At 75.9% G+C, this 47177-nt stretch carries 32 protein-coding genes; 20 read left to right on the top strand and 12 right to left on the bottom strand.

Features of this window, described 5'->3' with window-relative positions; translation table 11 throughout:
* On the top strand, positions 1 to 698 hold a 698-nt coding region (locus tag AKI01S_RS27390), incomplete at its 5' end, for an MFS transporter (RefSeq protein ID WP_157420180.1).
* On the opposite strand, the gene AKI01S_RS27385 is transcribed toward AKI01S_RS27390, so the two are convergent.
* Positions 658 to 2187 carry a peptide ABC transporter substrate-binding protein gene (locus AKI01S_RS27385; RefSeq protein ID WP_067824199.1) on the bottom strand — a complete coding sequence of 510 codons (1530 nt, stop codon included), beginning with the start codon at positions 2185 to 2187 and terminating at the stop codon, positions 658 to 660. The genes AKI01S_RS27390 and AKI01S_RS27385 overlap by 41 nt on opposite strands.
* A gap of 208 nt (positions 2188 to 2395) precedes the next feature.
* Between AKI01S_RS27385 and AKI01S_RS27380 the strand changes: the two genes are divergently transcribed.
* Positions 2396 to 3841 (top strand): LVIVD repeat-containing protein, encoded by a 1446-nt coding sequence (locus AKI01S_RS27380; protein ID WP_157420179.1) that lies wholly within the window; start codon positions 2396 to 2398, stop codon positions 3839 to 3841.
* Between the two features lie 28 nt (positions 3842 to 3869).
* Here the strand turns inward: AKI01S_RS27380 and AKI01S_RS27375 are convergent, their stop codons facing one another.
* Positions 3870 to 5186 carry an FUSC family protein gene (locus AKI01S_RS27375; protein ID WP_067824191.1) on the bottom strand — a complete coding sequence of 439 codons (1317 nt, stop codon included), beginning with the start codon at positions 5184 to 5186 and terminating at the stop codon, positions 3870 to 3872.
* 258 nt (positions 5187 to 5444) lie between these two features.
* Here AKI01S_RS27375 and AKI01S_RS27370 point away from each other — a divergent pair, with 258 nt between their 5' ends.
* Positions 5445 to 6512, top strand: a complete 1068-nt coding sequence (locus AKI01S_RS27370) for a M14 family zinc carboxypeptidase (protein ID WP_157420178.1) — start codon at positions 5445 to 5447, stop codon at positions 6510 to 6512.
* A 58-nt stretch (positions 6513 to 6570) separates the two neighbouring features.
* On the opposite strand, the gene AKI01S_RS53700 is transcribed toward AKI01S_RS27370, so the two are convergent.
* Together AKI01S_RS53700 and AKI01S_RS27360 are read right to left on the bottom strand one after the other, a co-directional pair.
* The gene (locus AKI01S_RS53700) at positions 6571 to 7116 is read right to left on the bottom strand and encodes a CGNR zinc finger domain-containing protein (protein WP_067824188.1); all 546 of its coding nucleotides are present in this window, start codon (positions 7114 to 7116) and stop codon (positions 6571 to 6573) included.
* A 67-nt stretch (positions 7117 to 7183) separates the two neighbouring features.
* A complete protein-coding gene (locus AKI01S_RS27360) occupies positions 7184 to 8590 on the bottom strand; it encodes a type I glutamate--ammonia ligase (RefSeq protein ID WP_245681800.1) in 1407 nt (468 codons plus the stop codon).
* Positions 8591 to 8681: 91 nt separating this feature from the next.
* On the opposite strand from AKI01S_RS27360, the gene AKI01S_RS27355 reads away from it, so the two are divergent.
* Positions 8682 to 9818 carry an amidohydrolase family protein gene (locus AKI01S_RS27355; RefSeq protein WP_067824185.1) on the top strand — a complete coding sequence of 379 codons (1137 nt, stop codon included), beginning with the start codon at positions 8682 to 8684 and terminating at the stop codon, positions 9816 to 9818.
* A gap of 61 nt (positions 9819 to 9879) precedes the next feature.
* Positions 9880 to 11253 carry an FAD-dependent oxidoreductase gene (locus AKI01S_RS27350; protein WP_067824182.1) on the top strand — a complete coding sequence of 458 codons (1374 nt, stop codon included), beginning with the start codon at positions 9880 to 9882 and terminating at the stop codon, positions 11251 to 11253.
* On the opposite strand, the gene AKI01S_RS27345 is transcribed toward AKI01S_RS27350, so the two are convergent.
* Positions 11250 to 12800 carry an FAD-dependent oxidoreductase gene (locus tag AKI01S_RS27345; RefSeq protein ID WP_067824179.1) on the bottom strand — a complete coding sequence of 517 codons (1551 nt, stop codon included), beginning with the start codon at positions 12798 to 12800 and terminating at the stop codon, positions 11250 to 11252. The two genes, AKI01S_RS27350 and AKI01S_RS27345, sit on opposite strands and share 4 nt — an antisense overlap.
* Positions 12801 to 12883: 83 nt before the next feature.
* Here AKI01S_RS27345 and AKI01S_RS27340 point away from each other — a divergent pair, with 83 nt between their 5' ends.
* Entirely contained in the window at positions 12884 to 13543 is a 660-nt protein-coding gene (locus AKI01S_RS27340) for a HemK2/MTQ2 family protein methyltransferase (RefSeq protein ID WP_067824177.1), read from the top strand.
* Positions 13524 to 13766: a CDGSH iron-sulfur domain-containing protein gene (locus AKI01S_RS27335; RefSeq protein WP_067824207.1), complete on the top strand. Its 243-nt coding sequence runs from the start codon at positions 13524 to 13526 to the stop codon at positions 13764 to 13766. Before AKI01S_RS27340 ends, AKI01S_RS27335 begins: the two co-directional genes overlap by 20 nt.
* 26 nt (positions 13767 to 13792) lie before the next feature.
* On the opposite strand, the gene AKI01S_RS27330 is transcribed toward AKI01S_RS27335, so the two are convergent.
* Positions 13793 to 14845 carry an iron-containing redox enzyme family protein gene (locus AKI01S_RS27330; RefSeq protein ID WP_157420177.1) on the bottom strand — a complete coding sequence of 351 codons (1053 nt, stop codon included), beginning with the start codon at positions 14843 to 14845 and terminating at the stop codon, positions 13793 to 13795.
* Positions 14842 to 15987 carry a carboxylate-amine ligase gene (locus AKI01S_RS27325; RefSeq protein WP_067824171.1) on the bottom strand — a complete coding sequence of 382 codons (1146 nt, stop codon included), beginning with the start codon at positions 15985 to 15987 and terminating at the stop codon, positions 14842 to 14844. The genes AKI01S_RS27330 and AKI01S_RS27325 overlap by 4 nt, the downstream gene beginning before the upstream one ends.
* Before the next feature lie 111 nt (positions 15988 to 16098).
* Here AKI01S_RS27325 and AKI01S_RS27320 point away from each other — a divergent pair, with 111 nt between their 5' ends.
* Together AKI01S_RS27320 and AKI01S_RS27315 are read left to right on the top strand one after the other, a co-directional pair.
* Positions 16099 to 16554 carry a hypothetical protein gene (locus AKI01S_RS27320; protein ID WP_067824167.1) on the top strand — a complete coding sequence of 152 codons (456 nt, stop codon included), beginning with the start codon at positions 16099 to 16101 and terminating at the stop codon, positions 16552 to 16554.
* Complete coding sequence (locus AKI01S_RS27315) at positions 16551 to 17726, top strand: zinc-dependent alcohol dehydrogenase (protein ID WP_067824164.1); 1176 nt, start codon at positions 16551 to 16553, stop codon at positions 17724 to 17726. Before AKI01S_RS27320 ends, AKI01S_RS27315 begins: the two co-directional genes overlap by 4 nt.
* 13 nt (positions 17727 to 17739) lie before the next feature.
* Here AKI01S_RS27315 and AKI01S_RS27310 read toward each other — a convergent pair whose 3' ends face one another.
* The 5 genes from AKI01S_RS27310 to AKI01S_RS27290 form a co-directional block, all read right to left on the bottom strand.
* The gene (locus tag AKI01S_RS27310; protein WP_067824161.1) at positions 17740 to 18423 is read right to left on the bottom strand and encodes a catalase family protein; all 684 of its coding nucleotides are present in this window, start codon (positions 18421 to 18423) and stop codon (positions 17740 to 17742) included.
* Between the two features lie 25 nt (positions 18424 to 18448).
* Positions 18449 to 19252, bottom strand: a complete 804-nt coding sequence (locus AKI01S_RS27305; RefSeq protein ID WP_067824158.1) for an MBL fold metallo-hydrolase — start codon at positions 19250 to 19252, stop codon at positions 18449 to 18451.
* A complete protein-coding gene (locus AKI01S_RS27300; protein ID WP_067824155.1) occupies positions 19234 to 20253 on the bottom strand; it encodes an SDR family oxidoreductase in 1020 nt (339 codons plus the stop codon). Before AKI01S_RS27300 ends, AKI01S_RS27305 begins: the two co-directional genes overlap by 19 nt.
* 60 nt (positions 20254 to 20313) lie before the next feature.
* Positions 20314 to 20778: a DUF4383 domain-containing protein gene (locus AKI01S_RS27295; protein WP_067824152.1), complete on the bottom strand. Its 465-nt coding sequence runs from the start codon at positions 20776 to 20778 to the stop codon at positions 20314 to 20316.
* Between the two features lie 148 nt (positions 20779 to 20926).
* Positions 20927 to 21223, bottom strand: a complete 297-nt coding sequence (locus tag AKI01S_RS27290) for a hypothetical protein (RefSeq protein WP_067824149.1) — start codon at positions 21221 to 21223, stop codon at positions 20927 to 20929.
* A gap of 126 nt (positions 21224 to 21349) precedes the next feature.
* Here AKI01S_RS27290 and AKI01S_RS27285 point away from each other — a divergent pair, with 126 nt between their 5' ends.
* The 11 genes from AKI01S_RS27285 to AKI01S_RS27235 all read left to right on the top strand — a co-directional run.
* Positions 21350 to 23545 carry a DUF4132 domain-containing protein gene (locus AKI01S_RS27285; protein ID WP_067824146.1) on the top strand — a complete coding sequence of 732 codons (2196 nt, stop codon included), beginning with the start codon at positions 21350 to 21352 and terminating at the stop codon, positions 23543 to 23545.
* 31 nt (positions 23546 to 23576) lie between these two features.
* Entirely contained in the window at positions 23577 to 26873 is a 3297-nt protein-coding gene (locus tag AKI01S_RS27280) for a DUF4132 domain-containing protein (RefSeq protein ID WP_067824143.1), read from the top strand.
* 48 nt (positions 26874 to 26921) lie between these two features.
* A complete protein-coding gene (locus AKI01S_RS27275; RefSeq protein WP_067824138.1) occupies positions 26922 to 30227 on the top strand; it encodes a DUF4132 domain-containing protein in 3306 nt (1101 codons plus the stop codon).
* Positions 30228 to 30393: 166 nt separating this feature from the next.
* Positions 30394 to 33759, top strand: a complete 3366-nt coding sequence (locus tag AKI01S_RS27270) for a DUF4132 domain-containing protein (protein ID WP_084000299.1) — start codon at positions 30394 to 30396, stop codon at positions 33757 to 33759.
* 29 nt (positions 33760 to 33788) lie between these two features.
* A complete protein-coding gene (locus AKI01S_RS27265) occupies positions 33789 to 37103 on the top strand; it encodes a DUF4132 domain-containing protein (protein WP_218009822.1) in 3315 nt (1104 codons plus the stop codon).
* A 6-nt stretch (positions 37104 to 37109) separates the two neighbouring features.
* Positions 37110 to 40370, top strand: a complete 3261-nt coding sequence (locus AKI01S_RS27260) for a DUF4132 domain-containing protein (RefSeq protein ID WP_067824127.1) — start codon at positions 37110 to 37112, stop codon at positions 40368 to 40370.
* 37 nt (positions 40371 to 40407) lie between these two features.
* Positions 40408 to 40608: a hypothetical protein gene (locus AKI01S_RS27255; RefSeq protein WP_067824124.1), complete on the top strand. Its 201-nt coding sequence runs from the start codon at positions 40408 to 40410 to the stop codon at positions 40606 to 40608.
* A 17-nt stretch (positions 40609 to 40625) separates the two neighbouring features.
* Positions 40626 to 41717, top strand: a complete 1092-nt coding sequence (locus AKI01S_RS27250) for an ATP-binding protein (RefSeq protein WP_067824121.1) — start codon at positions 40626 to 40628, stop codon at positions 41715 to 41717.
* Positions 41714 to 44005, top strand: coding sequence for a DUF5682 family protein (locus tag AKI01S_RS27245; RefSeq protein WP_067824118.1), 2292 nt, complete (start codon positions 41714 to 41716; stop codon positions 44003 to 44005). The genes AKI01S_RS27250 and AKI01S_RS27245 overlap by 4 nt, the downstream gene beginning before the upstream one ends.
* A gap of 127 nt (positions 44006 to 44132) precedes the next feature.
* The gene (locus AKI01S_RS27240; RefSeq protein ID WP_067824115.1) at positions 44133 to 45287 is read left to right on the top strand and encodes a VWA domain-containing protein; all 1155 of its coding nucleotides are present in this window, start codon (positions 44133 to 44135) and stop codon (positions 45285 to 45287) included.
* Positions 45284 to 47177 (top strand): YehQ family protein (locus tag AKI01S_RS27235; RefSeq protein ID WP_067824112.1); only part of this gene is annotated, 1894 nt, incomplete at its 3' end. The genes AKI01S_RS27240 and AKI01S_RS27235, both read left to right, overlap by 4 nt.

Here is a 47177-nt window from a genome sequence, read left to right as displayed (position 1 = left end):
GGGGCGGACCGGAGACGGTGGGCGGGCTCGCCGTCGCCGTCCCGGCGCTCGCCCTGCTCGCCCGGCGGCGCACCGCCGCGCTCGCGCCGCTCGGCGGGCGGCTGTTCCGCGCCAACGCCGTCGCCGCCTGCGCCCTCCACGTCACCGGCGCGGGATCGCTGGCCTACTTCTCGCTCTACGTCCAGGGCCCGATGGGAGCCCGCCCGGCGGAGGCGGGCGCGTGGTTCCTGGCCTACAGCCTGCCCGGCCTGGCCGCGCCCCTGCTGCTGGCCCGCGTCGCGCACCGGCTGCCGCCCGCCGTGCTGGTCGCCGCCGGGCCGCTGCTGCTGGCCGCCTCCTGCCTGCTGCTGGCGGCCACCTGCCGGACGCACGCGTGGGGCGCGATGGTGCCCGGCTTCGTGCTCGGCGGACTCGGCATGGGGATCGGGAACCTGGCGGCGAGCCAGGTCGCCCTGGCCGCCGTGCCCGCCCGCGCGGCGGGCGTGGCGTCCGGGGTGACCAACACCGGCAAGCAGGTCGGCATCGCCGCCGGGATCGCGGTGCTCGGCGTCCCCTACGGGATGTCCGGAGTGGACACGATGTTCGTCACGGCCGCCGCGCCGGCGGTCGCGGGCGCGCTGCCCGCGCTCCTGCTGGCACGGGCGGCGCCGCCCGCCCTCACTCCGTCACGGTCAGGCGGTCCAGACGCAGGCCCGTGAACGCGTCGGCGGTGACGCCCCGGGCGCGTTCGGACCACACGAAGTGGTCGTGCGGGGCCCACAGCGGCAGCAGCGGCATGTCCCGCAGCAGCGCGCTCTCGGCGAGGCGGGCCGGGATCACCGCGTCGTCGGGGGTGGCGGCGCCCTCGGCCCGGCCGATCTGGTCGAGGGCGTACTCGTCGCGGTAGCCGGTCCCGGCGGCGGTGAGCGGGCTGAGCGCGGCGATCGGGGCGGGGTAGGCGGCGGTCGAACGCACCACGTACGGGCCGTCCACCTCGCGCTTGTCCAGGGCCTCGCGCAGATCGGCGGCCGGTACGGGCTTCAGGCGGGTGTCGAGCTTGAGGTTCGCGCGGAGCTGGTCGGCGAGGGCCTTCACCCACGCGTCGTCGCCCGCCCCCGCCTCGTACCAGAACGTCACCGGCCCGCTCAGCCCGCCCGCGTCGGCGAGCGCCGCCGACGCGGCCTTCGGGTCGTGCACGCACAGGCGGCACTGGCCCTCGCGGCGGCCGGGCAGGATGCCGGGGGCGACCAGCGAGTTGGCCGGGGTGGTCTGGTGGCCGAGCGGCCCCTCGGACACGGCGCGCCGGTCGATCGCCATCGAGATCGCCTGCCGGACGGCGGGCGAGGACAGCCGCTTCTCCCACCCCGGGAACGCCAGGTACGTCATCGCCCGGCCCGGCACCACCAGGTGCCGTTTGGGGAAGTCCTCGTCCATCGACGCGTGCCGGTTCGGCGGGACGGCCGTGGCGACGTCCAGGTCGCCCGCCTCGACCGCCGCGTACTGGCGGCCCGCGTCCGGCATGGCCCTGACCACGACGTCGCGCGCGCCGTCGCGCCGCAGGACGAGCGCCCGGCCGTCGTTGGAGACGACCCGCACGGGGCCGTTGCCGACCGGCCGCCGGGCGTAGGCGGCCCAGTCGCGCGACCTCAGCGCCGGCTCGGGCATCGGCAGGAACGCCGGGTCGCCCAGCAGCGACGGGAAGCCGTTGAGCGGCCGGTCGAGCGTCACCTCGAACGACAGGTCCCCGGTCACCTTGAGCCCGGCGACGCCGTCCGCGCCCTCCCGCGCGCCCTTGACCCGCGCGACCTCGGTGAACAGCCGCGCCCCGGCCCAGCGCTCGCGCAGCACCGCCGTCCAGGCGTCGGTGAACGACCGGGCCGTGACGGGCGAGCCGTCGTGGAAGCGCCCGCCGGGCCGCAGCCGCACCGTCCACACCCGCCGGTCCGGGCTGGTGATCGACTGCGCGGCGGCCTCGACCGCGCGGCCGGTCGCCGGGTCGTGCTCGACCAGGCCCGTCCACACCGCGCCCGCGACCATCCGCCCGGTGGCGTCGCGCACGTCGCCCGGCAGCAGCGTCGCGGCGGGCGCGGCCCCCACCGACGGGCGCGGGTCGGCGGGCCCGCTCCACGCCCGGAACGCCACCACCGGGGACACCAGGACCACGACCGCCCCCGCGACCAGGGCGGCGGTGCGGGCGACGCTCTTCACGCGGGGCGCTCCTTCGATCTGACCGGTGCCGGACGCCGGTGAGCGTACGGCACCGGCGCACCGCCGAGAAGGGGCGGACCGCCGCCACCTGGGCCGGTGGGCATCTGCTCACATTCCGGCGGCGACTTCTTCGTCACTCCTCGCCCCTTGAGCTTGATGATCTTTACGGTCACACTCGACACGCCATCCCCGCGTGATCGGAGGCACGATGTCCCCCGGCAGACCCACCCGACGTGTCCTGTTCGGCACGGCCTCGGTCGCGGCGGCCGCCGCGCTGACGGCCGGGACGGCCTGGGCGTGTCCGCCCGACCCCGGCAACCAGCAGACCCGTGTGGCCTCGGCCCAGGGGGAGGGGCGCGACCTCGGCGCGCACGCCGGGCACGGGCCCCGCGAGGTCGGCAAGACCTCCCAGCAGGTCTCCGACGCGATCAAGGGCGTGAAGCCCGTCGGCAACGTGCCCGACGCCAAGGAGTCCACGTCGCTGGTCTTCATGGACTACGGCAAGGGCAAGAACAAGCGGACGATCATGTACGTCAGCGGCCGGTTCGGGCTCAAGGCCTACGACCTGACCGCCGACCCCAAGAGCCCGCCGCTGGTCGGCAAGTTCGACCTGCCGGGCTTCTGGCAGGGCGAGGACACCGACGCCGACCACAAGCGCAAGATCATCTACCTGTCGCGGGACCCGCGCGCGTTCGGCGGGAACACCGACACCGGCGAGTCGGGCATCTACGTCATCGACGTGTCCAAACCCGAGAGCCTGAAGCAGCTCACCTACGTGAAGGTCCCGGCCGGGCACACCACCTCCTGCGTCAACGACTGCCGGTACCTGTGGACCGGCGGCCCCGCCAAGGCCAGCTGGATGCCCGCCGACTGGGGCGGCCGCCCGGTGTGGGTCACCGACGTGCGCGACCCGCGCCGGCCCAAGGTGTTCGAGAACCCGATCGACACCGGCCGCAACGACGGCAAGACCGACTACACCCACGACATCCAGGTGGACGCCGCCGGGATCGCGTGGGCGTCGGGCCGCGGCGGCGTGCGCGGCTACCACACCGAGGGCCGCCACTGGGACCCGGTGAAGAAGCGCTTCCGGAAAGCCACCGCGTGGGACCCGGTCCCGTACGCGGGCGGCGGCATCGACGAGGCGACCACCAACTCCTCGTTCATGCACAACAGCTTCCGGGCCGTCGGCCGCACCTGGAACCAGGGCCCCGACCCGCGCAAGTGGGGCGTGGGCCAGGTCCTGATCGTCACCGAAGAGACCTTCAACGAGGGCTGTGCCAACGACGGCCTGCTGGTGTTCGCGTCGCTGAAGGGCTCCTACGGCGGGCAGGGCTGGCGTTCGACGCCGGACAACAAGTTCCGGCTGCGGACGCTCAGCACCTGGGGCGTCGCCGGGCAGGAGGGCAGCCGCCCCGACACCGACGACTGCTCGGCGCACTACTTCGACATCAAGAACGGCGTGCTCGCCCAGTCGTTCTACTCGCAGGGCACCCGGTTCCTGGACGTGCGCGACCCCACGAACCCCAAGCAGATCGCCTACTTCCGGCCGGACGACTCGCGGGCATGGGCGGCGTACTACCACGGCAAGTACGTCTACGTCGCCGACCACGCCCGGGGCATCGACGTCCTGGAGACGACCTTCGGCCGGGGCTGACCACCCGGCGCGAGCCCCTCGGGAGGCCCTACCGGCGCCGCCGCAGCTGCGGCCGGTAGGGCACCTCTCCGAGATCGACCTCGCGGGCGTGGCGCTCGGCGGCCGACCGCAGCCGCGCGCCCGCCGTCCCCACCAGCCGGGCGGGCCGCTCGGGCAGGTGCCGGTCGGCGGCGCGGCGGCGGCGCCAGTCCTCCCGCGCCATCGCGCGGCGCTCGACGCGCAGCTGCGCGACCAGCCGGTCCAGATGCATGATGATCTCGCCGTACAGCGGCCACGGGCCGGTGGTGCCGGGCCGGGTGCGCACCGCCGCGCCGAGCCGGGCGCGGTGCTCGCGGGCCTCCCGCAGGTAGCGGTCCAGGGACCGTTCCAGGTCGTCGGGCCGGGCGTCGGCGGCCAGATCGGAGCAGACGAGCCGGCCGTAGGTGTCCACGGCCGCGCCGATCGCGCCGATCATGTCGGCCAGCGGGACGCGGACCGCGTCGTCGGAGCCCAGGCGCGAGGCGTCGCCGCCCAGCCGGGTGTAGTCGGACAGCGCCCGCAGCAGCCCGCGCAGCGACAGCGTGAAGTGCTCCATGGTCACCAGGCCGTCGCGCAGCGCGATCCCGGCGTGGGTCATCCTGATCGCGCGCGGGTTGAGGCGCAGGCTGTCCTCGGTCTCGCCGAGCTCCACGTGCAGGCCGTCGATGCGGTGGGCCAGGTCCTCGGTGCCGTGCAGGCGCCGGTCGGCGGCCTCGGCGGTCAGGCCGTGCCGGATGTCGGACGACAGGCCGGTCAGCACCGAGGCCAGCTTCGCGCCGACGCCCTCGACGGCCTCCTGCGCGGGGCGCACCCGCACCGAGGGCACCAGCAGCGTGACGGCCAGCCCGGCGCCGGCCCCGATCAGGGTCTCCAGCACGCGGTCGGCGGCGGCCGCGTCACTCGCCGCGCCCAGCGCGAAGATCAGCATCGCGCTGATCGGGACCTCCAGCACGTGTTCGCCCAGCCGGAGCACGTGCCCCACGGCGAGCGCGGCCAGGATGGTCAGCCCCAGGCTCCACCAGGAGAACCCGACGGTCCCGGCCGACAGCACCGCCACCAGCACCCCGGAGGCGACGGCGACCACGCGCGACACGCTCGCCTTGATCGTCTGGTAGACGGAGTACTGGACGACCAGCAGCGCGGTCAGCGGCGCCAGCAGCGGCGCGGGGATCCCGGCGGGCAGCACCGCCAGCGCCAGCAGGTAGGCGGCGGTGGCGGTGAAGGTGAGCCGGGTGATCCGGAATGCGGTGGACTGGACTTCGGCCGTGACTCGGATCGGCCGGTCGGGACGGGCGGGACGGACGGCATGCGGCAGCACGAACGACATGGCTCCGGAAAAGGGTTCGAAGACGTGCGGTGGAAGGGGGCGCGCCGGGCCTTGGGCGGGCGCACCCCTTGTCCAATGCATCGGCCCCCCTTGTGTATGCCCGAAAACCCCAGGAGTTCGTAAAGGTAAGCGGGCTCACACCAAGCGGGCGGAGATCGTCGGCCGATCTCGACGCCACGCGCATGATCGGATACGGTCCGACCAGATGATCACCAGGGTCATGTCGGGGATGGCCCGCCGATCCGCTGGAGGCTCCTGATGAGAACCCGTCTGGTCCCGGCCGCCGGGATGGCCGCGCTCACCCTCGCCGCGGCGCTCCCGGCCGTCCCCGCCCACGCGGAGCCCGCCCCGCGGCCCCGCCCGGCCGCCGCCCCGCAGGCGGGCAAGGGCGTGCGCCTGCACACCAACGCCGAGCTCGCCGCCGCGCTGCGCCGCATCGCCCGCGCCTCGCACGGCCGCGTCAAGGTCCGCAGCGTCGGCACCAGCAACGAGGGCCGGCCCCTGTGGTTCGTCACCCTCGGCAACGGCCCGAGGCGGCTGCTGTACGTCACCCAGCAGCACGGCGACGAGCCGCTGGGCACCGAGTCGGCGATCTCCGCGGTCCGCGACCTGGGCCTGGGCAACGGACGCGCCGCCCGCCGCCTCCGCTCCAAGATCACCCTCGGGGTGCTGGTCCGCGCCAACCCCGACGGCCACGAGCGCAACTGGCGCTACAACTACGACCCAGACGCCAGGCCGGAGTACGGCGAGCCGGGCAAGGGCTACGACATCAACCGCTACCACGACCCGGCGGTGCGGCCCGAGGACAACCCGGTCCCCGAGGCCGCCGCCATCCAGCGCACCTACGCGGCGTTCCGGCCGTCGATCGTGGTGGACTACCACATGCAGGGCCGCTACGCCTTCCCGCCGCCCGACGGCCGGGAGATCACCACCTCCATCCAGTGGCCGACCGCCGCCGGCGTCCCCGCCGACGCGGTCCGGCGCTCCAAGCAGGTCGCGGTGCGGGTGAACCAGGCGTTCACCCGGGCGGGCGCGGTCGTGTCCCAGTACCCCGGCGGTTCCTACCAGGGCATCGCCCGCAACGCCTACGGCCTGCGCGGCAGCGCCTCGCTGCTGGTGGAGCTGAGCGACCTGCCGCCCGAGCGGCAGCGCTTCCAGGTCCGCACCGCCCACCTGTCGATGGTGGACCTGGCGTTCGCCGCCGGGACCGGCGCGCTCGACCGGATCGACCCGGCCAGGGCCGACGCCATCCCGCCGCGCGGCCCCGAGCTGCCCGGAGCCCGGTCGGCGCACGACCACGGCCACGGTCACGACAACGCCGCCTGACCACCCGGTCACTGGCTGGTCACTGGCCGGTCACCGGCCGGCCGGCGTCGCCGCGTTCTCACCCGTCCCGGCGGGCGCGCCTGCGGGCGCGGAACGCGGCGACGTTGGTGCGGTTGGCGCAGGTCTCCGAGCAGAACCGCCGCCGCCCCGCCCGCGAGGTGTCGGCGTAGACGCGGTCGCAGTCGGGCGCGGCGCACACGCCGCTGCGGGCCAGGCCGTGCTCGCACACCATCGTCGAGATGTGCATGAGCGTGGTGGCGCGGAACCGCAGCGGCAGCCGCGCCGACGGCGGCGCGTAGTGCATGTGCAGCCCCAGGTCGCCGTGCTCCGACAGGTGCGGGTGCATCGGCGTCTCCAGCATCAGCTCGTTGAGCACCGCGACCGCCTGGGTGAGCTCGCCCGCCTCGAAGAACCGCCGCAGCGACCAGGCCCAGGACCGGAACGCGTCGGCGTGGGCGTCCTCGAAGTCCTGCCAGAAGAAGCCGTTGTCGCGCAGGATCGCCCGCAGCGCCTCGGGGCTGTCGTCCCCCTCGTCGCAGGTCACGGCGTTGACGAGGGCGACGGAGGCGGCCACTCCGTGGCTCTGGTAGCCGGTGATGCGCATGACCTCGTGATCCCGTCGCCGGTGGTCGGTGAACTCGGTTCCAGTTATAACGCCTGTCCGGACCGGGTCAGTAGCGGGTGACGGCGGCCCGGACGATCTCCTCCGGGGACGCCCCCGCGAACAGCGCGCTCTCGCCCCGCCGCACCGCCACGACCGTGTCGGTGATCGCCTCGCCGAACGCCCCGGTCAGCTCCGGGTCGCCCGCGAACGCGTCGGTGGCCTCGGCGAGGGTGGCCGGCAGGCGCCGGGCGCCCGGCAGCGTCGCCGGATCGACGTCCACCGGCTCGGGCAGCGCGCCGCCGGCGGCGAGCCCGGCGCGGCCCGCCGCCAGCAGCCCGGCCAGCGCCAGATAGGGGTTGGCGGTGGCGTCGAAGCACTTGACCTCCAGGTTGGCGGCGTGGTGGCGGGAGCCGGTCGCGCCGGTGACGAACCGCAGCGCGGCCTCCCGGTTCTCCAGCCCCCAGCAGGCGTACGCGCCCGCCCAGTGGGACGGCAGCAGCCGCAGGTAGCTGGCGGCCGACGGGGCGCCCAGCGCCAGCAGCGCGGGCAGGTGCGCCAGGATCCCGGCCGCGAACGCCTCCCCGGCGGGGGCCATCCCGAACGGCCCGGCGCCGCCCGCCATCGCGTTCCCCTCCGGCGCGGCAGGCGCGCCCCCGCCCCACAGGCTCAGGTGGACGTGCCCGCCGTTGCCGACTCCCTCGGCCCGCACCTTCGGCGCGAACGTCGCGGTCAGCCCGGCACGGCGGGTCACCGCGCGGATCGTGTCGCGGACCAGCACGGCGGTGTCGGCCGCGCCGACCGGGTCCTCGGCGGCGACCGACAGCTCGAACTGCGACGGCGAGTACTCGGGGTGGATCTGCTCGACCGCGACCCCGGAGGCGGCGAGGGCCTGGACCACGTCCCGCAGGTAGTCCGCCGCGTCCACCAGCCGCGACATGCCGTAGGCGGGGTGCCCGAAGCGGGGCCCGCCCTCCGCGTCGAGCACGACCCACTCGGTCTCGAACGCCGCCCGCGCCGACCAGCCCAGCGCGGCCAGCCGGGCGGTCTCGCGGCGCAGCGCGTGGCGCCCGTCCACCGGGTGCGGGGCGCCGTCCTGGGCGTACCGGTCGGCGGGCGCCCAGGCCCAGCCGGGCAGCGCGGTGAGCGGGACCAACCGGTCCAGCACCGGGTGCAGCCGGAGATCGCCGGTCGCGCCGCCGGTGAAGCGGGCCGGGACCGCCGAGTCGTCCTGCAGGAACGCGTCGAAGCACGGCGAGGCCCCCACGCCCCAGGTCGCGGCGTGCCCCAGGCGCTCCACCGGCACCGCCTTGACCCGGGTGAGGCCGGTGGTGTCCACGAACGTCAGCGCGACGACCGCGACGTTCTCGGCCATCAGCTCCTCGGCGAGGACGGCGGCGCGCTCCCCGAGCCGGGCGCGTTCGGCGCGGTCCAGCGGGCGGGGCTCCCCCGGGAGGGGGCCGGTCGTCTCGTCCACGCTGGCGCTCCCCGGGCGGTGTGGGTGATGGGCGACGGTCTTACGGGCATCGTAGGGAGACCGGGGGGCCGTTTCACGGAGGGAGCGCGTCGTGCTGCTGGATCTGGAGTCGATACCGCTGTTCGACCACCACTGCCACGGGGTGGTGCGGCGCGACCTGGACCGGGCGGCGTTCGAGGGGCTGCTGACCGAGGCGGACGGGGCCGGGCCGCTGGGCGGCGGCATGTTCGACACCCAGGCGGGGCTGGCGGTGCGCCGCTGGTGCGCCCCGGTGCTGGACCTGCCGCCGCACGCCGAACCCGACGCCTACCTGGCGCGCCGGGCCGAACTGGGCGCGTCCGAGGTGAACCGGAGGTTCCTGGCGGCGGCCGGGCTGTCGGGGCTGTGCGTGGACACCGGGTACCTGCCCGAGCCGATGCTGGAACCGGCCGAGCTGGGCAAGCTGGCCGGGGCGCCCGCGCACGAGGTGGTGCGGCTGGAGACGGTCGCCGAGCAGGTCGCCTCCGAGGGGATGAGCGTGGGCGCGTTCACGGGGGAGGTGCGGGCCCGGCTGGCGGCGCGCGCCGCGACGGCGGCCGGCGCCAAGTCGATCGCCGCCTACCGGGCGGGCCTGGAGCTGGCGGGGGAGCGGCCCCGCGACAACGAGGTCGCGCAGGCCGCCGCGCGGCTGCTGCGCGAGGCCGACCGGGCGATGGCCGGGCGCAGCGCGCCGCCGCGCGTGTGCGACGAGGTGATGCACCGGTTCCTGGTGTGGTGCGCGGTGGACCTGGGGCTGCCGGTGCAGTTCCACGTCGGCTACGGCGACAGCGAGACCGACCTGCGGCGCGGGGACCCGCTGCTGCTGACGGACCTGCTGCGGGCGGTGCGGCCGACGGGCGTGCCGGTGATGCTGCTGCACAACTACCCGTTCCACCGGCAGGCGGGCTATCTGGCGCAGGTGTTCCCGCACGTGTTCGTGGACGTGGGCCTGGCCACCCACAACCTGGGGCACCGCGCGCCCGCGCTGGTCGCCGAGCTGCTGGAGCTGGCGCCGTTCGGGAAGGTGCTGTACTCCTCCGACGCGTTCGGGCTGGCGGAGTTCTACCATCTGGGGGCGCTGCTGTTCCGGCGGGCGCTGGCGCGGTACCTGCGGGAGGGCGTGGCCGACGACGCCTGGACCGAGGACGACGCCCGGCGGCTGGCCGGGCTGGTCGCCGAGGGCAACGCGCACCGCGCGTACCGGCGCTGACCGCCGGGCGCGGTAGGTTCCAGGAAGATCTTTCTTGGTGCGGGCCGTCGAGGGGAGTGCGATGAGGCTGCTGGTGATCGGCGGCGACGCGGCCGGGATGAGCGCGGCGTCCCAGGCCCGGCGGCTGCGCGGGCCGGACGAGCTGGAGATCGTCGTGGTGGAGCGCGGCGACCACACCTCCTACTCGGCCTGCGGCATCCCCTACTTCGTCGGCGGGGAGGTCGCCGGGGCCGACGCGCTGGTCGCCCGCACGCCCGCCGAGCACCGCGAACGCGGCATCATCCTGCACCTGCGGCACGAGGCCGTCGAGATCGACACCGGCGGCGCGCGGGTGCGGGTCCGCGACCTGGCGTCCGGCGGCGAGCGCTGGGAGCCCTACGACCACCTCATGATCGCCACCGGGGCGGTGCCGGTCCGCCCGGACCTGCCCGGCGTGGACGCCGCGGGGATCTTCGGGGTGCAGACGCTGGACGACGGGATCGCGATCCACCGGGCCGTCGAACGCGACCGTCCCGCGCGCGCCGTGGTCGTCGGCAGCGGCTACATCGGCCTGGAGATGGCCGAGGCGCTGGTCAGACGGGGCATCGAGGTCACGATCGTCGAGGCGGGCGAGCAGCCGATGCGCGCCATGGACCCCGACATGGGCGCGCTGGTCGCCGACGCCGTGCGCGGGCTCGGCATCCACCTGCGCCTCGACGAGCCCGTGGAGGGCTTCGACACCGGGGGCGGGCGCGTGACGGCCGTGCGCACCGCCCGGCGCACGATCCCCGCCGACCTCGTCGTCCTCGGCCTCGGCGTGCGTCCGGGCAGCGACCTGGCCCGCGCCGCCGGGATCGAGACCGGCCCGACCGGCGGCATCGTCACCGACCGCCGCATGCGCACCCGCACCGCGAACGTCTGGGCCGCCGGGGACTGCGTGGAGACCCGGCACCTGGTGTCGGGCGCGCCGGTCGCGATCGCGCTGGGCACCCACGCCAACAAGCAGGGCCGCGTCGCCGGGACCGGCATCGGCGGCGGCTACGCCACCTTCCCCGGCGTCGTCGGCACCGCCATCTCCAAGATCTGCAAGGTGGAGGTGGCGCACACCGGCCTGAACTCCCGCGACGCCGAGCGCGCGGGGTTCGACGCGCTGACGGCGACGGTGGAGTCCACCACCCGCGCGGGCTACCACCCGGACGCCACCACCATGCACACCAAGCTGGTCTTCGAGCGGCGCACCGGGCGGCTGCTCGGCGCGCAGATCGTCGGCGAGGAGGGCGCGGCCAAGCGCATCGACGGGCTGGCCATCGCGCTGTGGAACGGCATGACGGTGGAGGAGATGACCGGGCTGGACCTGGCGTACGCGCCGCCGTTCTCCCCGGTCTGGGACCCGGTCCTGATCACCGCGCGCAAGGCCGCCGCGCTGGTGGAGGAGACGATGCGCAACGGCGGCTAGTCCGTGGTGGGCGGCTGGTCCGTGGTGGGCGGCCGGTCCAGCTCGACCGGCGGCAGCGGCTTGGTCGCCGGGCCGTGCCGGACCGAGCCGTCGGTGCCGAAGCGGGAGCCGTGGCAGGGGCAGTCCCAGGTCTTCTCGGCGTCGTTGAACGCCACCAGGCAGCCCAGGTGCGTGCAGACGGCCGACACCGCCGTGACCTCCCCGTCCGGGGCCCGGTAGGCGGCGACGGGCCGGCGGCCGACGTGGGTGACGACGCCCTCGCCCGGTTCGAGGCCGGCGATGCGGTCGCCGGGGGCGAACGCGCGGGGGTAGTCGCCGAGGTAGTGCCGCCCGGTCTTGGCGCCGAGCCGGGCCACGCCCGGCGCGGACCGCCGCACCGTGGGCCGCGCCGGGTCGTACAGCCCCGCCCACGGGTTGTCCTTGCCGAGGATCAGGTCGCTGAGGATCATCCCGGCGAGGGTGCCGTTGGTCATGCCCCACAGGCCGTAGCCGGCGGCGACCCACAGGTGCCGGGAGAGCGGGTGGTAACGGCCGATGTAGGGGATCCGGTCGGCGGTGGAGTTGTCCTGGGTGGCCCAGCGGTGGGGGAACTCGGCGGCTCCCAGTCGGGCCTGGCCCCACGCGGTCAGGCGGTGGAAGCGCGCGGTGACGTCGTCGTCCTCGCCGGGGTGGTAGCCCTCGCCGCCGAGCAGCAGCACCTCCCCGCCGTCGCCGGGCGTGGTGCGGATCGAGTGGCCGGTGTCGGCGGCGATGTACATGCCCCGCGGGGCGTCCTGCGGGGCGGGCCCGGCCAGCAGCAGCGACCGTCTGGGCTCCAGCCGCGCGAAGTACAGGCCCCGGTCGAACACCGGGTAGTGGGTGGCGACCACCACGTCGCGCGCCCTGATCGTTCCGGCGGTGGTGTGCACGACCGACTCGTCGGGCAGGCCGAGGCGCAGCGCCCGCACGTTCTCCAGCACGGTCCCGCCCGCCCCGGTGATCTCCTCGGCGAGCCGCAGCAGCCAGCGCCGGGGGTGGAACTGCCCCTGGGCGCGGAACCGGACCGCGCCCGCCACCGGGAACGGCAGCTCGGTCTCGGCGGTGAACTCGGCGGGCAGCCCCAGCGTGGCGGCGGCGTCGGCCTCGCGGCGCAGCCGGTCCAGGTAGGCGCGCTCCTCGGCGTAGACGTGGTTGTCGCGGCGGCGGAAGCCGCAGTCGACGCCCAGCTCCGCCACCCGCCCGGCGATCCATTCCAGGGCGGCCTGCTGGCTCTCCCCGTAGGCGCGGGCGCGTTCCCGGCCGAACCCGTCGACCAGGTCGGCGTAGACGAGGTTGTGCTGGGAGGTGATCTTGGCGGTGGTGTGGCCGCTGACCCCCTCGGCGATCCGCCCGGCCTCGATCACGACGACCGAGCGGCCCGCCCGCGCCAGCAGGTGGGCGGTGGTCAGCCCGGAGATGCCGCCGCCGAGCACGACGACCTCCGCCTCGCGGGGCAGGACGGGCGGGGCCGCCGGGGCGGGGGCCGGGGCGCTGTCGATCCAGTACGAGGTGGTGGCGGTCTCGGGCATACCCCTGCTTGTGCCCGAGGTCGCCGCCCCTAATCCGGAGGGAAGATCCGGTTTGTCAGGCACTGTCGGGGTACTCGTGAGGCGTGTTGTTGCTGAGACCGCCGGGGGTCTACCGGCCACAGGGGGACACCCTGCTGCTGACCGAGACGCTGCGCCGCTCGGGGATGCGGCCGGGCGCACGCGTGCTCGACATCTGTACCGGAACGGGCGCGGTCGCCCTGGCCGCCGCCCTCGGTGGGGCCAGCGTCACGGCCGTGGACGTGTCCACGCGCGCCGTGCTGGCCGCCCGGCTGAACGCGCGGCTGCGGCGCCTGCCCGTGAAGGCCGTGCGCGGCGACCTGCTGCGGCCGGTCGCCGGGCAGCTCTTCGACGTGATCGTGTCCAACCCGCCCTATGTGCCCGGCCGCTCCGCGCTGCCCCGGCACGGCGCGGCGCGGGCGTGGGACGCCGGGGACGACGGCCGCGCGCTGCTGGACCGGATCTGCGAGCAGGCCCCGCGCCACCTGGCGGAGGACGGGATGCTGCTGGTGGTCCAGTCGGCGCTGAGCGGCGTCGCGCCGACGCTGGCGGCGCTGCGCGGGCAGGGGCTGAAGGCGTCGGTGGTGGCGCGCAGGACCGAGCCGTTCGGGCCGGTCATGCGCGGCCGGGCGGCCGAACTGGAGGCCCGGGGGCTGATCGCGCCCGGGCAGCGTTCCGAGGAACTGGTGGTGATCCGTGCCGACCGTGTCGAGTCCGGGCGGTGAGCGCGGCGGGCGGGAGCGCCGCCGCGTCGTGATCGAGCAGGGCGGGCCCGTGCTGGTGGAGGGCCCGGTGGAGATCGAGACGCCCGACGGGGAGACCGTGGTCTCCGACCGTTTCATGGTGGCGCTGTGCGTGTGCCGCCGCAGCCGCCGCTACCCGTTCTGCGACACCAGCCACCGCAGGCGGGTCCGTTCCCAGGACCAGGATTCCCAGGACCGGGACTGACCCGCCCGCGGGGCCCGCGAGATCGATCAGCGGCCGGGCAGCGGGTGGCGCAGCGAGGTGCGGCCCGCGTCCCAGCACGACAGCAGGTGCTCGCCGAGCCGGTCCTCCAGCAGGCACGTCGCCTGGATGCCGAGGACCACGTCGGCGGCCAGCTCCGGTTCCCGGCCCAGCATGTCGCCGAGCACGTCGCGGCGCAGCACCTGCTCGTGCACCGCGTCGGCCTCGATGTGCTCGGTGAAGAACCGGACGGCGCGCGGCCCGGCGCCGAGCCGCTCCAGGGCCTGCGCCATCCGCCGCGCGCTCGGCGCGGTGGTGATCTCGGCGGCGGCGAAGTGCCCGGCCATCGCGCCGCGCAGCGACCGGTGCAGCCCGAACAGCGACATCATGTTGACGGTCGCCAGCATCGGGGCGGGCACCGCGTCCAGATAGTGGCCGTAGTGCGGGTCGAGCCCCAGGTCCTCCATCAGGTCGGCGAACAGCCGCGAGTGCATCGCCTCGGCGCGCCCGCCGCCGTACTCGTCGAACTCCACCGCCACCAGCGCCGCCTTGGCCCGTCCCCGCAGCCGGGGGATCAGCCAGGCGTGCGGGTCGGCCTCCTTGAGGTGGTAGATCGAGCGGTGCGCCACGTACTCGCGCATCTGCCACGCCTCACCGCGGTCGCGCAGGTGGTGGGAGACCCCCTGGCCGTCCACCGGCTCGACCAGCAGCTCCGCCAGCGCGGCGTCCACGTCGTCGCCGCCCGGCACCCGCGAACGCAGCGCCTGGAGGAAGTGGCGCTCCATCGCGCCGCGCAGCCGCAGCAGCTCCGGGTCCCACTCCCAGCCGGGATCGACCCCGGCAAAGCCCCGGTAGTGCATCTCATAGCACAGGTAAAGGCTGAGCTGGAGATCCTCGCCGAACGGGTCGACGGTGGAGCGGCGGCCCGCGCCCACCGCGGCGGTGAGCATCGGCGAGGCCGCGTCGCCGAGCGGCGACCGGCCCAGCGCCGCCAGCACCGCCTCCGACAACGGCCCGCGCGCCTCCGGCAGCCGCGGCGGGCGGGCGTCCGGGTCGATCGGGGCCATCGTGCTCGCTGTCATTCCCACTCCTGGATTCGCTGGTGTGCGTGGGGTACCCGGTATGTGCGGGTGCATGCCTGCCGGGCCAGCCACTCGACGACCGCGTGCGGTCCGAGGGCGGCGGCGCGGCGCTGCCGGTCGGCCCCGGAGCCCTCGGCGGAGACCCGGGCCAGCAGCCGTTCGACGGCCGCCAGGTCCCCGGCCGCGTCGAGCGCGGGCCGGACCCGGTCCAGCAGCGCGGCGAGCATGACCCCGGCCGGGACGCGCCGTTCGGCCACCGGATCCACGGCGGGACCGGCGATCCCGTACCGGGCCGCCGTCCAGACGGCCGCCGCGCACACCTGGTCGTCGACGCGCGGCCCCTCCCGGCCCGCCGCCAGATCGTCCAGCGCGGCCCGCACCAGGCCCCGGGTGAGCGCCGCCTGGAGCACCGCCTCGTCCGCCGTGACCACCGCGTCGGCGGCGCGCACCTCCACGGTCGGCAGGTGCGGCGACAGCCGGGCCAGCCAGAACGTCATCGCCGCGTCGGCGATCACCCCGCAGTCCACCAGGCGCTCCACCGCCCGGTCGTAGTCGGCGGCCGAGGCGAACGAGGGCGGCACCCCCGACCCGGGGAAGTGGGCCTGCTCCATCATCCGCCAGCTCGCGTAGCCCGAGTCGCGACCCCGGTCGAACGGGGAGTTGGCCGACAGCGCCAGCAGCGTCGGCAGCCAGGGCCGCAGGTGCCCGAGCACCGCCACCGCCGCCTCCCGGTCGGCGACGCCGACGTGGACGTGGCAGCCCGACACCTCGTAACCGGCGACGACCCCCGCGTACAGGTCGCCGATCCGGGCGGGGCGCTCCCCGGGGGTGAACGGGGGCGCGGCGTTCGGCAGCACCGGCGTTCCCGTGGAGACCGCCCACAGCCCCTCGGCGCGCGCGGCGTCCCCGAGCGCGGCCCGCGCGTCCTCCAGCTGGTCCCGGAGTCCGGCCAGGTCGGAGCAGACGCCGGTGGCCGCCTCCACCTGCGTGGCCAGCAGCTCCGCGTGCAGGGCCGCGCCGGGGGCCAGCGGCCTTTCCCGTGCCCGCGCCAGTACCCGCGCCGCCCCGGGCGCGCTTGTCCCCGTCCCCGCCTCCACCAGCAGGAACTCCTCTTCCACCCCGATCGTCAGCGCGTTGGTCACCGGGTGGGCATTCCCAGCCCGTATCCGATCACGCCCGGCCCGATGCGCCGCATATCCCGCTTTCCTGCGGGTACGGCGGGCGACACCGTTCACGCCACGAGGAGAACTCTCATGAAACGCACCGTCGCGGTCGCGGCCTTCGTCGCGGGGCTGGGCGCCGCCGGAGCACGGCGGGTGCTGTCCCGCGCGGTCGGCGCCGAGGACGTGCCGAACCGGTGGCTGACGGTCACCGTGAACTGCCCGCCCGAGTCCCTGGCCGAGGGCGGCCGCCCCGAGCCGCTGGCCCGGCTGGAGCCGATCGCCGAGATCCGGATCACCCCGGCCCCCGGCGGCCGGGGCACCGAGCTGGCCGCCCGGCTCCGCGAACCGGGCCCCACCGGCCCGGTGGCCCGCGCCACCGGCGACGACCCGCGCCAGAAGGTCCGCTCCGCGCTGCGCGAGGCCAAGTCGCTGATCGAGACCGGCGAGGTCATGCGGCCCGACGCGCCGCCCACCACCCGCTCCACCCCGGGAGGAAAGCTCGTGGAACTGGCCACCCGCCGCGCGGGAGGGGAGGGACGGCTGTGAAGGCACTCGTCTGGGAGGGCGTCAACAAGCTGGCGGTCGAGCGGGTCCCCGACCCGGAGATCCGCAACGACCAGGACGTCATCGTCAAGGTCACCGCGTCCACCACCTGCGGCAGCGACCTGCACCTGATCGGCGGGTACGTGCCCGCCATGCGCGCCGGGGACGTGATCGGCCACGAGTTCGTCGGCGAGGTCGTCGAGGTCGGACCGGGCGTGCGCCACCGCAAGGTCGGCGAACGCGTCGTGGTGTGCTCGTTCGTCGGCTGCGGGCGCTGCTGGTACTGCGCCAACGACCTGTGGTCGCTGTGCGACAACAGCAACACCAACGCCGGGATCACCCAGGCCATGTGGGGCTACGAGCCGGGCGCGGTGTTCGGCTACTCCCACGCCATGGGCGGCCTGCGCGGCAGCCACGCCGAGTACGTGCGGGTGCCGTTCGCCGACTACGGGGCGTTCCCGATCCCCGAGGGCGTGGACGAGACCAGCGCCCTGTTCGCCTCCGACTCGGTCCCGACCGGCTGGATGGGGGCCGACCTCGGCGGCGTGGGGCCGGGCGACGTGGTGGCCGTGTGGGGCTGCGGGGCGGTCGGCCAGATGGCGGCCCGCGCGGCGGTGCTGCTGGGCGCCGAGAAGGTCATCGCGATCGACCGGATCCCCGAGCGGCTGGCGATGGCCCGCGACGTCATCGGCGTGGAGACCATCGACTACACCACCACCGACGTCGGCGCGGAGCTGCGCGAGCGCACCGGTGGGCGCGGCCCGGACGTCTGCGTCGAGGCCGTCGGGATGGAGGCGCACACAACCGGGCCCGAACAGCTGTACGACCAGGCCAAGACGCGGCTGCGGATGCAGACCGACCGGCCCGCCGCGGTCCGCGAGGCGATCTACGCCTGCCGCAAGGGCGGCTCGGTGTTCGTGCTGGGCGTGTTCGGCGGGGTGGTGGACAAGTTCCCGCTGGGCGCGCTGATGAACAAGGGGCTGACGCTGCGCGCGGCGCAGATGCACGGGCAGCGGTACATCCCGATGCTGCTGGACCGCATCGCCAAGGGCGAGATCAGCACGCGGCACCTGGTCACCCACGAGATGCCGCTGGACGAGGCCCCGCGCGCCTACGACCTGTTCAAGAACAAGAAGGACGGCTGCGTGCGGGCCGTCATCCGGCCCGCCGCCTAGAACCGCCGGGCCCTCAGCGCCGGGACGGCGAGCCCGCCTTCGGGGCGGGCTCGTGCCGTCCCCGCCGCGATGCGTCGTAGGCCGCCTCCCGCACCGACTGGAACGGCCCGGTCGGGTGCAGCCCGGGCAGCCGGTTGAGCTGGGGGTCGAACGCGTCGGGCAGGTCCCGGACCGGTGGCTGCCGCACCTCCAGGACCCCGCGCGTCCGCCACGGCCCGGTCAGCGTGGCCGTGGCCAGCGCGAACGTCAGCGGCGCGACGGCCACCTCGGCGTTCAGCTCCTCGTCGCCGGTGCGCACCGTCCGCCGCGTCGTGGGCAGCAGGGCCAGCACCCGGGTCTCCCCGGCCACGTCGTAGGGCAGGAGCGTGGTGTAGGCGCCCTGGGTGTAGGAGGCGCGGGGCAGCAGCACGTGCCGCAGCCCCGGCAGCCGCCCGGTGGAGGCGAACAGCAGGTCCAGCGGCCCGTCGTCGGTGGAGACCCGCAGCGCGACACCGAGGATGTCCGGCACGCCGCCGGGGGTGGACAGCGCCTTCGACAGGCGCGCGATCACGTCGTAGGGGCGTTCGGCCGCCAGGCCGGGCAGCGGTTCGGTCACCCGCAGCGTGGCGGCGTAGGTCCGGCCGCGCCGGTGCAGCGCCCGGCCGTGCCGCAGCCGGGCCGCCGTCTCGAACGGGACACTGACGATCCTGGAGAGCATGGGTTCCTCCGTGGGCGCCGGTCGCCTAGCGCGCCGGTTGCAGGGACAGGCGTTCGCCGCGTTCCACCAGGCGCAGCCGGTCGCCGAGACCGCGCCGCGCCACCTCGGCCTCGAACGCCGAACGCGGGGACTTCATGACGGTGTAGTCGTCGAAGTGGACCGGGACGGCCCGCGCGCAGCGGACCGTCTCCAGCCAGTCGGCGCCCTGGCGGCCGTCCATGGTGACGGTCACCAGCCCCAGCAGCCGGGTGCCGCCGAGGTGCACCACGCCCAGGTCGATGTCGGGGTGGCGGCGGTGGATCTCGGCGAGCCCGCCGTACATCACCGTGTCGCCGCTGATGTAGATCCGCAGGTCGGGTTCGCCGTCCCCGGCGCCGAACTCCAGCAGCACGCCCATCACCGGCGGCAGGATCCGGTGCAGCGGGCCGGGCCCGTGCCGTCCGGGCATGGCGTGGACGCGCACCCACCGGTCGCCCTTGGTCAGCCGGGTGGACTCCCAGGTGGCCAGCCCGGCCGACTCCCCGAACCCCCGCCCGCGCAGGGTGCGGGCGGCGGCGGGGGTGGTCAGCACGGGCAGGCCGCGGTCCAGGGCGCCTTCGGCGACCCGGTCCCAGTGGTCGTCGTGCAGGTGGGACAGCACGACCGCGTCGAGGTCCGGCAGCTCCTCGGGGCGCAGCGCCGGGTCCTTCAGGCGCTTGCTGCGCAGCCCGTAGCCCAGGTGGGCGTACTGGCCGGCGCGCAGGAAGTTCGGGTCGGTCAGCAGGGTGAAGCCGCCGTACCGGATGATCGTGGTGGCGTTGCCGACGAAGGTCAGCGCGTCCTCGGCCACGCCGGCCCCCCGCCGTCGGGTGAGGGCAGGGCCCCGCGCCGGGCGGCCACGGCCAGGGCGGTGCCGCCCGCGGCGGCGGCCACCAGGACCAGGCGGCGTCCGGCGGTGCGGCGTCTGCCGTGCCAGCCCCCGTGCACGTCGCCGCTTCCGGCCGACGGGGTGTAGAGGTTCCCCGACATGGCGGGCGCGGGGTCCTGGCGGGACAGGTGGGCCTTGTCGACCTGCCGGGCCATCACCTTCTCCACCGCCTGCGCGTTCATCCGGGTCAGCGCGCGCACCGCCCGGGCGGACGGCCCCACGGTCACCTCGGGCTCGGGGTCCCGCACGAGCCGCACGATCGTGTCGGCGACGCGTTCGGGGGAGTACACCGGCGGCATGGCGACGACCTGGCGGCCGGTGTAGTTGGCGGCGTGCTGGAAGAACGGGGTGTCGATGGTGGCGGGTTGCACCGTGCACACGTGGACGCCCTTGTGGCCCTCCAGCCGTAGCTGCTGGCGCAGGCTCGCGCCCAGCGCGGTGACGGCCGCCTTGGACATCACGTAGGCGGTCGAGTAGGGCTGCGGGGCGAGGGCGGTGAGGGAGGAGACGTTGACGAGCACGCCCCGGCCGCGCCGCCGCATGTGCTCCAGGGCGGCGCGGGCCCCGTGGACGTAGCCCATGACGTTGACGTCCAGCACCCGCCGGAAGTCGTCCAGCGGCGCCTCCTGGAAGGGCGCGAAGAGGCTGACGGCGGCGCCGTTCACCCACACGTCGATCCGGCCGTACCGCTGCACGGCCTGGCGCGCGACCTCCTCGACGGCGGCGTAGTCGGCGACGTCGGCCGGAACGACCAGGGCCTCGCCGCCCCTGTCCTCGCACTCCCTGGCGGCGGCCTCCAGCGCGTCCTTGCGGCGGGCCGACAGCACCACCCTGGCGCCCTTGGCGGCGAACGCCAGGGCCGTGGCGCGCCCGATGCCGCTGGAGGCTCCGGTGATCACGACGACGGAGTTCTTGATGCGCATGGGTGGGGACTCCTTACGCGGCCCGGCCCCGGCGGGGCCGGGCCGCCGGTCGGGTTCGGGTCAACGCGTCGCGCGGGACGCGGGAGCGCGCCGGGCGAGCAGGACGCCCAGGGCGATCATGCCGACGCCCAGGACGAAGTGGAGCCAGTCGTCGGCGGTGTTGACGGGCACGAAGTTGGCGCTGGAGCTCTTGTCGATGACCAGGCCGTACAGCCACAGCACCAGGTAGATCGCGCCGCCGCCGATCAGGTACGCCCGGGCGCCCGACACGGACCGGGCCAGTGCCAGCCCGGCGGCGCCGAACAGCAGGTGGACGATGTTATGCAGGATCGACACCTCGAAGATCCCGAGCAGCTTGGCGTCGGAGTGGTGCCCGGCGAACGTCATGGTGTCGTAGTCGGTGGTGATCCCCGGGATGAAGCCCAGCACGCCCACCAGCAGGAAGACGGCGCCCACGGCGAGGGCCGCCTTGCTGATCAGTGGAAGCGAGCCGAAACCTCGGGAAGCTCCGGTGGGGTGACTCATGGCCGACCTTCCTTCCAGAGTGTAGGGACCCGTCCCTACCCCCCTGGATGAGGGTCATGCGGTGCCGCCCGGCCGGAACGCGGTGGTTCGGCCGTTATGGGGCGGCCGTTGGAGGAAACCGGGAACTTCCGTGGGGGAACCTTGCCGCTCAGGCGGCCACCGGTAGACCTTCCTCGGCCTCCTCCGCGGAGTCCTCCTCGGCCCCGGCCTCCCGCGGGCCGGCGGAGCGCCGGTCGCCGAGCACGCGGACGTTGGAGAGGGGGACGCCGGTCACCGCCGTGTCCGCGCCGGTGGCGGGGTCGATCGGCTCGGCCCCGGTGGCCGAGCGCAGGGTGTCGAGCCTGCGGTGCCAGTCGTCGACACCGTCGTCGTTCAGCCACCACCGCAGCATCGCGACCGTGCCCAGCAGGCACAGCGTGGTCAGCAGGAGAAGGAAGACGCTCATGAGCCACCTCCGTTCCGTCGGTGTGGGGGAGTGCTCGTAGGGGGGAACGTCGGGAGGGATCTTCGGGTTCCCGGCCGGTTCTGGAATCATCGGGGCTCCCCTCCGGACCGAAAAGGAGCCCCTCAGGTGACGTCCCTGCCCTCCGTGCTGGTCGAGTTGCCGTGGCGGACCGCGCCGGGTCCGGCCCCGGCCGACGACGACCCGATCCTGGTCCCCGGCCTGGAACCGCCCGCCGACCGCCGCACCGCGTGGGAGGAGGGGGAGCGGGAGCGGTGGCGCGCGATCCGCGCCTACGGCTCCTGGGGGAGCGACGAGTGGGAGGAGGCCGCCGGGAAGTTCCGTGACGGGCGGATGAGCTACGAGCCGACCCGGGCCGGATTCCTCGTGCAGGCCCCCGAGCACCTGGCCCGGCCCCTGGTGGCGGAGTGGCGCCCCGGCGCCGCCCACGACTTCTCCCACTCGCTCATGCCGGTGATCGCCCGGTTCGAGCAGGACGCGCGGGACGCCGCGTTGTACGTGGCCAGGGCGAACCCGCACGGCACCGGGCGGGCGCTGCTGCCGCTCCTGGACGTGGAGGTCGCCCGGCGGATGGCCGACTGGCGGTACCGGACCGTGTCGGGGAGGAAGGTCGGCGACGCCTGGCTGGACCGGCACGGTCTGACGGCCGTTCCGTACCTGGTGCCCGACGCGCTCGCCAAACGCCGCGTTCCCCGCCTCAAGGCGGTCGCGGCGCTACGGTACCTCGCCGCCGCGCACGGGGCCGGGCGGGTGGTCGAGGCGGCGCGCGTCCACGGCGACCGGGCCGCCGACGCCGTCGCCGAGGTCCTGGCGCGGCCGTACGCGCCGATGCCCAGCGAACCGGCCCCCGACGCCCTGCCGGACCTGCCCCGGCTTCCCCGGTGGATCGATGTCGAGGCGCTGCCCGCGCCGCTCCTGCGCGACGGCGCGCCGCTGCCCCCGGACGCGGTCCGCAACCTGCTGACCATGCTGGCGATGGCCCGCCGGGGCGCGGCGTTCCCCGGCCTGGCGGAGGCGCTGGACGGGGCGCTGGCGGCCTGCGCGCCCGAGTCGCTGCCGCCGTTCGGGTGGGCGGTGTTCGAGGCGTGGCGGGCGGAGGGGACGCCGGGCCGGGAGAGCTGGGCGCTGGAGGCGCTGGGACGGCTCGGCGACGACGACGTCGTGCGCCGCCTCCGGCCGCTGGTGGAGCAGTGGCCGGGGCAGAGCGGCCACCACCGCGCCGTGCAGGGCGTGGGGGTGCTGGCGGCGATCGGCACCGACGCCGCGCTGACCGCCCTCCACCGGATCGCCGCCCGGTCGCGCTACCGGGGCCTGCGCGAGAACGCCGACCGGATGCTCACGGAGGTCGCGAAGGCGCGCGGCCTGACCGCCGACCAGCTCGCCGACCGTCTGGTGCCCGACTTCGGGCTGGACGCCGACGGCTCCCTGGTCCTGGACTACGGTCCGCGCCGCTTCACCGTCGGGTTCGACGAGCAGCTCAAGCCGTTCGTGCGGGACGAGAGCGGCAAACTTCGCAAATCGCTCCCGAAGCCGGGCGTCAAGGACGACGAGACCCTGGCGACCGCCGCCTACCAGCGGTTCGCGGCGCTGAGGAAGGACGTGCGGACCGTCGCCGCCGAGCAGGTCCGGCGGCTGGAGACGGCGATGGTGGCGGGCCGCCGGTGGACGACGGCCGAGTTCACCGCGTTCGTCGTGGAGCACCCGCTGCTGCGGCACCTGGCCCGGCGGCTCGTGTGGAGCGCCGGCGGCACGGCGTTCCGCGTCGCCGAGGACGGCACGTTCGCCGATGTGGACGACGACCCGTTCGTCCTCGCGGAGTCGGCGACGGTCGGCCTCCCGCACCCGGTGGAGCTGGGGGAGGAACGCCCGGCGTGGGCGGACCTGTTCGCCGACTACGAGATCACCCAGCCGTTCCCGCAGCTCGGACGCCCCGTGTACGCGTTCACCGCCGAGGAGGCGACGGCCGCGCGGCTGCCCCGGTTCGAGGGCGCGACCGTTCCGACCGGCCGGGTGCTGGGCCTGGAACGGCGCGGCTGGCGGCGGGGCGCGCCCCAGGACAACGGCATCCAGCACTGGACCTGGCGGGCGCTGCCGACCGGCGCGGTCGCCGTCGTCGGGCTGGACCCGGGCGTGGCGATGGGCGCGATCGACGTGTTCCCCGAGCAGCGGACCACCGCGGTGTGGATCGGCGACCGCCCCGACTGGAGCCCCGTCCCCGGCACGGCGCGCTTCGGCGACCTGGACGCCGTCACCGCCGCCGAGCTCCTCGCCGACCTCGTCGAGCTGACCGCCGTGGACCGCTGAACGTCCAGCGCCCGCCCTACCCTCAGGTGCCATGAACGCTCCCTCCCCCGTTCCCTCCGACGAGGACTCCCTGATCCTGCCCGCCGACTGGCGCGAGGTCCTGCACCCCCGGCGGGGCGGCCTTCCGGTGCCGGTCGTGCCGCCGGACGAGGAGGCGCTGCGGCGGACCCTCGTGTTCGTCGAGGGCGCCGCGGAGCGGCTGACGCAGGCTCTCGTCCACCGGCGTTCGGACCCCGCGCTCGTCGAGCACCTGCGGGCCTACCTCGGCGGCGACCCCGACCCCCTGGGCGCGGCGGCCATGGCGCTGCTCGTCACCGCACGTCCCTCCGAGGCGGACCACGCGGCGCTGGTGGACCTGTGGGTCGCCGGACGCGGGCTGCCGTTCGCCGCCTGCGCGTACGCCGCGACCGACGAGGTGGCGGTCGACTGGGACCGGCCCGACATCCGCGCGGGACGGGAGTACTTCCTGGTGTGGGCAGGGGAGGACGAGATCCGGGACGACGGCGCGACGGCACGGCGGCTGCGGTCGCTGCTGGCCGTCGCCGACCCCGACGTCCACGCCGAGACCGTGGCGCGGCTGGAGGACTGGCGGCGGACCCCCGCCCAGCGCGTCATGACCGCCTACCTGGACCCCACCCGGCGGGCGTGGGTGGACGACGTCTTCTCGAACCGGCCCCATCCGGGCCAAGGACGGCTCTGGATGCTCTACTGCCTGCTGGACGGCCCCGAACGGCTGGGGGGTCTGGCGCTGGGGCCGAGAGTCGACCGGGGCGTGCTGGCCACCCTCCTCGAGGGGGTCGGCGCGGCGGCGCTGCCGATGCTGCGCGACGTGATCGACCACGCGGGCCGAGCGGATCGCGGGGACCTGCTGGCGGCGGTGGCGCTGCTGCCGACCGACGAGGCGTTCCGGACGCTGCTGGACCGCGCCGACGAGCGGCGGGCCCGGCGCCCGCTGCGCGAGGCGATGGAGCGCTTCCCCCGGCGCGCGGTGCGGCTGCTGGCGGCGGCCGCCGTGGACGAGCACGACCACGCCCCCGAGCTGCTGCGCCGGCACCTGGGGAGGCATCCCGAAGCCGCCGGGACGGTGCTGCCGGAGCTGCCCGCCCCGGCCCGCCGCGTCGTCGAGGAGATCATCGCCGACGCCGCGGTCCCCGAGGCGCCGCCGGAGGCGCTGCCCCGGCTGCTGGTGGAGCCGCCGTGGACGCGCGGACGCCGCGCCGCCCGTCCCACCGTGATCGGGGGCCTGGCGGTCCCCGACGAACGGGCCGTGGTCTGGAACCCCGGCGAACGCGAGAAGTGGGCCCCCGGGCTGGGGGCCACCCGGTTCGCCGGAGTCGACTGGGAAGCCGAGGTCCGTGAGATCCGCGAGGGACACCTTCCCGAACGCGGCGAGGCGTTCACGCTGACCCACGCCCCGGAGGACCTGGTCCGCCCCCTGGTGGAGGACTGGGAGGGGATCGAGCTGAGATACCCGGCCGACAGCGTGCGCGCGCTGGTCGCGCGGTTCGGGTTCGACGCCCTTCCCCTCGCCCTGTCGTGGGCGGACACCGCGCCGAGGGTGTCGGGCGGGGCGCTGCTGCCGTTCCGCGACGCCGGGGTGGCGGCGGTGATGGCCGACTGGCTGGTGCGGCGCGGGACCGGCCGGGCCGTCGCGCAGTCGTGGTTCCGGCGGCACGGGACGGCGGTGGTCCCGTTCCTGGTTCCGGCGGCGCTGGGCCCGGTGGGGCAGGAGCGTCGCAACGCCGAGGGTGCCTTGCGTTTCCTGGCCGCCCGCTCCGGCGCCGACGCGGTGGTCGCGGAGACCCGGCCGTTCGGGGAGGAGGCCGCCGCCGCGATCGGGGAGATGCTGTCGGTCGATCCCCTGGAGGTTCTTCCGGCGCGCATGCCGAAGCTCGGCGCGTGGGCGACCCCGGCCCTGCTGCCCCCGCTGATGCTGCGCGACCGTTCGGCCGCCCTGCCCGACGCCGCCGTGGGGCACCTGCTGTCGATGATGGCGCTGTCCAAGCCCGACGACCACTACGCGGGCCTGGCGGTGGTGCGGGAGCTGTGCGACGAGGCGTCGCTGCGGCGGTTCTCCTGGTCGGTGTTCCAGGCGTGGCTGGACCAGGACACGCCCACCAAGGAGATGTGGGCGCTGGCGCAGCTCGGCGCGTTCGGCGACGACGCCACCGCCCGGCGGCTCACCCCGCTGGTCAGGCGGTGGCCGGGGGAGGGCGGCACCACCCGCGCCGCCACCGGCGTGGAGGTGCTGGCCGAGATCGGCACCGAGACCGCGCTGCTGTGCCTGCACGACATCACCCAGCGCGCCAAGGCCAAGGGGCTGCGGGCCCGCGCCCGGGAGAGGATCGAGGAGATCGCCGCCGGGCTCGGGCTGACGCCCGACCGGCTCGCCGACCGCCTGGTCCCCGACTTCGGCCTGGACGCGCGGGGGAGCATGGTCCTGGACTACGGGCCGCGCCGCTTCCACGTCGGCTTCGACGAGATGCTCCGGCCCTACGTCGTGGACGGGGACGGCTCCCGCCTCAGGACGCTGCCCCGGCCCGCCGGGAACGACGACCCCGACCTCGCGCCCGCCGCGGCCAAGCTGTTCGCCCGGCTGGGGAAGGAGGTCCCCGCCACCGCCACCGCCCAGGTCAGGCGTCTGGAGGCGGCGATGCTGGAGCGCCGCCGCTGGTCGGCGGAGGAGTTCGGCGACCTGCTGGTGGCGCATCCCCTGGTCTGGCACCTGGTGCGCCGCCTGGTGTGGGTGGCCGAGGACGGCGACAAGACGACCGCGTTCCGCGTCGCGGAGGACCGCTCGTTCGCCGACGTGCACGACGACGTGCTGACGCTGCCCGCCTCCGCGCGGATCGGCGTCGCCCACCCCGTCGAGCTGGGCGATGACCTGGCGGCCTGGGCGGAGGTGTTCGCCGACTACGAGATCACGCAGCCGTTCGCGCAGCTGTCGCGCCCCGCCCTCGCCCTCACCGACGCCGAACGCGACGACCACCGGCTGACGCGCTTCGAGAGGGCCGTCGTCTCCTGCGCGGCGCTGCGGCGCCTGCACGGCCGCGGCTGGCTGCGCAGCTCCCCGCCGTGGGAGATGGACGACGCGCGCTGGCTGGTCCGCCGCCTCGCCGCCGACCGCCACGTCATGATCGTCGTGTCGCCCGGCATCCCCTACGACACCGAGGACGACCCCGACCAGACCGTGGAGCGCGTCTGGATCGGCACCGAGTCCGTCGCCTACGCCCCCGAACGCGCGGCCGTGGCGCGCTTCGGCGACCTGGACCCGGTGACGGCCTCGGAGGTGCTGGCCGACCTGACCGCGCTGGTGGAATCCGCCTGACGCCGGAACCCGCCGGAAACGTCGGGCTCCTCCGCTACGGTCGGCGCCATGATCTCCCCCTCCGGCGAGGACGCGCTGGTCCTGCCCGCCGCCTGGCGGCGACAACTCCATCCCCGGCGCGGCGGGCTCGCGGTGCCCGTCGCGCCACCGGACGAGGCCGCGATGGACCGGGTCCGCGCCGAGATCGCCGCGGCCGGGCCCCACATCGAGGACGTGCTCGGCCACGAGCACTCCGACGCCGCGCTGGTCGCCGCGGCGCGGGCCCACCGGGCGGGCCGGGCCGACCCGCTGGGCGCGGCGGTGGTCGCCGAGACCGTCGCCGGGTGCGGGAAGGGGCTTCTCCCGGAGACCCGGGTGGCGCTGCCGGACGTGTGGGTCGCCGACCACGGCCTGCCGTTCGCGGCCTGCGCGTTCGCCGCCTGCGCCGAGGTGGCGGTCGACTGGACGAAGGCCACCGACGACCGGTCGGTGCCCGCCCTGCGCAGCGGGGGCCAACGCGCCCGGCGGATCCCGGGGGAGGAGGCGCGCCGGTTGCGGACGCTGCTGGCCGCCGCCGACCCGGACGTGCACGCCGAGACCGTGGCCCGGCTGGCGGAGTGGCGCCGCACCCCCGACCAGCGGATGATCGCCGCCTATCTGGACCCGACCCGGCGGGAATGGGTGGACGACGTCTGGGCCGACCCGCCCGACCCCGGCAGCGGCTTCCGCTGGATGCTCCACTGCTCGCTGGACGGGCCCGAACGGCTCGACCGGCCCGGCGGCCCGGAACTGTCCTCCCTCTCCGCCCATGTGCTCGGCAGCCTCCTGGAGGCGGCCGGAGCGGCGGCGCTGCCGCTGCTCCGCGACACGCTCGACGGCGGGAAGGGCGGCGACCGCAAGGACCTGCTGACAGCGGTGGCGCTGCTGCCGACCGACGAGGCGTTCCAGACGCTCCTGGACCGGAGCGACCAGCGGTACGTCCGCTCCTTCCTGCTCACCATGGTGGAACGGTTCCCCCGGCGCGCGGCGCGCCTGCTGGCCGGGGCCGCCGCGGGCGGGGACGAGCGGGCCGCCGAACTGCTGCGCGCCCACCTGCTGGCCCGTCCCGGGGTCGCCGAGGCGGTGCTGCCGGAGCTGCCCGCCCCGGCCCGCCGCGCCGTCGAGGAGGCCACCGCCACGGCGGACGGGGTCCCCGAGGCGCCACCGGAGGCACTGCCCCCGCTGCTGGTGGAGCCGCCGTGGACGCGCAGGCGCCGCGCCGCCCGCCCGGCCGTGGTCGAAGGGCTGGAGCCCCCGGACGAACGGGCCGTGGTCTGGACGCCGGGCGAACGCGAGGCGTGGGCGCCCGGCGCGGGCACCGCGCGGTTCACGGGCATCGACTGGACGATGGAGGTCGAGCGCTACCGGAAGGAGGACGCCCCGCTCCACTGGGAGGCGTTCGTGCTGACCCACGCCCCCGAGGACCTGGCCCGTCCGCTGCTGGCGGAGTGGACGCGCGGCCCCGCCTCCTTCGGCGACCCCGGCGAGATCGCCCGGATCCTGGTGGCCCGGTTCGCGTTCGACGCGCTGCCCGTGGTCAGGGGGTTCGTCGCCGAGTCCGCGGTCGTCACGGGGCGGGCGCTGCTGCCGCTCCGCGACGCCGAGGTGGCCGGGGTGATGGCGGACTGGCTGGTGCGGCGCAAGGCGACCCGCTCCGTCGCCCGCGCGTGGTTCGGACGGCACGGGACGGCGGCGGTCCCGTTCCTGGTCCCGGTGGCGCTGGGCCCGGCGGGACAGGAGCGCCGCAACGCCGAGGGCGCGCTGCGCTTCCTGGCCGCCCGCTCCGGCGCCGGCGCGGTGGTCGCGGAGGCCCGGCCGTTCGGGGAGGAGGCCACCGCCGCGGTCGAGGCGCTGCTGTCGGCCGATCCCCTGGAGGTGCTCCCCGCCCGCATGCCCAGGCTCGGCGCGTGGGCGGCCCCGGCCCTGCTGCCCCAGGTGCTGCTGCGGGACCGTTCGACCGCGCTGCCCGCCACCGCCGTGGGGCACCTGCTGTCGATGATGGCGCTGTCCAAGCCCGGCGAGCACTATCCGGGCCTGGCGGTGGTGCGGGAGCTGTGCGATCCGGCGTCGCTGGCGGAGTTCTCCTGGGCGGTGTTCGAGACGTGGCGGGCGCACGGCCTGCCGCGCCGGGACGGCTGGGCGCTGACGCAGCTCGGCGCGCTCGGCGACGACGCCACCGTCCGGCGGCTCGCCCCGCTGCTCCGGCGGTGGCCGAGGGAGGGCGGGACCACCCGCGCCCTCGCCGGGGTCGACGCCCTCGCCGACATCGGCACCCAGGTCGCCCTGCTGCACCTGCACGACGCCGCCGGGAAGGGCACGTCCGTGGCCCTGCGGGCCCGCGCCCGGCAGCGGCTCGACCAGCTCGCCGCCGAGCTGGAGCTGACACCCGACCGGCTCGCCGACCGCCTGGTCCCCGACTTCGGCCTGGACGCCGAGGGCGGCATGCTCCTGGACTACGGGCCGCGCCGCTTCCACGTCGGCTTCGACGAGCACCTGCGCCCCCACGTCACCACCGAGGACGGCACGCCCCGCAGGACCCTCCCCAAACCCGGGGCCAAGGACGACCCCGTCCTGGCCCCCGCCGCGTACGCGACGTTCACCGGGCTGAGGAAGGACGTGCGCGGCGTCGCCGAGACCCAGATCAGGCGCCTGGAGGCGGCGATGCTGGGCCGCCGCCGCTGGCCGGTGGAGGGGTTCCGCGACCTGCTGGTGGCGCATCCCCTGGTCTGGCACCTGGTGCGCCGCCTCGTGTGGGTGGCCGAGGACGGGGACGGGACGACCGCGTTCCGGCTGGCGGAGGACCGCTCGTTCGCCGACGTGCACGACGACGCGCTGGAGCCGTCCGCCTCCGCGCGGGTCGGCGTCGCCCACCCGGCCGAGCTGGGCGGCGACCTGGCGGCCTGGACGGAGGTGTTCGACGACTACGAGATCACGCAGCCGTTCGACCAGCTCCACCGGCCCGTGTTCACCCTCACCGACGCCGAACGCGACGGCCACCGGCCGGTGCGCTTCGAGGGAAGCGCCGTCCCCGCCCCGAACGTGTGGCACATGCGGAAACGGGGCTGGCTGCCCGGCGACGCGCCGGACGGCATCGTGCGGTGGATCTTCCGCACGCTCGCCCCCGACCGGCACGTCGTCGTCGACCTGTCCCCGGGCGTGCCCTACGACTCCGACGAGGACGGCCCCGACCAGACCGTGGAACGCGTCCGGCTCGGCACCCTCCCCGTCAGCGGCGCCTCCCGCTCCGCCGAGGACGTCCGGTTCGGCGACCTGGACGCCGTCACGGCCTCGGAGGTCCTCGCCGACCTCACCGCACTGACCACCGCCGACCACTGAAACGTCCGACCCGCCCCCTGCCTTCAGGTGCCATGATCACCCCCTCCGCCGAGGGCACCCTCTCCCTCCCCACCGCCCGGCGGACCCGGTGACCGGCTCCGAGACACCGGGCGACCCGACCTCCTCGACCGGATCCTGAACCCTCCGACCCTCCCTGGGAAACACCGTGAACACACCCTCCACCCTCCCCGACGAGGACTCGTTGATCCTGCCCGCCGCCTGGCGGAGCCGCCTGCACCCCCGGCGCGGCGGCACTCCCGTTTCCGTTCCCGGAGTGGACGCCGAGGCCGTGCGGGAGATGCGCGACCACACGGAACGGACGAGCGCGACCCTCCGGGCGAGCCTGGCGCAAGGCCGCGTGGACGCCGCGATAGCCGAACGGATGTGGGCGCACCTGAGGGGCGAGGCCGATCCGGTGGGAGCCGCGGGGATCGCGATGCTGGTCGGCCGGGCGCTGGAGGACCTCCCCGACGACCTGCACGCGCGCGTCATCGACGCCTGGGCCGCCGAGCACGGGTTGGCGTTCGCCGCCCGCGCGCTGGTCGAGATGGGGTCGATGCAGACCGACTGGGGCACCTGGAGCGAGGGCGCGCGGTACAAGGCGTTCGGGCTCGGGCCGGTCCGGGAGGACGACCAGATGGGGCGCTGGTGGGCCGCGCGGTCCGCCGCCCGCCGGATGCGCGCCCTGCTGGTCGCCGCCGACGAGGCGGAGTACCGGGCGGCGCTGGAGTCGCTGGAGGGGGCGCGGGACACCCCGCTGCGGCGGATCATCGCGTCCTATCTCCTTCCCGAACGGGCGGACTGGCTGGACGGGTGCCTGGGCGAGCTGCCGGACGCCACCACCGGCGAGAAGTCCTGCCACTGGATGCTGTGGTGCGCGGTGGGCTCGCCCGAGCAGGCCGCCGGGCTGGGCGCGCACGCGGACCTGGGGTGGTACGAGTGGCATCTCGACATCATCGCCACCATCGCCGACGGGGCCGGCGCGGGAACGGCCCCGGCCGTGCGGAAGGCGCTGGGCGGCGCGCACCTCCCGGCCGACGCTCACAAGCTGCTGGTGAACGCGCTGTCGGTGCTCCCGGACGACGGGGCGTTCCAGGTCCTCGCGGACGGCGCCGGGGACAAGTACACGGGTCCCGCCCTGGCGAAGGCGGTGAAGCGGTTCCCGGTGCGGGCGCTGCGGCTGCTTCCCGCGGCGGCCGAGGGGACGGGCCGGAAGGCGGAGCTGCTGTCGTCGCTGCTGCGCGACCACGTGATGACCTCGACGGACCTGGTGGCGGAGGTCCTGCCCGCGCTGCCGGACGAGGCGCGCAGGGCGATCGAGGAGATCACGCGTTCGTCGGCGCGGGTCCCGGACGCGCCGTCCGGCGGCCTTCCGGACCTGCTGGTGTCGCCGCCGTGGACGCGCGAGCGCAGGCCGGTGCGGCGGACGGTGCTGACCGGGCTGACCCCGCCCGCCGAGCCGGAGCTGTGCTGGGCGGAGGGCGAGCGCGAGGAGTGGGCGAGGAGACCGGAGGTCTTCAGCTGGAGGGAACCCGGCGTCGACTGGGAGAAGCGGGTCGCGGAGATGCTCGCCGGGACGCTGTCCTCGTACGGCGCGGCCGCGGCCCTGCTCGACGCGCCCGATCACCTGCTGCCTCCGGTGCTGGCGGAGTGGGCGCCCGAGGAGGTGTGGTACGCCGAGGACTGGCAGCGTTCGGTCGCGGCGCGGTTCGGGACGGACGCGCTGCCGCTGATCCTGCGGGTCGCGGACGCCAGGGCCGCCACCGGCGCGCAGGGGCTCGCGCCGTTCCGGAGCGTCGAGGTGGCCCGGCGGATGGCCGACTGGCGGGCCCGCCTGAAATCCGTGCGTCCGGTGGCGCTGCGCTGGCTGGCGCGGCACGGCACCGCCGCCGCCCGGCTGCTGGTCCCCGACGCCCTCGGTGAGCCGGGGCCGGAGCGGCGCGACGCCGAGGGCGCGTTGCTGGCCCTGGCCGCCCACAGCGGGGCCGAGACGGTGCTGGCCGCCGCCCGCGAGTACGGCGACCAGGCCGCCGCCGCGATCGGGGAACTCCTGAACACCGATCCTCTGGAGCGGTTTCCTGCCCGCATCCCCAAGCCCGGTGACTGGGCGGACGCCACCCTCCTGCCGCGACCGCTGCTGCGCGACCGCGAACGCGCCCTGCCCCCCGACGCGACGCGGCACGTCGTCACGATGCTGGCGATGTCACCGCTGGACGAGGTCTATCCGGGCGTCGGCGTGGTCCGGGAGGTGTGCGACCCGGCGTCGCTGGCCGAGTTCGGCTGGGCGCTGTTCGAACGCTGGCAGGCGGCGGGCGCGCCGTCCAAGGACGGGTGGGCGCTGACGCAGCTCGGGCTGACCGGCGACGACGAGACGGTGCGGCGGCTCACCCCGCTCATCCGGTCCTGGCCCGGCGAGGGCGGGCACAAGAAGGCCGTCGCCGGGCTGGACGTGCTGGCGGCGATCGGCACCGACGTGGCGTTGATGCACCTGCACGCCATCGCCCAGAAGGTGAAGTTCAAGGGACTGAAGGCCAGCGCCCGGGAGAAGATCGGGGAGGTCGCCGACAGGCTGGGGCTCACGGCCGACCGGCTCGCCGACCGTCTGGTCCCCGACTTCGGCCTGGACGCCGACGGCCGCCTCGTCCTCGACTACGGTCCGCGCCGTTTCACCGTGGGCTTCGACGAGCGGCTCAAGCCGTTCGTCCGCGATGAGAACGGCAAGCCCCGCACGGCGTTGCCCAGGCCGGGAGTCAAGGACGACGAGACGCTGGCGGGAGACGCCTACAAGCGGTTCGCGGCGCTGAAGAAGGACGTCCGGACTGTCGCCTCCGACCAGATCCACCGCCTCGAATCGGCCATGGTGCACCGCCGCCGCTGGACGGCCGCCGAGTTCCGGGACCTGTTCGTGGCGCATCCGCTGCTGGGACATCTGATGCGCCGCCTGGTGTGGCTGGCCGAGGACGGGAACGCGACCACGGCGTTCCGTGTCGCCGAGGACGGCACGTTCGCCGACGTGAACGACGACCCGTTCACCCTCCCGGGCACCGCCCGTGTCGGCATCGCCCACCCGCTGGACCTCGGGGAGGGGACCGGGGCATGGAGCGAGCTGCTCGCCGACTACGAGATCGTGCAGCCGTTCCCGCAGCTCGGCCGTCCCGTCCACACGCTCACCGACGCCGAGCGCGCCTCCCGGACCCTGGACCGGTTCGCGGACGCCACCGTCCCGACCCACCGGATCCTCGGCCTGGAGCGGCGCGGCTGGGCGCGCGGGGAGGCCCAGGACGCGGGCATCCAGGGATGGATCCTCCGCCCCCTGCCCGACGGCCGCTCCCTGGTGGTGCACCTGGATCCCGGTGTTTCGGTGGGGGACCCCGACTTCTGGCCCGAGCAGCGCCTCATCCACATCGCCCTCGACACCGGCCCCGGCGGTCACCTCCGCGCGGACGACGACTCCGGCTCGCGTTTCGGTGACCTGGACCCGGTGACCGCCTCCGAGGTCCTCGCCGACCTCACCGAGCTCACCGGGGCGTGATGTCGGTGATGTCCCCTACGGTGATCCGCATGCCCGAGACGCTCACCCCGCAGGACGAGAACACCCTGGCCCTCCCCGAGGAGTGGGCCGGCCGGACGCACCCCCGCCGCGACGGCCACGCCGTCAACGCCGCCGTCGACGTCCGGGTCCGGGACTCGGCCGGGGCCGCCCTGCGGCGGGTGGTCGCGAAGGCGCGGCCCGCCCTCGACTCGCTGCTGGCCGGGCGGGCCGGGGAGCCCGATCTGGCCGAGGCGGCCCGACGCCACCTGGACGGGAAGGCCGATCCCGCCGGGGCGGCGGCGGTCGCGGCCGTCGTGGGCCTGGCGGGCGTGGACGGGGCCACACCGGGCGTGTTCGTGGACGGATGGGTCCGGGAACACGGCCTGGCGTTCGCCGCGTGCGCGGTGGTGGAACGCGACGGGCTCGCCCCGGAGCGCGCGGCCGGCGGAGACTGGCGGGGTGCGTGGGTCGGCGTCGTGCGCAAGGTCCAGTTTCCCCGCGAGGACGGGCGGCTCCGCCGCATGCGCGCGCTGCTGGCCGTCGCGGGCGAGGACGACCACCGGGAGGTCGTCGCGCGCCTGGCGGAGCTGCGCACCACCCCGCAGCGCCGGGAGTGGACGGCGTACCTGGTCCCGGGCCGTCCCGACTGGCTCGCGGAGGTCGACGACCTGACCGCCCGCCCGCCGGGAGCGGACCGCGAGCTCCTCCTGAGCGCGCTCGCTCCCGAACACCTCGGGCTGTTCGGCGACCGGCTGCTGCTGGCCTGGGGCGAGGCCACGCCCGCGATGCTCGCCACCCTGCTCGACGGGCTCGGCCCCGCCGCGCTGCCCCTCCTACTGCGCACCTACGACCACGACCGGGTGGACGCCGCCGCCCTCCGGCTGGTCCTCGAGGCGATCTCCGTGATCCCCACCGACGAGGCGTTCCGGGCGCTGCTGGAGCGGCGCGACCGGCGGTTCGCGGGACCGGCGCTGCTCGCGGCGGCCCGGCGGTTCCCCGAGCGGGCGCTGCGGATCTACGCCGCCGAGGCCGCCGCACCGGACGTCGCCGACCTGCTCGCCGCGCACCTGCGCGTCCACCCCCGGCTCCGCGACGCCGACCTGCCCGCCGACGTCCGCGCCGTGGTCGAGACGCTGGAGGCGGCGGGCGGACGCGTCCCCGACGCCGCGCCGGAGGACCTGCCCGAGTCGCTGGTCTCCCCGCCGTGGACCCGCGCGCGCCCGAACGCGGAACCGGTCGTCGTCAAGGGCCTGAAACCCCTCGGTGAGCCGCGCGTCGTCTGGAGCGAGGGGGAACGCGAGAGCTGGGCGACCCCGCACCTGTTCGACGACCGATGGACCGGCCCCGACACCGACTGGGCGGAGGCCGTCCGGCGGTTCGCCGAAAGACGCCTGAAGTGGCGCGACAGTGTCGACCTGCTGCAACTGGCCCCCGTGGAGCTGGTCCGGCCGCTGGTGGGCGGCTGGTGGGGAGCGGAGCTGGCGAGCGGCGACGACGTGCCGTGGCTGCGGACCGTCGTGGCGCGGTTCGAGATCGACGCGTTCCCGTTCGCGATGGCCGCCGTCAAGGCGAGCTCCGGTGACTGCGGCGAGATCCTGCTGCCCTACCTGGACGCCGACGTCGCCAAGCTCATGGCGGGCGGGCTGGAGAAGGGCAAGCGGATCCGGCCCGCGGCGGAGGCGTGGTTCGAACGCCACGGGGCCGACGCCGCCCGCCCCCTGGTCCCGGCGGCGCTCGGCAAGCCGGGAGGGAAGGCGCGCCGCGACGCCGAACGCGCCCTGCTGTTCCTGGTGGACCGCGTCGGCGCCGACGCGGTCGTGGCGGCGGCCCGCGAGTACGGCGACCAGGCCGCGGACGCCGTCGCCGGGCTGGCGGCCCGCGACCCCCTGGCCACGCTGCCCGAGCCCATGCCGTCCATCGGGACCTGGGCCGATCCCGCCGTGCTGCCCCCGGTGCTGCTGCGCGGCCGCGAACGGGCCCTGCCGCTCGCGGCGACCGGCCACCTGATCACGATGCTGGCGGTCTCGCGGCCCGACGCCCCCTACCCCCTCCTCGCGGAGGTGCGTGAGGCGTGCGACCCGGCGTCGCTGGCGGCGTTCGGCTGGGCGCTGTTCCGGGAGTGGGAGCGCGGCGGCTCCCCGGCCGGGGGCGGCTGGGCGCTCGCGCAGCTCGCGCTGACCGGCGACGACGACACCGTCCGCCGCCTCACCCCGGTCATCCGGGCGTGGCCGGGGGAGAACGGCCACCACAAGGCCGTCGTCGGCCTGGACGTGCTGGCCGCGATCGGCACCGAGACGGCGCTGACGCACCTCAACGGCATCGCGCGGAAGGTGAGGTTCAAGGCGCTGAGGGAACGCGCGCAGGAGAAGATCGGGGAGGTCGCCGACGTCCTCGGCCTCACCGCCGACCAGCTCGCCGACCGCCTGGTGCCCGACTTCGGGCTGGACGCCGACGGGAGCATGGTCCTGGACTACGGTCCGCGCCGTTTCACGGTCGGGTTCGACGAGCAGCTCAGGCCGTTCGTCCGGGATGAGTCCGGCAAGCCGCGCAAGTCCCTGCCCAAGCCGGGCGCCAAGGACGACCCGGAAGCGGCGGAGGCCGCCTACCAGCGGTTCGCCCAGATGAAGAAGGACGTGCGGGCCGTCGCCTCCGGTGAGGTCCACCGTCTGGAGCGGGCCATGGTCACCGGCCGCCGGTGGACGGCGGAGGAGTTCCGCACCCACGTCGTGGAGCACCCCCTGATCCGGCACCTGGCCCGCCGCCTGGTCTGGCAGGCCGACGGCACGGCGTTCCGCGTCGCCGAGGACGGCACGCTCGCCGACGTCGACGACGACGCGTTCGACCTGCCCGGCACCGCGCCGGTCCACCTGCCGCACCCGATCCACCTGGGCGACGACCTCAAGGCGTGGGCGGAGGTGTTCGCCGACTACGAGATCCTCCAGCCGTTCCCGCAGCTCGGACGGCCCGTCCACGCCCTCACCGACACCGAGCGCGACGGCACGCGGCTGCCCCGCTTCGAGGGCGTCACCGTGCCGACCGGCCTGGTCCTCGGCCTGGAACGGCGCGGCTGGGTGCGGGGCCCGGCGCTGGACGCGGGGTTCGAACGCTGGATCTCCAAGCCCGTCGCGGACGGCCTGCACGTCGTGGCCAACCTCGAACCCGGCGTCCACGTGTCCCATCTGGCCAGCGCCCCCCGGCAGACGATCCATCATCTCTGGCTCGGCACCGCGCCCGACGACCACTACGACGCGGGACCCCTGGAACGGCCGTTCGCCGCGCTCGACCCGGTGACCGCCTCCGAGGTCCTCGCCGACCTCGCCGACCTGACGGAGACCCGGGGCTGACCCGCCATGCCGAATCCTCCCCACGACGAGAACACCCTGACGCTCCCCGCCGGCTGGGCCCGCGGGATCCATCCCCGGCGCGGCGGGCTGCCCCGCTCCCGGACGTCGGCCCGGCGGGCGGCGCGCACGGAGCTGGCGGACCTGGTCGCGGAGAAGCAGCCCGCCCTCGACTCGCTGCTGACCAAGCGCGAGGGTGACCCGGACCTTGCCGAGGCCGCCCGCCGGTACCTGGAGGGGGAGGCCGACCCCACCGGCGCGGGGACGGTCGCGGCCGTCCTGGGGGTGCGGGAGCGGGACCGCGACGTGCCGGGGACGTGCGTGGACGCCTGGACCGCCGAGCACGGCCCCGCCTTCGCGGCGTGCGCGCTGGTGGAGTGGGGGTCGTTCCGGGCGTCCTGGACCCGGGGCGACGTCATGCGGGTCCAGCGCCGCAACGGATGCGGCGTCGGCCCCGAGGGCGCGGGCCGCCGGATGCGCACGCTGCTGGCCGCCGCCGACGAGGGCGCGTACGCCGAGGCCGTGCGGCGGCTGGCCGGGCTGCGCACCTCGCCCCGGCGGCGGCTCGTCGTCGCCTACCTGGTGCCGACCCGGCACGACTGGGTCACCGAGGCGTGCCGGGAGATCACCAGGAACGCCGAGGACCGCCGGCTGGTCCTGTGCTCGATCGGCACGGCCGAGCACGTGGCCGTGCTCGGCCGGCGGGCGGCGCTGGGCTGGGGCGAACGCACCCTCGACGTCGTCGCCACGCTGCTGGACGGCCTCGGCCCGGCCGCCCTGCCGGTGCTGCTGACCAGCCTCGACGAGAGCGGCGATCTGGCCGCCGCCGAGGCCGGGCGGCTCCTGGAGGCGGTCGCGCTGCTGCCCGGCGACGAGGCGTTCCGGGCCCTGCTCGACCGCCGCGACGACGGGCGCGTGCCGCCCGCGCTGCTCGCCGCCGCCCGGCGTTTCCCGCGCCGCGCCCTCGGCCTGCTGGCCCCGCTGGCCGCCGACCCCCGCGTCGCCGAACTGCTCGACGACCACCTGCGCGCCCACCCCGAGCTGCGCACCGACGACCTGCCCGCCGAGGTCCGCGCCGCCGGAACCGGCCGTGTGGGAGTCCCGGACGCCGGGCCGGAGGAACTCCCCGCCGTCCTGGCCGACCCGCCGTGGAACCGCCCGCGCGAGGCCGCGCCGGTCGTGCCGGGCCTGACACCGCCCGGCCTCCGGGTGTCCTGGCCGGACGGCGAACGGGACGCCTGGGCCGCGTCGGTGTGGCGGCGAGACCGCCCGGAGGACACCGACTGGGCGAGGGAGCACCTGCGGTTCCGGACCGGTCGGCTGCGCCCCGACGAGGTGCTGGACATGCTCATCGCCGCTCCCGACGAGTACGCCAAGGGGATGCTCGCGCTCTGGAACGCCACGCTCTCCTGGGACGCCGCCGGCACCAGACGCATGCGGGCGGTCGTCGCCCGTCACGGCGCCGACGCGTTCCGGCCGGCGGTGCGGGCCGCCCGGGCGGACCCGAGGGAGTGCGGGGGGCTGCTGCTCCCTTACCTGGACGCGGAGGTCGCCGCCCTCATGGCGGAATGGCTGGACCGGAAGCGGACCCGCCCCCACACGATCGCCTGGCTCGGATGGCACGGCATGGACGCCGCGCGCCTGCTCATCCCCGCCGCCCTGGGGAAACCGGTCCGGGCACGGCGCCTCGCCACCGAGGCCCTGGCGCTGCTGGCGGACGAGCACGGTTCCGCTGCGCTCGTGGCGACGGCGCGCGAGTACGGCGACGAGGCCGCCACCGCGATCGAGACCCTCGAGCGGACCCACCGGCTCGGCCGGGCGCCGGCCGAGCCGCCGGTGATCGGGGACTGGGCCGATCCCGCCGTGCTCCCGCGGGTCCTCCTCGCCGGACGCGACCGGGCGCTGCCGCCCGCCGCCGTCACCCACCTGCTCGCCCTGCTGGCGCTGTCGCGGCCCGGCACGCCGCATCCGGGCGTGGCCGAGGTCCGGCGGGCGTGCGATCCGGAGTCCCTGAGCGCGTTCGGGTGGGAGCTGTTCCGCCGCTGGGAGGACAACGGCGCCCCGTCCGGCGACGGCTGGGCGTTCACCCAGCTCGGCCTGCTCGGCGACGACGGGACCGTCCGCCGCCTCGTCCCCCTGGTCCGCGCCTGGCCGGGAAAGGGCGGCCACGGCAGGGCCGTCGCGGGCCTGGACGTCCTCGCCGGGATCGGCACCGGCCTCGCGCTGGCCCACCTGCACGGGATCGCGGAGACGGCGCGGTACCGGGGCCTGCGGGAACGCGCCCGGGAGAGGTTCGCGGAGGTCGCGCGGCGGCGGGGCCTCACCGTCGAGCAGCTCGCCGACCGCGCCGTCCCCGACCTCGGCCTGCCCGCCGACGGCGTCCTCACCCTCGACTACGGCCCGCGCCGCTTCACGGTCGGGTTCGACGAACGGCTCGCCCTGGCCGTGCGGGACGAGGACGGCAGGCCCCGCAAGGCGCTGCCGAAGCCGGGCGTGAAGGACGACGAGACCCTGGCGGCCGCCGCCCGGCGGCGGTTCGCCGTCCTCCGCGAGGACGTCCGGGCCGTCGCCGACGGGCAGGTCCGGCGGTTGGAGACGGCGATGGTGACCGGCGCCAGCTGGACGCCGGAGGACTTCCGGAGCCATGTCGTCGGGCACCCGCTGCTGTGGCACCTGGCGCGGCGGCTGGTGTGGCTGGCCGAGACCGGCGCCGGGACGACCGCGTTCCGGCCGGCCGAGGACCGCACGTTCGCCGACGTGAACGACGACGCACTCACCCTCCCCGGCACGGCGCGGATCGGGGTCGCCCACCCGGCGCGCCTCGGCGGCGACCTCGGGGCGTGGGCGGAGGTGTTCGACGACTATGAGATCGCCCAGCCGTTCCCGCAGCTCGACCGCCCCGTGCACGCCCTCGCCGACGCCGAGCGCCACAGCGCCCGCCTGACCCGCTTCGAGGGGGTCACGGTGCCGGTCGGGCGAATCCTCGACCTGGAACGGCGCGGGTGGCGGCGCGGCGAGCCGTGGGACGGCGGCGTCGCCGACCACATCGCCCGGCCCGCGCCCGGCGGCCTGCACGTCGTGATCGACCTGGACCCGGGCGTCGTCGCCGGACACCCGGCCGACTCCGGCGACCAGCTCCTCGACCGCGTCCGGATCTGCGAGGACCTCGAAGGGCGCGACGACGCCACGCACGCGTTCGGCGAACTCGACCCGGTGACCGCCTCCGAGGTCCTCGCCGACCTCGCCGGCCTGACGGAAACCCCGGCCTGATCGTGGAATGTCGCAGGTGTCCCCTACGGTGAACCCCATGATCGACCGGCTTGCCGCTCCCGACGAGGACGCCCTGGTCCTGCCCGAGGGCTGGGCGCGGAACGTCCACCCCCGGCGCGGCGGCCTGCCCGGCGACGCCGCGCCGCCGCGTCCGGCGGCCCGGCGTTCCCTGGCCGGGCTGATCGAGCGGACGCGGCCCTCCCTAGTGATCGCCGACCTCACCGCCCTGACCCAGTGACACGGAAAGACCCCTCGATGACCGAGCAGATGGTGCAACGCCCGCCCGCCGAGGCGCGGTTCGCCGACGAACTGGAACGGCTCCGCCAGAACGACGCCGCGCCCCGCCCGCCGGGCTGGGCGCTCAGCCTGGACGCCGCGCGCCGGTTCATCGTCGGCGACGACGCGCTGGGGGTCCGCCGCAAGTTCGTCGGCGACCCGTCGCTGATCGACCGTTCCCTGGTGACCCTGGCCACCAGCCGCGGCCTGATGCTGGTGGGGGAGCCCGGCACCGCCAAGTCGCTGCTGTCGGAGCTGATCGCGGCGGCGGTGTCCGGCGACTCCACCCTCACCATCCAGGGCGGCGCGGCCACCACCGAGGACCAGATCAAGTACTCCTGGAACTACGCCCTGCTGGTCGCCGAGGGCCCCTCCACCCGGTCGCTGGTGCCCGCGCCGCTGCTGCGCGGCATGGCCGAGGGCAAGGTCGTCCGCTTCGAGGAGATCACCCGCTGCCCGCTGGAGGTGCAGGACTCGCTGCTGTCGCCGCTGTCGGACCGGGTGCTGGCGGTGCCCGAGCTGACCGGCCCCGACGCGATGGTGTTCGCCCGCGAGGGGTTCAACGTCATCGCCACCGCCAACACCCGCGACCGGGGCGTCAACGAGATGAGCGCCGCCCTCAAGCGCCGCTTCAACTTCGAGACCGTCTTCCCCATCGCCGACTTCGGCACCGAGCTGGAGCTGGTGGAGGCCGAGGCGGCCGCGCTGCTGGAGAGGTCCGGCGTCCAGGCCGCGCCGCGCCGCGACGTGCTGGAGGTGCTGGTCACCACGTTCCGCGAGCTGCGCTCGGGCAGCACCGCCGACGGGCGGCCCACCGAACGCCCCTCCGCCGTGATGAGCACCGCCGAGGCCGTGGCGGTCGCACACGCGGTCGGGGTGCGCGGCTGGTTCCTGCGCGGCGAGCCCGGCGACGCCGCCGACATCGTCGAGTGCCTGGCCGGGACCGCCGCCAAGGACAGCCCCGAGGACCTGGCCCGGCTGCGCCGCTACCTGGAGCAGCAGGCGTCCCGCCGCGGCGGGGAGCAGTGGAAGGCGCTGCACGCCGCCCGCCACCGGCTGCCGGGCCGGTGACCGTCACCTACGTCGGCGTCCGCCACCACAGCCCCGCGTGCGCGCGGCTGGTCCGCCGCACCATCGCCGAGCTGCGGCCCGCGCACGTGCTGGTGGAGGGCCCCGCCGACTTCAACGACCGGCTGGACGAGCTGCTGCTCGGCCACACCCTCCCCGTCGCGATCTTCAGCCACCATCGGGACGGCGAACGCCGCCACGCCTCCTGGACGCCGTTCTGCGCCTACTCCCCGGAGTGGGTGGCGCTCACCGAGGGCCGCGCCGCCGGGGCCGAGGTCCGGTTCATCGACCTGCCCGCCTGGCACCCGGCGTTCGCCGGACGCAGCAACCGCTACACCGACGCCGAGGAACGCTACGCCGAGGCCACCGGGCGCCTGTGCCGCGAGTTCGCCGTCGACAACACCGACGCGCTGTGGGACCACCTGGTGGAGATCCAGGACGACGACGGCATGGCCGACCGCCTGGCCGCCTACTTCGACCTGGTGCGCGGCGAGTCGGCGGCCGGGGAGGACGACACCGCCCGCGAGGCGTACATGGCACGCTGGATCAAGGCCGCCGAGGCCGACGCGGCCGGGCGTCCCGTCGTCGTGGTCACCGGCGGGTTCCACCGCCCCGCCCTGCGGGCCCTGGCCGGGCGGGCCGCGCCGGAGAAGGGCTGGCCGGAGGTGCCGCGCCCGCCGGACGGCGCGACCGGCGGCAGCTACCTGGTGCCGTACTCGTTCAAGCGGCTCGACGCGTTCACCGGCTACCAGTCGGGGATGCCGTCACCGGAGTACTACCAGCGCGTGTGGGAGGACGGCCCGCAGGCCGCCGCCGACGCCCTCACCGAGGCCGTCGTGCGGAGCCTGCGCGAACGCAGGCAGCCGGTGTCCACCGCCGACCTCATCGCCGCCCGCACCCTCACCGAGGGCCTCACGCGGCTGCGCGGCCACCGCGCCCCCGCCCGCACCGACCTGCTGGACGGCCTGGTCGCCGCCCTGGTGACCGACGACCTGGAGCAGCGGCTGCCGTGGACCGGGCGGGGCCCGCTGCGGTCCGGCGCGCACCCGGCGGTCGTGGCGATGGTGCGGGCGCTCAGCGGCGATCGCGTGGGACGGCTCGCGCCCGGCACCCCCGCGCCGCCGCTCGTCCACGACGTCACCGCCGAACTGGAACGCCTCGGCCTCGACGGCGCCGGCCACGTCACCCTGGACCTGACCGGCGAGCCCGACCTGACCCGCGGCCGCACCCTGCACCGGCTGCGGGTGCTCGACGTCCCGGGGTTCCGCCGCGAGTCCGGCCCCGCCGGCGGCGCCGACCCGGTGCTGGAGGAGGTCTGGTCCCTGACCCCGGACGGCGACCGGCTGCCCGCGCTGATCGAGGCGGGCGCGTACGGGGCGACGCTCCGGGAGGCCGCGGCCGCCGCCCTCGACGGGAGGATCGCCGCCGCCGGACCCGACATGCGGGCCCTGGCCGCCGTGCTGTTCGACGCCGCGCTGTGCGGCAGCGCCGACCTGTCGGACCGGATCGCCCTGGCCCTGCGCCGCGGCATCGCGCACGCGCCCGACATCGGCGCGCTCGGGCACGTCCTCGGCACGGTACTGGGCCTGTGGCGGCACGACCGGGTCCTCGGCACCGCCGGGAGCCCGCTGTTCGGCGCGGTCATCGACGGCTGCGTCCGCCGCGTGCTGTGGCAGGTCGAGGGCGTGCGCGGCGGCCCCGCCCCCGCCGACCTGGAACGGCTGCGCGCCCTGGCCGCCGTCCGCGACGCCGTCCTGCACGCCGCCGAGGTGATCGACCTGGACCGCGCGGCCGTGCTCGCCACCGCCGCGCGCGTCAGCGCCGACACCGACGCGCCCCCCGACCTGCGCGGCGCGGCGTTCGGGCTGTGCTGGTCGCTGGCCGGGGCGACCGGCGCGGCCGCCGACCCCGAACGCGCGGTCCGCGGGGCCGCCTCCCCCGGCGTGCTCGGCGACTGGCTGGCCGGGCTGTTCGCCCTGGCCCGCGACGAGGTGATCACCGCCGGGAACGGCTCGGTCCTGGCCGTGCTGGACGAGCTGGTCGGCCGCCTCACCGAGACCGACTTCCTGGTCGCGCTGCCCGCGCTGCGGCAGGCGTTCGCGTTCTTCCCGCCCCGCGAACGCGAGACCATCGCGCGCGGCCTGCTGGAACGGCGCGGCCTGCGCGGCTCGGCCCGCTCCCTGCTGCGCACCGCCGCCCCACCCGAACTGCTCGCCGCCGCGGCCGAACTGGACCTGCGCGCCACGACCCTGCTGACCACCGAGGGACTGCTGAAGGACCCGCCGCCATGACCCTGTCCATTGCCGCGCCTCCGCGCGGCGGGTCCTGGCGCTGGGACGCCAGGTCTTCCCTCGTCGTTTACACGATCGCTCGCAAGCTCCCGATCTTGACACTCCTCAGTCCAGACCAGGCGGCGCCATGACCACCCCCACCCCCGCTCCCGACCCCGATCTCGAACGCTGGCGGCTCATCCTGGGGGCGCCCGCCGACGCCTGTTCCGGCGGGCTGTCCGGGGACGCCGCCGCCCGCGACGCCGCCCTCGACTGGCTGTACGGCCGCGACCCCGACCTGGAGCGCCGGGGCGTGCGGCGCGGCGGCGCCCTCGGCGGCAGGGAGGGCGGCTCCGGCCACTCGATCGTCGCCGCCGTGGACTGGCTCGACGACGTGCACCGCCTGTTCCCCAAGGAGACGATCGAGCGCCTGGAGCGCGACGCCGTCGAACGCTACGAGATCCACGAGATCGTCACCGACCCCGCGCTGCTGGCCCGCGTCGAGCCCAGCCAGGCGCTGCTGCGCGCCGTCCTGCGCACCAAGCACCTGATGAACCCCGACGTGCTGGCGATGGCGCGGCGCATCGTCGACGCGGTGGTGCGGGAGCTCACCGAACGGCTCCGGGTGGAGGTGCGGCGCGCGTTCCACGGCACCCGCTCGCGCCGCCCCAGCAACTTCAAGCTCGCCCGCGACTTCGACTTCAGGGGCACGATCCGCGCCAACCTCGCCCACTACCGGCCCGACGAGCGCCGCCTGTACATCGAGCACCCGAAGTTCCTGTCCCGCACCCGCAAGCGCCTGGAGAACTGGCAGCTCATCCTGCTGGTCGACCAGTCCGGGTCGATGGTCGGGTCGGTCATCCACTCCGCGGTCACCGCCGCCTGCCTGTGGGGGCTGCCCGGGCTGAAGACGCACCTGGTCGCGTTCGACACCCAGGTGGTGGACCTGACCGCCGACGTCACCGACCCCGTCGAACTGCTCATGCGCGTCCAGCTCGGCGGCGGCACCGACATCGCCCGCGCCGTCTCCTACGGCGCGGGCCTGGTGGACAACCCGCGCCGCACCATCCTCGCGGTCGTCACCGACTTCTACGAGGGCGGCGACGAGCACGCCCTGGTGCGGTCGGTCCGCGAGCTGTGCCAGCAGGGCACCCAGGTGCTGGGCCTGGCCGCCCTCGACGAGGACGCCGAGCCCGACTACGACCGGCGGATGGCGCAGCGCTGGGCCGACGTCGGCGCGCACGTGGGCGCGATGACGCCCGGCCGGCTCGCCGCGTTCGTCGCCGAGAGGATCGGCCGGTGACCCGCGCCGACCTGCTCGCCCTCACCCCCGACGCGCTGGCCGCCCTCGCCAACCGGGGCCTGGTCAAACGCGCCGCCAAGGACCTGGACGCGGGCAACGCCCCCGAGGTGGCCGTCGCCGGGGACGGCGCGCTCACCGCGACGTTCGCCGACGGCCCCGTGGCGACCCTGCCCCCCGCCGTGGGACTGGAGGCGGCCGCCTGCACCTGCGCCGCCACCAGCACGTGCCGCCACATCATCGGCGCGGTCCTGGCCTACCAGCGCCAGGGCGACGCCCCCGCCGAGCCCTCCGCCGCGTCCTCCGCCGAGCCCGCGAAGGACGCGGCCCCGGAGCCCGCCGAGGCGTTCGTGGACTGGTCGCCGGGGGTGTTCGGCGACGACGCCCTGGCCCGCGTGTTCGGCGAACGCGCCCTGACCGCCGCCCGCCGCACCCTCCGCGCCGGGTACGCCGCCCGCCTGCGCCGCCCCACCGGGGCCGACCCCGTGCCCTCCGCCGACCTGCCCACCTGCACCGTCCGGTTCCTGGTGCCGGACGAGCTCGGCTACGTCCACACCGACGCCGCCGCGACCACCCGCGCCGAGATGGCGGTGCTGGCGGTGTGGGCGTTCCGCGCCGCCGACGAACGCGGCCTCACCGGCCCCGACGTCCGGCTCGACGTCGGCGGCGCGGTCGCGCCCGCGGCCGGCAGCGGACTGGAGTCCGCCGTCGAGCTCGCCGTCCGGCTCCTGCTCGACGGCGCGATGCACGCCGGGCCCGTCCAGGCGACCGCGCTGCGCCGCGCCGCCCGCGACCTGACCGCCCGCGACCTGCACTGGCCCGCCGCCGCCCTCCAGGAGATCGCCGGGCAGCTCGACGGCTACGCCCACCGCGACGCCGCCTACGATCCCGAACGCTTCGCCGCCCTGCTCGCCGAGGTCCACGCCCGCCACCGCGCCGCCGTCCACGAGGACGGCAGCCCCCGCTCCCAGGTCCTCGGCACCGACGAGGCCGCCGAGACGCCGCTGCGGCGGGTCCGGCTGGCCGCGCTGGGCTGCCGCGTCGGCGGCACCGCCGGCCGCCGCACCGCCGAGGTGTTCCTCGCCCACCCCGGCGCGGGCGTCACGCTGGTGCTGCCCCGCGACTGGGAGGTCCCCGGGGACGCGGCCCTGACCGGCCACGACCTGGCCGGCCGCCGGATCTCCGGCACGACGCTGCGGGCCCTGGCCACCGGCAACGTCGTGTCCGAGACCGCCGTGCGCAGCGCGGGCCGCACGGTGCGGCTGCCGGTCGGCAGGGTCGGCCGCACGACCGTCAGCCCGCTCGGCTCGGCCTGGGCGGACCTGCCCGCGACCCTGCTGGTCCGCGACCTGGCCGCGTTCGACGCGCGGATCGCCGCCCTGCCGCCGCGCCCGATCCGCCCCCGCGTCGCCGCCGAGTTCGTCCGCGTCGTCGAGATCGCCGAGGTGCGCTCGGTCGGCTACCACCCCGGCGCGCAACGCCTGGAGGCGGAGGTCGCCGACCGGTCCGGGACCACCGCCACGCTGTCGGCGACCCACGCCCCGTACAGCCCCGGCGCGCTGGACGCGCTGGCCGCCGCGCTGGAGGACGGCCCCCGGTTCGTCAGCGCCGAGGTGCGCCGCGCGCGGGGCCGCCTGCTGCTGGAGCCGCTCGCGGTGCTGACCGCGAGCGGCGTCGTGGTGCCCGACCTGGCCCCCGGCGACGGTGCGACCGCCCTGGCCGCGCACGCCGGGGAACGCCCCGACCCGTTGACCGCCGCGCTCGACGAGGCCCTGGCCGCCTGCGCCGACGCCGCCCACCGGGGCCTGCTGCACGTCACGCCCGGCACGGTCGCCGCCGTCGAACGCGCCGCCGCCGGGCTCGCCGGGATCGGGCTGCGGGCCGCCGCCGCGG

Origin of the sequence: Actinomadura kijaniata NBRC 14229, from assembly GCF_001552175.1 — a bacterium.
Classification (GTDB): domain Bacteria; phylum Actinomycetota; class Actinomycetes; order Streptosporangiales; family Streptosporangiaceae; genus Spirillospora; species Spirillospora kijaniata.
This window is presented reverse-complemented; position numbering and strand designations above follow the sequence as displayed.

Coding starts and splice junctions, on each gene's coding strand:
- AKI01S_RS27370 (WP_157420178.1), top strand. CDS start 5,445: ATGAGAACCCGTCTGGTCCCGGCCGCCGGGATGGCCGCGCTCACCCTC.
- AKI01S_RS27295 (WP_067824152.1), bottom strand. CDS start 20,778: ATGAGTCACCCCACCGGAGCTTCCCGAGGTTTCGGCTCGCTTCCACTG.
- AKI01S_RS27260 (WP_067824127.1), top strand. CDS start 37,110: ATGCCGAATCCTCCCCACGACGAGAACACCCTGACGCTCCCCGCCGGC.
- AKI01S_RS27240 (WP_067824115.1), top strand. CDS start 44,133: ATGACCACCCCCACCCCCGCTCCCGACCCCGATCTCGAACGCTGGCGG.
- AKI01S_RS27250 (WP_067824121.1), top strand. CDS start 40,626: ATGACCGAGCAGATGGTGCAACGCCCGCCCGCCGAGGCGCGGTTCGCC.
- AKI01S_RS27375 (WP_067824191.1), bottom strand. CDS start 5,186: ATGTCGTTCGTGCTGCCGCATGCCGTCCGTCCCGCCCGTCCCGACCGG.
- AKI01S_RS27275 (WP_067824138.1), top strand. CDS start 26,922: ATGATCTCCCCCTCCGGCGAGGACGCGCTGGTCCTGCCCGCCGCCTGG.
- AKI01S_RS27345 (WP_067824179.1), bottom strand. CDS start 12,800: ATGCCCGAGACCGCCACCACCTCGTACTGGATCGACAGCGCCCCGGCC.
- AKI01S_RS53700 (WP_067824188.1), bottom strand. CDS start 7,116: ATGCGCATCACCGGCTACCAGAGCCACGGAGTGGCCGCCTCCGTCGCC.
- AKI01S_RS27265 (WP_218009822.1), top strand. CDS start 33,789: ATGCCCGAGACGCTCACCCCGCAGGACGAGAACACCCTGGCCCTCCCC.
- AKI01S_RS27255 (WP_067824124.1), top strand. CDS start 40,408: ATGATCGACCGGCTTGCCGCTCCCGACGAGGACGCCCTGGTCCTGCCC.
- AKI01S_RS27330 (WP_157420177.1), bottom strand. CDS start 14,845: ATGACAGCGAGCACGATGGCCCCGATCGACCCGGACGCCCGCCCGCCG.
- AKI01S_RS27350 (WP_067824182.1), top strand. CDS start 9,880: ATGAGGCTGCTGGTGATCGGCGGCGACGCGGCCGGGATGAGCGCGGCG.
- AKI01S_RS27380 (WP_157420179.1), top strand. CDS start 2,396: ATGTCCCCCGGCAGACCCACCCGACGTGTCCTGTTCGGCACGGCCTCG.
- AKI01S_RS27300 (WP_067824155.1), bottom strand. CDS start 20,253: ATGCGCATCAAGAACTCCGTCGTCGTGATCACCGGAGCCTCCAGCGGC.
- AKI01S_RS27280 (WP_067824143.1), top strand. CDS start 23,577: ATGAACGCTCCCTCCCCCGTTCCCTCCGACGAGGACTCCCTGATCCTG.
- AKI01S_RS27290 (WP_067824149.1), bottom strand. CDS start 21,223: ATGAGCGTCTTCCTTCTCCTGCTGACCACGCTGTGCCTGCTGGGCACG.
- AKI01S_RS27310 (WP_067824161.1), bottom strand. CDS start 18,423: ATGCTCTCCAGGATCGTCAGTGTCCCGTTCGAGACGGCGGCCCGGCTG.
- AKI01S_RS27320 (WP_067824167.1), top strand. CDS start 16,099: ATGAAACGCACCGTCGCGGTCGCGGCCTTCGTCGCGGGGCTGGGCGCC.